This window comes from Clostridium sp. Marseille-P2415 (genome assembly GCF_900155545.1).
GTDB lineage: Bacteria > Bacillota > Clostridia > Lachnospirales > Lachnospiraceae > Lacrimispora.
This window is the reverse complement of record NZ_LT732526.1, coordinates 1,423,194-1,480,864: the sequence shown is the minus strand read 5'-3', so window position 1 is coordinate 1,480,864 and position 57,671 is coordinate 1,423,194. Positions and strand designations below refer to the sequence as shown.

At 45.4% G+C, this 57,671-nt stretch carries 55 protein-coding genes, 1 other RNA gene and 1 pseudogene (2 of these 57 cut by a window edge); 50 read left to right on the top strand and 7 right to left on the bottom strand.

The features are described from left to right. From BQ9856_RS11740 to BQ9856_RS11655, 19 genes and pseudogenes are all read left to right on the top strand, one after another. Positions 1-159, top strand: the 3' end of a protein-coding gene (locus BQ9856_RS11740) for a dihydroorotate dehydrogenase electron transfer subunit (protein WP_077611201.1). 618 nt of this gene lie to the left of the window's left edge; the window shows 159 of its 777 coding nt (coding positions 619-777); its start codon lies beyond the left edge, outside the window; its stop codon occupies positions 157-159. Next, positions 160-1,062 carry a dihydroorotate dehydrogenase gene (locus tag BQ9856_RS11735; RefSeq protein ID WP_077611200.1) on the top strand — a complete coding sequence of 301 codons (903 nt, stop codon included), beginning with the start codon at positions 160-162 and terminating at the stop codon, positions 1,060-1,062. A 31-nt stretch (positions 1,063-1,093) separates the two neighbouring features. Beyond that, complete coding sequence (pyrE, locus tag BQ9856_RS11730; RefSeq protein ID WP_077611199.1) at positions 1,094-1,768, top strand: orotate phosphoribosyltransferase; 675 nt, start codon at positions 1,094-1,096, stop codon at positions 1,766-1,768. A 60-nt stretch (positions 1,769-1,828) separates the two neighbouring features. After that, positions 1,829-1,978, top strand: a complete 150-nt coding sequence (locus BQ9856_RS24855; protein WP_200801297.1) for a hypothetical protein — start codon at positions 1,829-1,831, stop codon at positions 1,976-1,978. Positions 1,979-2,061: 83 nt separating this feature from the next. Continuing rightward, a complete protein-coding gene (locus BQ9856_RS11725; RefSeq protein ID WP_077613349.1) occupies positions 2,062-2,553 on the top strand; it encodes a VanZ family protein in 492 nt (163 codons plus the stop codon). After that, positions 2,522-2,842, top strand: a complete 321-nt coding sequence (locus tag BQ9856_RS11720) for a DUF6142 family protein (protein ID WP_077611198.1) — start codon at positions 2,522-2,524, stop codon at positions 2,840-2,842. The genes BQ9856_RS11725 and BQ9856_RS11720 overlap by 32 nt, the downstream gene beginning before the upstream one ends. A gap of 5 nt (positions 2,843-2,847) precedes the next feature. Then, on the top strand, positions 2,848-4,923 hold the full coding sequence (locus BQ9856_RS11715; protein ID WP_200801296.1) for an aminopeptidase: 2,076 nt from the start codon (positions 2,848-2,850) through the stop codon (positions 4,921-4,923). Between the two features lie 141 nt (positions 4,924-5,064). After that, positions 5,065-6,912, top strand: a complete 1,848-nt coding sequence (locus tag BQ9856_RS11710; protein ID WP_077611197.1) for a methyl-accepting chemotaxis protein — start codon at positions 5,065-5,067, stop codon at positions 6,910-6,912. Positions 6,913-7,156: 244 nt separating this feature from the next. After that, positions 7,157-7,675, top strand: a complete 519-nt coding sequence (purE, locus tag BQ9856_RS11705) for a 5-(carboxyamino)imidazole ribonucleotide mutase (RefSeq protein ID WP_077611196.1) — start codon at positions 7,157-7,159, stop codon at positions 7,673-7,675. Between the two features lie 26 nt (positions 7,676-7,701). Beyond that, positions 7,702-8,727: a phosphoribosylformylglycinamidine cyclo-ligase gene (gene purM / locus BQ9856_RS11700; RefSeq protein ID WP_077611195.1), complete on the top strand. Its 1,026-nt coding sequence runs from the start codon at positions 7,702-7,704 to the stop codon at positions 8,725-8,727. Continuing rightward, on the top strand, positions 8,721-9,323 hold the full coding sequence (purN, locus tag BQ9856_RS11695; protein WP_077611194.1) for a phosphoribosylglycinamide formyltransferase: 603 nt from the start codon (positions 8,721-8,723) through the stop codon (positions 9,321-9,323). Before purM ends, purN begins: the two co-directional genes overlap by 7 nt. Next, complete coding sequence (gene purD / locus BQ9856_RS11690) at positions 9,320-10,594, top strand: phosphoribosylamine--glycine ligase (protein WP_077611193.1); 1,275 nt, start codon at positions 9,320-9,322, stop codon at positions 10,592-10,594. Before purN ends, purD begins: the two co-directional genes overlap by 4 nt. 319 nt (positions 10,595-10,913) lie before the next feature. Continuing rightward, positions 10,914-11,945 carry a LacI family DNA-binding transcriptional regulator gene (locus BQ9856_RS11685; RefSeq protein WP_077611192.1) on the top strand — a complete coding sequence of 344 codons (1,032 nt, stop codon included), beginning with the start codon at positions 10,914-10,916 and terminating at the stop codon, positions 11,943-11,945. Between the two features lie 87 nt (positions 11,946-12,032). Continuing rightward, positions 12,033-13,547 carry a sulfatase gene (locus tag BQ9856_RS11680; RefSeq protein ID WP_077611191.1) on the top strand — a complete coding sequence of 505 codons (1,515 nt, stop codon included), beginning with the start codon at positions 12,033-12,035 and terminating at the stop codon, positions 13,545-13,547. After that, entirely contained in the window at positions 13,544-15,031 is a 1,488-nt protein-coding gene (locus BQ9856_RS11675; RefSeq protein WP_077611190.1) for a sulfatase-like hydrolase/transferase, read from the top strand. Before BQ9856_RS11680 ends, BQ9856_RS11675 begins: the two co-directional genes overlap by 4 nt. Positions 15,032-15,075: 44 nt before the next feature. After that, the gene (locus BQ9856_RS11670; RefSeq protein ID WP_077611189.1) at positions 15,076-16,437 is read left to right on the top strand and encodes an MFS transporter; all 1,362 of its coding nucleotides are present in this window, start codon (positions 15,076-15,078) and stop codon (positions 16,435-16,437) included. Beyond that, positions 16,437-16,712 (top strand): annotated as a pseudogene (locus BQ9856_RS11665) (glycosyl hydrolase); the annotation flags it as partial. The gene BQ9856_RS11670 and the pseudogene BQ9856_RS11665, both read left to right, overlap by 1 nt. 198 nt (positions 16,713-16,910) lie before the next feature. Then, the gene (locus tag BQ9856_RS11660; protein WP_077611188.1) at positions 16,911-17,276 is read left to right on the top strand and encodes a DUF2294 domain-containing protein; all 366 of its coding nucleotides are present in this window, start codon (positions 16,911-16,913) and stop codon (positions 17,274-17,276) included. A 328-nt stretch (positions 17,277-17,604) separates the two neighbouring features. Beyond that, positions 17,605-19,482, top strand: a complete 1,878-nt coding sequence (locus BQ9856_RS11655) for a DUF4914 family protein (RefSeq protein WP_077611187.1) — start codon at positions 17,605-17,607, stop codon at positions 19,480-19,482. A gap of 65 nt (positions 19,483-19,547) precedes the next feature. Here BQ9856_RS11655 and BQ9856_RS24850 read toward each other — a convergent pair whose 3' ends face one another. Together BQ9856_RS24850 and BQ9856_RS11645 are read right to left on the bottom strand one after the other, a co-directional pair. Further along, positions 19,548-19,805 (bottom strand): oxidoreductase, encoded by a 258-nt coding sequence (locus BQ9856_RS24850; protein WP_268875615.1) that lies wholly within the window; start codon positions 19,803-19,805, stop codon positions 19,548-19,550. Positions 19,806-19,837: 32 nt separating this feature from the next. Beyond that, complete coding sequence (locus tag BQ9856_RS11645) at positions 19,838-20,785, bottom strand: LysR family transcriptional regulator (protein WP_077611185.1); 948 nt, start codon at positions 20,783-20,785, stop codon at positions 19,838-19,840. Positions 20,786-20,947: 162 nt separating this feature from the next. Here BQ9856_RS11645 and BQ9856_RS11640 point away from each other — a divergent pair, with 162 nt between their 5' ends. The 4 genes from BQ9856_RS11640 to BQ9856_RS11625 all read left to right on the top strand — a co-directional run bounded on the left by BQ9856_RS11640 (position 20,948) and on the right by BQ9856_RS11625 (position 24,036). Beyond that, positions 20,948-22,066 carry a 5-methyltetrahydropteroyltriglutamate--homocysteine S-methyltransferase gene (locus BQ9856_RS11640; RefSeq protein ID WP_077611184.1) on the top strand — a complete coding sequence of 373 codons (1,119 nt, stop codon included), beginning with the start codon at positions 20,948-20,950 and terminating at the stop codon, positions 22,064-22,066. A gap of 218 nt (positions 22,067-22,284) precedes the next feature. Continuing rightward, on the top strand, positions 22,285-23,283 hold the full coding sequence (locus BQ9856_RS11635; protein ID WP_077611183.1) for a hypothetical protein: 999 nt from the start codon (positions 22,285-22,287) through the stop codon (positions 23,281-23,283). After that, positions 23,280-23,621, top strand: a complete 342-nt coding sequence (locus BQ9856_RS11630; protein WP_077611182.1) for an arsenate reductase family protein — start codon at positions 23,280-23,282, stop codon at positions 23,619-23,621. The genes BQ9856_RS11635 and BQ9856_RS11630 overlap by 4 nt, the downstream gene beginning before the upstream one ends. 70 nt (positions 23,622-23,691) lie before the next feature. Beyond that, a complete protein-coding gene (locus BQ9856_RS11625) occupies positions 23,692-24,036 on the top strand; it encodes a cupin domain-containing protein (protein ID WP_077611181.1) in 345 nt (114 codons plus the stop codon). Between the two features lie 67 nt (positions 24,037-24,103). On the opposite strand, the gene BQ9856_RS11620 is transcribed toward BQ9856_RS11625, so the two are convergent. Beyond that, the gene (locus BQ9856_RS11620; protein WP_200801294.1) at positions 24,104-25,777 is read right to left on the bottom strand and encodes a S8 family peptidase; all 1,674 of its coding nucleotides are present in this window, start codon (positions 25,775-25,777) and stop codon (positions 24,104-24,106) included. A 205-nt stretch (positions 25,778-25,982) separates the two neighbouring features. Between BQ9856_RS11620 and rd the strand changes: the two genes are divergently transcribed. Further along, on the top strand, positions 25,983-26,141 hold the full coding sequence (rd, locus tag BQ9856_RS11615) for a rubredoxin (RefSeq protein ID WP_013272313.1): 159 nt from the start codon (positions 25,983-25,985) through the stop codon (positions 26,139-26,141). 90 nt (positions 26,142-26,231) lie between these two features. Here rd and BQ9856_RS11610 read toward each other — a convergent pair whose 3' ends face one another. Together BQ9856_RS11610 and BQ9856_RS11605 are read right to left on the bottom strand one after the other, a co-directional pair. Further along, positions 26,232-27,902 (bottom strand): S8 family peptidase, encoded by a 1,671-nt coding sequence (locus tag BQ9856_RS11610; RefSeq protein ID WP_200801293.1) that lies wholly within the window; start codon positions 27,900-27,902, stop codon positions 26,232-26,234. 101 nt (positions 27,903-28,003) lie between these two features. Further along, on the bottom strand, positions 28,004-28,879 hold the full coding sequence (locus BQ9856_RS11605; protein WP_077611179.1) for an N-acetylmuramoyl-L-alanine amidase family protein: 876 nt from the start codon (positions 28,877-28,879) through the stop codon (positions 28,004-28,006). A gap of 141 nt (positions 28,880-29,020) precedes the next feature. On the opposite strand from BQ9856_RS11605, the gene BQ9856_RS11600 reads away from it, so the two are divergent. The 10 genes from BQ9856_RS11600 (at position 29,021) to BQ9856_RS11550 (ending at position 42,340) form a co-directional block, all read left to right on the top strand. Further along, complete coding sequence (locus BQ9856_RS11600; protein WP_077611178.1) at positions 29,021-29,971, top strand: tRNA dihydrouridine synthase; 951 nt, start codon at positions 29,021-29,023, stop codon at positions 29,969-29,971. Between the two features lie 183 nt (positions 29,972-30,154). Further along, entirely contained in the window at positions 30,155-32,419 is a 2,265-nt protein-coding gene (locus BQ9856_RS11595) for a ribonucleoside-diphosphate reductase subunit alpha (protein ID WP_077611177.1), read from the top strand. Between the two features lie 55 nt (positions 32,420-32,474). Then, positions 32,475-33,518, top strand: a complete 1,044-nt coding sequence (locus BQ9856_RS11590) for a ribonucleotide-diphosphate reductase subunit beta (RefSeq protein WP_077613346.1) — start codon at positions 32,475-32,477, stop codon at positions 33,516-33,518. 75 nt (positions 33,519-33,593) lie between these two features. After that, positions 33,594-33,936, top strand: a transfer-messenger RNA (tmRNA) gene (gene ssrA, locus BQ9856_RS11585). Positions 33,937-35,442: 1,506 nt separating this feature from the next. Beyond that, positions 35,443-36,612, top strand: a complete 1,170-nt coding sequence (locus tag BQ9856_RS11575) for an S-layer homology domain-containing protein (protein ID WP_077611175.1) — start codon at positions 35,443-35,445, stop codon at positions 36,610-36,612. A gap of 17 nt (positions 36,613-36,629) precedes the next feature. Then, positions 36,630-38,273: an efflux RND transporter periplasmic adaptor subunit gene (locus BQ9856_RS11570; RefSeq protein ID WP_235839195.1), complete on the top strand. Its 1,644-nt coding sequence runs from the start codon at positions 36,630-36,632 to the stop codon at positions 38,271-38,273. Continuing rightward, on the top strand, positions 38,254-39,015 hold the full coding sequence (locus tag BQ9856_RS11565) for an ABC transporter ATP-binding protein (RefSeq protein WP_077611173.1): 762 nt from the start codon (positions 38,254-38,256) through the stop codon (positions 39,013-39,015). The genes BQ9856_RS11570 and BQ9856_RS11565 overlap by 20 nt, the downstream gene beginning before the upstream one ends. 31 nt (positions 39,016-39,046) lie before the next feature. Then, the gene (locus BQ9856_RS11560) at positions 39,047-40,177 is read left to right on the top strand and encodes an ABC transporter permease (RefSeq protein ID WP_442855526.1); all 1,131 of its coding nucleotides are present in this window, start codon (positions 39,047-39,049) and stop codon (positions 40,175-40,177) included. 188 nt (positions 40,178-40,365) lie between these two features. Next, positions 40,366-41,070 (top strand): response regulator transcription factor, encoded by a 705-nt coding sequence (locus BQ9856_RS11555; RefSeq protein ID WP_077611171.1) that lies wholly within the window; start codon positions 40,366-40,368, stop codon positions 41,068-41,070. Continuing rightward, positions 41,063-42,340, top strand: coding sequence for a sensor histidine kinase (locus BQ9856_RS11550; protein WP_139348682.1), 1,278 nt, complete (start codon positions 41,063-41,065; stop codon positions 42,338-42,340). The genes BQ9856_RS11555 and BQ9856_RS11550 overlap by 8 nt, the downstream gene beginning before the upstream one ends. A gap of 136 nt (positions 42,341-42,476) precedes the next feature. On the opposite strand, the gene BQ9856_RS11545 is transcribed toward BQ9856_RS11550, so the two are convergent. After that, a complete protein-coding gene (locus BQ9856_RS11545) occupies positions 42,477-42,758 on the bottom strand; it encodes a GNAT family N-acetyltransferase (RefSeq protein WP_077611169.1) in 282 nt (93 codons plus the stop codon). Positions 42,759-42,912: 154 nt separating this feature from the next. Here BQ9856_RS11545 and BQ9856_RS11540 point away from each other — a divergent pair, with 154 nt between their 5' ends. Further along, positions 42,913-43,485, top strand: coding sequence for a thymidine kinase (locus tag BQ9856_RS11540; RefSeq protein WP_077611168.1), 573 nt, complete (start codon positions 42,913-42,915; stop codon positions 43,483-43,485). Positions 43,486-43,915: 430 nt separating this feature from the next. After that, positions 43,916-44,119 carry a holin gene (locus tag BQ9856_RS11535; RefSeq protein WP_077611167.1) on the top strand — a complete coding sequence of 68 codons (204 nt, stop codon included), beginning with the start codon at positions 43,916-43,918 and terminating at the stop codon, positions 44,117-44,119. Positions 44,120-44,244: 125 nt separating this feature from the next. On the opposite strand, the gene BQ9856_RS11530 is transcribed toward BQ9856_RS11535, so the two are convergent. Beyond that, positions 44,245-44,601 carry a YmaF family protein gene (locus BQ9856_RS11530; protein WP_077611166.1) on the bottom strand — a complete coding sequence of 119 codons (357 nt, stop codon included), beginning with the start codon at positions 44,599-44,601 and terminating at the stop codon, positions 44,245-44,247. A 158-nt stretch (positions 44,602-44,759) separates the two neighbouring features. Here BQ9856_RS11530 and BQ9856_RS24845 point away from each other — a divergent pair, with 158 nt between their 5' ends. The 14 genes from BQ9856_RS24845 to BQ9856_RS11465 all read left to right on the top strand — a co-directional run. Next, positions 44,760-44,900: a hypothetical protein gene (locus tag BQ9856_RS24845; protein WP_200801292.1), complete on the top strand. Its 141-nt coding sequence runs from the start codon at positions 44,760-44,762 to the stop codon at positions 44,898-44,900. A 143-nt stretch (positions 44,901-45,043) separates the two neighbouring features. After that, positions 45,044-46,324, top strand: a complete 1,281-nt coding sequence (locus BQ9856_RS11525; RefSeq protein ID WP_077611165.1) for a DNA polymerase Y family protein — start codon at positions 45,044-45,046, stop codon at positions 46,322-46,324. A 19-nt stretch (positions 46,325-46,343) separates the two neighbouring features. Further along, complete coding sequence (locus BQ9856_RS11520; protein WP_077611164.1) at positions 46,344-46,661, top strand: hypothetical protein; 318 nt, start codon at positions 46,344-46,346, stop codon at positions 46,659-46,661. After that, on the top strand, positions 46,637-47,281 hold the full coding sequence (locus tag BQ9856_RS11515) for an SOS response-associated peptidase (RefSeq protein WP_328587248.1): 645 nt from the start codon (positions 46,637-46,639) through the stop codon (positions 47,279-47,281). Before BQ9856_RS11520 ends, BQ9856_RS11515 begins: the two co-directional genes overlap by 25 nt. A gap of 139 nt (positions 47,282-47,420) precedes the next feature. Then, the gene (locus tag BQ9856_RS11510) at positions 47,421-47,924 is read left to right on the top strand and encodes a MarR family winged helix-turn-helix transcriptional regulator (protein WP_077611163.1); all 504 of its coding nucleotides are present in this window, start codon (positions 47,421-47,423) and stop codon (positions 47,922-47,924) included. Between the two features lie 4 nt (positions 47,925-47,928). Next, positions 47,929-49,668, top strand: coding sequence for an ABC transporter ATP-binding protein (locus BQ9856_RS11505; RefSeq protein WP_077611162.1), 1,740 nt, complete (start codon positions 47,929-47,931; stop codon positions 49,666-49,668). Between the two features lie 77 nt (positions 49,669-49,745). Then, a complete protein-coding gene (locus BQ9856_RS11500) occupies positions 49,746-51,539 on the top strand; it encodes an ABC transporter ATP-binding protein (RefSeq protein ID WP_442855586.1) in 1,794 nt (597 codons plus the stop codon). A gap of 521 nt (positions 51,540-52,060) precedes the next feature. After that, a complete protein-coding gene (gene rsxC, locus BQ9856_RS11495) occupies positions 52,061-53,383 on the top strand; it encodes an electron transport complex subunit RsxC (RefSeq protein ID WP_077611160.1) in 1,323 nt (440 codons plus the stop codon). Positions 53,384-53,394: 11 nt separating this feature from the next. Beyond that, positions 53,395-54,318, top strand: coding sequence for an RnfABCDGE type electron transport complex subunit D (locus BQ9856_RS11490; RefSeq protein WP_077611159.1), 924 nt, complete (start codon positions 53,395-53,397; stop codon positions 54,316-54,318). 1 nt (position 54,319) lies between these two features. Next, on the top strand, positions 54,320-54,934 hold the full coding sequence (locus BQ9856_RS11485; protein ID WP_077611158.1) for an RnfABCDGE type electron transport complex subunit G: 615 nt from the start codon (positions 54,320-54,322) through the stop codon (positions 54,932-54,934). A gap of 11 nt (positions 54,935-54,945) precedes the next feature. Beyond that, positions 54,946-55,740 carry an electron transport complex subunit RsxE gene (gene rsxE, locus BQ9856_RS11480; protein ID WP_077611157.1) on the top strand — a complete coding sequence of 265 codons (795 nt, stop codon included), beginning with the start codon at positions 54,946-54,948 and terminating at the stop codon, positions 55,738-55,740. Between the two features lie 12 nt (positions 55,741-55,752). Further along, positions 55,753-56,328 (top strand): electron transport complex subunit RsxA, encoded by a 576-nt coding sequence (gene rsxA / locus BQ9856_RS11475; protein WP_077611156.1) that lies wholly within the window; start codon positions 55,753-55,755, stop codon positions 56,326-56,328. A 17-nt stretch (positions 56,329-56,345) separates the two neighbouring features. Next, positions 56,346-57,134 carry an RnfABCDGE type electron transport complex subunit B gene (locus BQ9856_RS11470; protein WP_077611155.1) on the top strand — a complete coding sequence of 263 codons (789 nt, stop codon included), beginning with the start codon at positions 56,346-56,348 and terminating at the stop codon, positions 57,132-57,134. A 149-nt stretch (positions 57,135-57,283) separates the two neighbouring features. Continuing rightward, positions 57,284-57,671, top strand: the 5' portion of a protein-coding gene (locus BQ9856_RS11465) for a MerR family transcriptional regulator (protein WP_077611154.1). It continues 338 nt past the right edge of the window; only the first 388 of its 726 coding nucleotides appear in the window; its start codon is at positions 57,284-57,286; its stop codon lies beyond the right edge, outside the window.

The window sequence follows — 57,671 nt, the reverse complement described above, 5'->3', positions numbered from 1 at the left end:
GAATGCTATCTTTCCTTAGAGGAAAAGATGGCATGCGGCATTGGGGCCTGTCTTGCCTGTGTATGCAAAAGCAGGTCACTGGATGAGCATTCCATGGTTCATAACAAGCGCATTTGCAAAGATGGACCGGTATTTAGGGCTGAGGAGGTGGACTTTTAGATGAATATGAAAGTAAATCTGGCCGGAGTCGAGCTTAAGAATCCGGTTATGACCGCTTCCGGCACCTTTGGTTCCGGGGAAGAATACAGCGAGATGGTTGATTTAAACCGTTTGGGCGCAGTGGTTACCAAAGGCGTGGCCAATGTGCCATGGCCCGGGAACCCTACTCCCAGGATCGCGGAAACCTATGGCGGCATGATCAATGCCATCGGCCTTCAGAATCCGGGGATGGAAGTTTTCATTAAGAGAGACATCCCGTTTTTAAAACAGTATGATACAAAGATCATTGTTAATGTCTGCGGAAAGACTGCGGAAGATTATGTAGAAGTTGTAGAGCGGCTGGCGGATGAGCCGGTAGACATGCTGGAGATCAATATTTCCTGCCCCAATGTAAAAGAGGGGGGGATCGCTTTCGGCCAGGACCCCAAAGCGGTTGAGGCCATAACGAGGGAAGTGAAAAGATATGCAAAGCAGCCGGTCATCATGAAGCTGAGTCCCAATGTGACGGATATTACGGTCATGGCAAAGGCAGCGGAAGCCGGGGGAGCGGATGTGCTGTCTCTTATTAACACGTTGACCGGTATGAAGATCGACATTAACCGCCGCACCTTTGCGGTTGCCAATAAAACGGGAGGATTATCCGGTCCTGCCATTAAGCCGGTTGCGGTCCGCATGGTATACCAGGCTGCCAATGCGGTGAAGATTCCCATTATCGGCATGGGCGGCATCATGAATGGATCAGATGCCATGGAATTCATTCTGGCGGGAGCTGCGGCTGTTTCCGTGGGAACAGCTAATTTCCGGAATCCCTATGCAACGGAAGAAGTGGTTCGCGGCATTGAGGATTATATGAAGAAATATAACGTTGAAGATATCCGGGAGCTGATCGGAGCTGTCCGTTAATGGAATTATTTTGAATAGAGAGGACGAAAAAATGGAACAGTATAAGCAGGAATTTATTGAATTTATGGTGGACAGCGATGTCCTTAAATTTGGAGACTTCACTCTGAAAAGCGGAAGAAAATCTCCGTTTTTTATGAATGCAGGTTCCTATGTGACAGGAGCGCAGCTTAAGAAGCTGGGAGAATATTATGCGAAGGCGATCCACGATAACTTCGGCGATGATTTTGATGTGCTGTTCGGGCCGGCTTATAAAGGAATTCCCATAAGCGTTGCTGCGGCCATCGCCTTTCATGAACTGTACGGAAAGGAAATCAGATATTGTTCTAACAGAAAAGAGGAGAAGGATCACGGTGATGCCGGGATCCTCCTGGGAAGTCCCCTAAAGGATGGCGACCGGGTAGTGATCATTGAGGATGTGACAACCTCCGGCAAATCAATTGAAGAGACATTCCCCATCCTGAAGGCTCAGGGAAATGTGGAGATTTTAGGGCTCATGGTTTCCTTAAACCGCATGGAGAAGGGCAAGGGCGACAAGGGAGCTCTGGACGAGATCCGGGAAAAATATGGGTTTCAGGCATCTGCCATTGTGACCATGGCAGAAGTGACCGAACATTTATATAACAGGAAATATGCCGGAAAAGTGATCATTGATGATACGTTAAAAGCAGCCATTGATGCTTACTATGGGATCTATGGCGTGAAATAAGCCCTATGGCACATTGGTGCCCTAAAGAGCGGGCGGTGCAGAAGGAAAGGAGAGCTTGATATGGAAAGAGTCTACAAGACTATGAGAAATGCAGGTGCATTAAACATTACTGTTGGAATTATTGTGACCGTTATCGGACTTGCTGCCGGAATCATGTCGATCGTAAATGGGGCAGTACTGCTGAAGAGGAAATCTGAGATTACATTTTAACCGTCATCAAAGGAGAGGATGCTGTTAGGAAGGAATTGCTTTCGGGCAGCCTCTCTCTTTTTCAGTATATAGATGGAGCTGTTATGATTAAAAATACGACTAAACGACAGAAAATGGGTTGGGTAATTTTTGTATTTTACCTGATCCTTTTAGCGTACTTTCTGTTTTTCTCCGACTATTTCGGCAGAGGAAACCATATTCAGGAGGAATATGCTTATAACCTGGTTCCGTTTAAGGAAATAAGACGTTTCATTGTTTACCGCCGTGTGGTTGGAACCCAGTCCTTTTTTCTCAATATCGTGGGTAATATTATGGGGTTTATGCCCTGTGGTTTCTTTCTTCCGGTCATCAGCCGCAGGAGCCGCCGCTGGTTCAATACGGTGCTTTTAAGCTTCCTGTTTAGTTTAAGCATTGAAACCGTGCAGTTGGTTTTCAAGGTGGGGAGCTTTGATGTGGATGACATGATATTGAATACACTGGGAGGGATACTGGGATATATCCTGTATAAAATAGTACAGCACATAAGGATAAGGAGGAAAAGGCGTGCGAAAGCAGAAAAAAGTGTCCTACATTAGAAAGCCCTTTGCAAAGAGAAGTTTTCTGTCCCTGGGACTTGCAATTGGAGCTCTGGTTCTGGGAATCATTGGAATTGCCAGCTCTGTCATGACTGCAGGACAGGCACAGCTTAATGTGGCTGCTGTCTGTTTCTGCAGCCTGGTTATTTCAGTTTTTTCCCTGGTTTATGGTACCCGTTCTTTTTTTGAAAAGGAGAAAAAGTACATACTGTCCAAAATTGGGATGGGGATCAGCGGGATTTTGGTCATCCTTTGGATCGTTCTTATTATAATCGGAATAAGGGGGTAAGCATTATGGATTATCGAATTATATTTCAGAAGGAAAACGAGAGCATCATGGAGCGCTTCCGGCTCTCCATGGAACGGATCGGCCGGATAACATCAGAACATACTGTGTCTGAGCCGTACCGGGATTATTTTACCAGGACGGCATCCTTTATCGGTATGATCGGAGAATATCTTCGGTTTATTGAGGCCGGATATCAGAAGACGGCGCCTGCCGGGGTTTTAAAAGAATGGAACCAGAAGCTTTATCAGGATATTTTACCCGGCCGTTATGAAGAGAGCTATGCGAACCCGGCATATGCAGTATCAAGGCTGGGTGAGGGGTACGGCCAGCTTCTTTCGTATTTGTATAAGGAGATACGGGGAGATATTATTTTTATCCATGAGTGGAGGCTTACGGATATTACCATTTTAAATGAAACATTCATTGAAATTTACAACATGTTTGAGGAGAATGTTCCGGAAGCTTCCGCCGTAAAAGAAGTGATCTACTGGTTTGTCAGCGATTATACGGATCATACGGTCACCTACCGCATCCGGGAAGGGCTTGACCCGTCTCTTTCCTTTGCTGCGGATATCATACGCGGCAATGATTTAAATGATCTTCGTTATCTGTATTATTTTGGTGAGTATATTTCCGAATCAGATCTTAAGGTTGCGGAATTTTTAAATTCCCTGCCTGAGGAAAAGGTGCGCCTCATGGCGGACACTTATACGGAAGGCTACCGCAAAGGCTTTGAGGTAATGGGACGGGACTTAAAGAAAAAGAGAGCCGTGCAGATCCGCTATGAACTGGGGTTTGAACGCATGGTGAAGTATGCCATGGAGAATTTTGAAAAACTTGGCCTTAAGGTCATTCTCTGCCGTGCAGCCGTGTGGACGGTGAACACCAATGCCGGCCGTAAGGCAGGTTACCATGGAACATCCCCCAACAGGCAGTATGATTATGACCACCGCTATGATGATGCCATTTATTTAAACAAGGCGTTTAAGGACCGGAAAGCAGCTGTTTTGAAGGTTGCTTATGAAACTTATAAAGAACAGGCAGCCGCTTTTGCAGGGCCTGCGGTTATCGAAACCTTTGGAAAAGAAGGCTTTAAACCGGTGAATAAGCCGGAAGCAAACAGTCTGGATTCCAGACAGGAGAAGCTTGCCGCGGAGATGTCCAATGAAACCTCCAGGATACTGAATCAGTATGTACCGGGAGATGAGACCAGCTTTACTATCATCGCCTTTCCGGTTCCGGAGATCGGGGAGGATTTTGAGCAGATTTTTGAAGAGACCATTGCCATTAACACGCTGGATTATGAAAAATATAAGGGACTCCAGCAGACCATAATCGATACTCTGGATGAGGCGGAGTATGTGGAGGTCACGGGAAAAGGCAGCAACAGGACCCGGCTTAAAGTATCGCTCCATCCGTTGGCGGACCGGAATAAGGAAACAAAATTTGAAAATTGTGTAGCTGATGTAAATATTCCTTTGGGGGAGGTATTCACTTCTCCGAAGCTTTCGGGTACGGAAGGAATTCTGGCAGTCAGTACGGTTTATATTGCGGAATTCCAGATTAAGGACCTTGTGATCACCTTTGAAAATGGCATGATCAAGGACTATACCTGCGGCAATTTTGAAGATCCGGAAGAGGGGAAAGCTCTGGTAAAACAGATGATTTTAAAGAATCACGATACCCTTCCCATGGGAGAGTTTGCCATAGGAACCAATACCACGGCTTACGCAATGGCCCGGAAATACGGTATCCTTGACAGGCTGCCGATTCTGATTGTGGAGAAAATGGGGCCCCACTTTGCTGTTGGCGATACCTGTTACAGCTGGGCAGAGGAAAGCTCTGTTTATAACCCCAACGGCAAAGAAGTCATTGCCAGGGACAATGAGGTTTCCATTCTCAGAAAAGAGGATCTGTCTAAGGCTTATTTCAGCTGTCATACGGATATTACCATCCCCTATGCGGAGCTGGATAAAATTGAAGCGGTAACGGCTGAAGGGAAACGGGTTCTCATTATTGAGGATGGCAGATTTGTATTAAAGGGAACGGAAGAATTAAATGTTCCTTTATTAGGAATATAATCGGTTAAAAGGTTGTAAAAAAGAAAAATTGTGAAAATGTTTGATGAATTGCATCAAAATACTTATAAAATGAGCAAAATGCCGATAAGCCAATTATGGGGGCTAATAGTACAAATGAATTAGGGGAATGGAGGAGCTAAGGTGAAAAATTTAAAGATCGGTAAAAGAATCGCACTTGCTTTTGGGGTTATCCTTGTGTTATTTTTGATCGTTTCCAGTATTTCCATGGTAAGCTTAAGACAGAATAACGGTAAGTTTGTTAATTTTTTTAATAACGGGCATCAGGTCACGATACATGCACTTGACATGAGACGTGACATTCAGTCAGCGGCTAAAAATGTGGGATATGCCACCATGAGCCTGGATTTAAAGACCACCGGAAGTTATATTGATGCTGCGGAAGCAGATTTGGAAAACTTCCAGACCGGAATTCAGTTTTTGAGAGACAACTACCAGGGGGACCAGTCTGTGGTAGACAGCATCGAGAATACCTTAAAGGAGGCAGAGCCTTATAAGGACCAGGTGTTCGGTCTGGCACGGGAAAATAAGACCAGGCAGGCAGCCGACCTTTTCTTTGAGTCATTGGACCCTTATTTTACCAAGGTTCAGGAGGACTTAGTAAAAATCAGTGATTCGGCGAATGAAAGCGCCAATGCCGATTATAAGAACGCCCAGCAGATGGTGGGCATTACCCAGACGGTTGTGGCTGCCATGCAGGTTCTTGCCGTATTGGCAACATTGGGGCTGTCATATTTCATGACGAAGAGCATTGTGGTTCCGGTAAAAGAGATCGAAAAAGCAGCCGGGGAGATGTCAAAGGGAAGCCTTCATGTGTCACTGAATTATCAGTCAAAGGATGAGCTCGGCGGTCTGGCTGACAGCATGCGGACTACGATTTTCAATATTGGGACCATCATCGACGATATCAACAGTCTGTTGGGAGCGCTGGCATCCGGGGATTTCCAGGTGGGTTCCGGGAATCGGGAACAGTATGTTCTTGATTATGAGCCGATTCTGGAGGCTATGCGTAATATCAGAAACAATTTAAGCGATGCTCTTTTCCGCATTAACCAGTCTGCGGACTTAGTAGCCAACGGTTCGGAACAGGTATCTTCCGGCGCCCAGGCGCTGTCGCAGGGAGCTACGGAGCAGGCTTCCTCCATTCAGGAGCTTGCGGCTACCATAAGCGATATATCAGATCAGATCAACAGCAATGCCCGGAGCGCCAAAGAGGCACGGCTCAATTCGGAAGAGGCTGCGAAGAATGTAGCGAAAAGCAATGAAAAGATGGCTGAAATGAACCAGGCCATGATGGAGATCAGTGATAAGTCCAATGAAATCGGAAAGATCATAAGGACCATTGAAGACATTGCATTCCAGACCAACATTCTGGCATTAAATGCTGCGGTAGAGGCAGCCCGTGCAGGCGAAGCCGGAAAAGGCTTTGCGGTCGTGGCGGATGAGGTCCGCAGCCTTGCCAGCAAATCCGGGGAAGCGGCTAAGAATACCACAATGCTGATTGAGGAAAGCATGCAGGCCGTGGAAAACGGAACCAGAATTACGGCGGAGACGGCTAAGGCCATGCAGGATGTAGTCGAAGGCAGCCTGCGTATAAAAATGATTGTTGAAGAGATTGCGTCGGCTTCCGATAAGCAGGCAATAGCGGTTAACCAGGTGACCCAGGGAATTGACCAGATTTCCAGCGTGGTCCAGACCAATTCCGCAACAGCAGAGCAGAGCGCAGCGGCAAGCGAGGAATTATCGGGCCAGGCTCAGATTATGAAGGGGCTTGTACAGCGCTTTAAGCTTTATAACGGTGAAGAGGAGAAGAAAGCTTCAAAAGAGCCGCCGAAGCAGAGGATTCAATCAAAGCCAAAGGCTGTCCGGCCGGAACGGTCCGCTTATGTGGAAGAACCGGAGGTCCCGGCTCTGAATATGGATGCGGTATATTTTGATGAACCCACCTCATTTGGAGGAGGGAAGTATTAATCTGCATCATCAGGCATGAGAGCAGGAAAGAAGGTAAAATTTCTTTCCGGTCCTCATGCTTTTTTTAAGGAACAGGTTATACTTAAATTTGTGAAGAAAACCATTGACGCAGTATAAAAAAGCTAGTATTATAATTAATAAGTATAAATTGATTAATATGCATTAATTATTAATTGTGCTTATTAAAAGTATTACCGCTAATAATGAATTACCATATCATACAAAATGAAAAGGAGAATTTACTATGGCAAAAGTGTCAATTGTTATGGGAAGTGATTCGGATATGCCTGTTATGGCTCAGGCTGCAGATGTATTGGAGAAACTTGGGGTAGCGTTTGAGATTACAGTGATCTCTGCCCACAGGGAGCCGGACATATTTTTCGAATATGCCAAAACAGCGGAGGCGAGAGGCATAAAGGTTATCATCGCAGGTGCGGGCAAAGCAGCTCACCTTCCCGGAATGTGCGCAGCTTTATTCCCAATGCCGGTCATCGGGATCCCCATGAAGACTTCGGACCTTGGCGGAGTGGATTCTCTTTATTCCATTGTACAGATGCCTTCCGGTATTCCGGTAGCCACGGTTGCCATTAATGGGGGAACCAATGCAGGAATCCTGGCCGCTAAGATTTTGGCAGCCAGTGACGCAGAGCTTTTAGAAAAACTGAAGGAATATTCCGAAAATTTAAAAAATGATGTTGTGAAAAAAGCGGAGAAGCTGGATCAGATTGGTTATGAGGAATATTTATCCCAGATGAAAAAGTAGGGAAAGCAGGAGCGGAGGAGAAAGAAATGGATTATAAGAATGCCGGAGTGGACATTGAAGCCGGTTACAGATCGGTTGAATTAATGAAAAAGCATGTTAAGGAAACCATGAGACCGGAGGTTCTTGGCGGAATAGGAGGATTCTCAGGTGCATTTTCCATGTCTGCCTTTAAAGAAATGGAGAAGCCGACCCTGGTATCCGGAACCGACGGGGTAGGTACAAAGCTGAAGCTTGCATTTCTGCTGGACAAGCATGATACTGTTGGGATCGACTGCGTGGCCATGTGTGTCAATGATATTGCCTGTGCAGGCGGTGAGCCTTTATTTTTCCTGGATTATATCGCCTGCGGCAAGAATTTCCCGGAAAAGATCGCAGAGATCGTAAGCGGCGTTGCAGAAGGCTGCAAGCAGGCCGGAGCAGCTTTGATCGGCGGCGAGACAGCGGAAATGCCGGGCTTTTATCCGGAAGATGAATACGATTTAGCCGGCTTTGCGGTTGGCGTGGTAGATGAGAAGAATCTCATTACAGGAGCCGGCTTAAAGGCTGGAGACGTACTGATCGGAATGGCTTCTTCCGGTGTTCACAGCAATGGCTTCTCCCTGGTCCGCAAGGTGTTTGATATGACAGAAGAAGGCCTTAATACCTATTATGATGAATTGGGAAAAACCCTTGGCGAGGCACTTATCGTTCCTACGAAGATTTACGTAAAGGCGTTGAAAAGTGTAAAGGAGAGCGGTGTGGTGATCAAAGCCTGCAGCCATATTACAGGCGGTGGCTTTTATGAAAACATTCCCCGCATGCTGGCCGATGGAATTCAGGCTGTTATTGAGAAGAACAGCTATGAGATGCCTGCCATTTTTAAGCTGCTGGCTGAAAAAGGTGATATTGAAGAAGAGATGATGTATAACACCTATAATATGGGAATTGGAATGGTGCTGGCAGTTGCCCCGGCAGATGTGGACAAGGCTATGGAGGCGGTCCGCAAGGTTGGAGAGACTCCATATGTGATCGGATGCACCAGATCAGGTGAGAAGGGTGTGACCTTATGCTGAGGGTCGGCGTATTGGTTTCCGGAGGGGGAACCAACCTTCAGTCGATTTTAGATGCCATAGACAGCGGAACGGTCACGGGTGCTGAGATAGACGTGGTCATCAGCAATAATAGGAATGCTTATGCCCTGGAGAGGGCCAGAAATCATGGGATTGACGCATTCTGCATTTCTCCCGGGGATTTTGATGGGAGAGAGCAGTTTTATGAAGCGCTTCTTGAAAAAATAGACGAGTATCAGCTGGATCTGATTGTTCTTGCCGGATTCCTGGTTACGATTCCGGCAGCCATGATACAGAAGTACCGGAACCGGATTATTAATGTTCATCCATCCCTGATCCCTTCTTTTTGCGGAGCCGGGTATTATGGGCTGAAGGTCCATGAGGCCGCTTTGGCCCGTGGAGTGAAAATTACGGGAGCTACCGTCCACTATGTGGATGAGGGGACGGATACAGGTCCCATTATTTTACAGAAGGCAGTTGATGTCCATGAGGGGGATACGCCCCAGAAGCTGCAGCAGCGTGTCATGGAAGAGGCGGAGTGGCTGATCCTTCCCCAGGCCATTCAGATGATCGCAAACGGACAGGAGGAATCGGAATGAAGGTTTTAATCATAGGCGGCGGTGGGCGTGAACATGCAATTGCATGGAAGGCGGCCCAGAGCCCTAAGGTCGGCAAATTGTACTGTGCCCCCGGAAACGCGGGAATTGCGGAGATTGCAGAATGCGTGGACATCGGCGTTATGGACTTTGACAAACAGGTGGCTTTTGCCAGAGAAAAGGAAATTGATCTGACCATTGTGGGGCCGGATGATCCCCTGGTCGCGGGGGCTGTGGATGCGTTTGAGGCAGCAGGACTTAAGGTATTCGGTCCCAATAAGAATGCTGCTTTACTGGAAGGCTCCAAATCATTTTCCAAGGATTTGATGAAGAAGTATGGAATTCCTACGGCTGCATACGAAACCTTTGATTCCCCGGAGGCGGCTTTAAACTACCTGGAAACAGCAGAAATGCCCATTGTTTTAAAGGCTGACGGTCTGGCTCTGGGAAAAGGGGTGCTGATCTGCAGCACGCGGGAAGAAGCCATAGAAGGGGTAAAAACCCTCATGTTAGACAGGCAGTTTGGCTCTGCCGGAGACCGGATCGTTATAGAAGAGTTTATGACCGGCCGTGAAGTATCGGTTCTTTCTTTTGTGGATGGAACAACCATCAAGATCATGACTTCCGCCCAGGATCATAAGCGGGCTAAGGATGGGGATCAGGGGTTGAATACAGGCGGTATGGGAACCTTTTCTCCGAGCCCCTTCTATACAGAAGAAGTGGATGAATTCTGCAGGAATTATATTTATCAGGCGACTGTGGATGCCATGAAGGCAGAGGGACGGGAATTTAAGGGAATTATTTTCTTCGGTCTGATGCTGACGGAAAAAGGGCCGAGAGTGCTGGAGTATAACGCCAGATTTGGAGATCCGGAGACCCAGGTGGTACTTCCCCGTATGAAGAATGACATTGTAGAGGTTTTTTTAGCCTGCATCGACGGTACCCTGGATCAGATAGACCTGCAGTTTGATGATAATGCGGCAGTTTGTGTGGTTCTGGCTTCTGATGGGTATCCGGAGCATTATGAAAAGGGCTATCCGATTACCGGGCTTGAGGCTTTTGAGGATAATGATGGATATTTCGTATTCCATGCGGGGAGTAAACTCGATAGTGATGGAAATATCGTGACGAATGGCGGAAGGGTGCTGGGTGTAACCGCAACCGGAAGTGATTTAAAGGAGGCAAGGGCGAATGCTTATCAAGCGGCAGAATGGGTTTCTTTTGAGAATAAATATATGAGACATGATATTGGCAAAGCAATTGATGAGGTCTAAGCAGTGATTGGCAGGGGATGGAAGCATAGCAGTTGGCGGTGTGAAAACAAAAGACAGGCAATCAGAGTAAAGCTGATTGCCTGTCTTTTGCATTTTGAGGTGGCAGTGAGAAACCATGATATGGAACGAAATAGTATGATAGATAAAGCGGTATACTCAAGGTGCCGTGTTTCGGCAGAATCACTTTTGGAGCATTTTTAAATATTTGTGAAAAATGACGAATTGTGCTCTTGGTTTTTGTAAAAATAAGATATTGTGAATGAAAAAAGCTTCTGTTATCATAAAATAAAGTTGAAAACGCTTTCAAGAAAGGAGAGACATGACAGTATCCATTTACGATGTGGCCAAAAGGGCAGGGGTTTCCATCTCCACCGTGTCAAGGATTCTGAATCAAAGTGCCAATGTAAGTGAGAAGAAGATTCAGGCCGTAAAGGAAGCAATGGAATTCTATCAATATGAACCGAATCAGTTCGGAAGGGGCCTGGTAAAGCAGCGGTCCAATATTATAGGCGTTTATTTTCCATATTATTCCGGGTCGGTTTTTGAATCCTCGTACAATCTGGAATTGCTGAAAGGAATTGAGAAAATCCTCACAAGACAGAACTACAGTATGGTATTGATCAGCGAATCGGAGGAGTATTTAAACAGGGTGAAAGGTATGCCGCGTTTCCTTGAATACATCCGGCAGAGGAGGATCGACGGTTTGCTTCTCAGCGGACTGACCGGCAAGTCCATAGAGGAAGAGGCTTTCAGGCAGATACTGGATGAAGAATATCCGGTTGTATATATAGGCAAACGGTTTCATAAAAACGGAATCAATGTTTATGCACAATATGAAAGCTATATGTATCAGATGCTTGAAATACTGTATCAGAACGGGCATCGGAAAATACTTCTGTATTTGTACTATTCCCATCAGAATTATTTAAATCCCATTGTGAAACGGGCTGAGGAGAAGATGCCGGATATGGATTTGGTGGCTGCAATCCTTCCCGATATGACGGAAATCAGACAGATACTTACCGTTGATATCAGGAAATATGTCTTAGGAGCAGGATACACGGCGGTATGTTCGCCCGGCACCGAGACGACCCGGGTGCTGTTAAGCGTATGCGGGGAGCTCAGAGTATCCGTGCCGGAGACGGTATCCATCCTGTCGGCAGAACACAAGAACGGCGATGGACGGCAGTTGTTTCCGCAGATATCGGCATTTTACGTGCCTGCAAAGGATATGGGAAGCGGGGCGGCACAGCTTTTGCTGGATGCGATTGAGAACCGGTCTTCCGGTGAAATATCCAGAGAGTATGAGACTAAGTATATAAACAGAGAATCAATAAGGCGGCTGTTGTAGCAACCTTTTGATTTCTCTTTTTTGAAAACGTTTTCTGAAAGCGTTTTCAAAAAAGAGAAGATATAGAAAAAAGGCAGGAGGAATATCATGAAAGCAATTATGGTAATGTATGATTCGTTAAGGCGGGATATGCTGGAATCATACGGCTGTGACTGGACGGTGACGCCGAATTTCAAGAGATTGGCAGAAGCCAGTGTGCAGTTTGAAAATTGTTATGTGGGAAGTATGCCCTGTATGCCGGCGCGGAGAGAGCTGCACACGGGAAGGATCAATCTTTTCCACAGGAGCTGGGGACCGATGGAACCGTTTGACGACTCAATGCCGGAAATCCTGAAAAAAGAAGGCATCTACACACATTTGGTCAGCGACCATCAGCATTATTGGGAAGACGGGGGGTGTACCTATCATAACCGCTACTCATCCTGGGAGATTTCCAGGGGCCAGGAGGGGGATTTATGGAAAGCGGATTTGTCTTATGAATACGATAAACAAACCGTTTTTAAAAATAAAGAGGTGATGCTCGCTTATGCGCCGTACAGAAGGATGATGGCTCATGATGGCATGAACCGCAGATATATGGATAAAGAGGAGAAAACATCACAGGCGGTTACGTTCCGGCATGGTCTGGAGTTCATTGAAAAGAACCATGGAGAGGATAACTGGTTTCTTCAGATTGAGACCTTTGACCCGCATGAACCATTTTATTCGATGAAAGAGGATAAGGCATTGTATCCTCATACTTTTCTCGGCGATGCGGCTGCAGAAGCGGATTGGCCTCCGTATGCTCCGGTGGCAGAAGATGAAAATACCGTCTGGCATGTAAGGTATGAATATGCTGCGCTGCTTTCAAAATGCGACCGGTATCTGGGAAAGGTCCTGGACCTGATGGACCGGTTTCATTTGTGGGAGGATACGATGCTGATTGTCAACACGGATCACGGCTTTTTATTGGGGGAGCACGGTTGGTGGGGGAAAACCAGCATGCCGGTTTATGAAGAAATCGCTCATACACCTTTGTATATTTATGATCCGAGGAGAAAAGAGTGTGCCGGAATCAAGAGAAATGCTATCGTACAGACCATTGACCTGGCACCGACACTTTTAGAGTACTTCGGAGTGGATATACCAAAGGATATGGAGGGGAAACCGCTGGACAGTGTGATGGATTCCGATGAACCAATCCGAAAGTATGCGGTATTTGGTTATCATGGAAGCCAGGTGAATGTCACTGATGGAAGGTATGTGTATATGCACGCAGCAGAAAATCCCGATCTGCCTGTTTACGAATATACCCTGATGCCTACTCATATGAGAAATATGTTTCGGCCGGCTGAATTTGAGGGGATGGAACTGGCAGGACCGTTTTCATTTACCAAAGGCTGCAGGGTGATGAAAATTCAGGGAAAAGAAAGGATGGGTGACACAACTTCATTTGGCTCCCTGCTGTTTGACTTAAAAGAAGATCCGGCTGAGACCCATTCCATTCAGGATGAATCCGTGCGCAGCAGGATGAAGGGCTATATCCGGGAGTATATGGAAAAGAACGATGCTCCGCCGGAACTTTATTTGAGATTGGGTTTGCAGGAAGAGAGGTGTAAATGAAAAAACGTCCTAACATTGTAATTATCAATCCGGATCAAATGCGGGCAGACGCTATGTTCCATCTTGGTAATCCGGCGGCGGTCACGCCCAATCTGGATGAGCTTGCAAAGGAAGGGGTGTCCTTTGCACATGCATTCTGTCAGAATCCGGTGTGTACGCCGTCGCGGTGCAGCTTTATGAGCGGCTGGTATCCCCATGTTGCCGGCCACCGCACCATGAATCACATGATGCATGGGCATGAACCGGTCTTGCTGAAAAGGTTGAAGGACCATAATTATCACGTGTGGATGAATCAGAGAAATGATTTGCTTCCGGCACAGGAACCGGAGTATTACAAATCCTACTGCGATACTTATTTTACACTGAATGATGACAGACAGCCGGATGTGCTTCCACGGGAAGAATGGAGGGGAGAACCGGGAGAGAAAAACTTTTATTCCTTTTACCGCGGAAAACTGCCGGAGCATAAAGACATAGACCAGATCTGGACAGATGGCGCAGCGGAGTTTATCCGGAGCTATGAGGAGGAAAGGCCGTTTTGCATATTCCTTCCCCTAATGTTACCCCACCCGGCCTATCAGGTCAGCGAGCCATATTTCAGCAGAATCGACCGGAAAAAGCTGAAAAAACGGATCTTGCCGCCGGATGGATTCAAAGGGAAATCCCGGATGCAGAAAGAACTGTCCAGGCTGCAGAATTTGAAAGACTGGAATGAGGCGGAGTATGATGAATTGCGCGCGGTTTATCTGGGCATGTGCAGCAAGGTGGACGATCTCACAGGCCAGATTGTCCGGGCACTGAAGGAAAAGGGGATTTATGACGACACGGCTGTTTTCTTTTTCAGTGACCATGGGGATTATACAGGGGATTACAACCTGGTGGAAAAGGTACAGAATTGCTTTGAGGACTGTCTGACTAATGTTCCGTTTATTGTAAAACTGCCAAAGGAACTGCAGAGACGCCATGGAGTCAGTAAAGAGCTGACAGAGTTGATTGATTTCTACGCAACGGCAGAGGAGCTGGCAGGGCTTCCTGCGGAACACACCCACTTTGGGAAATCTCTGGCTGCCTATATGGGGCAGAAGCAGGAGACACTGCGGCAGAACGTATTCTGTGAGGGCGGCTTCCGCAAGGGAGAGGATCACTGCAAGGAGACGGGAGGCCAGACGGTGCCTGACCCCAATGGGTTGTATTATCCGAGGCAGTCCCTGCAGGCATCGGATGAGATGTACAATGGAAAAGCCGTCATGTGCCGGACAAAGGATTATAAATACATCAGAAGGCTCTATGAGGGGGACGAATTCTATGATTTGAGGAAGGACCCGGAGGAAGTCCGGAATCAGATCGGCTGCGAAGAATACCAGGGCGCGGTTGCAGAGATGAAGGAGAAACTGCTGGAATTCTATCAGGATACCTGTGATGTTGTCCCATTTAAAAAGGATGCCCGGATGGACCGGGATTTCACGAAAAAATTTATGCATTAAACAGTTTGGGGGTTTACTGCACCTTGTAAAGGAGAAGGAATCGTATGGAGACTAAATATGCAAGAGCAAAATTTCTAGATGTTTTTAAATATTCATTTGGGGGCCTGGGTTCAAATTTGGCATTTTTTCTGGTGATGTCTTATCTGACATTTTTTTATACGGATATTTTTGGTATAGACACAATGGTAGTTTCCGGTCTGATGCTGATCTCAAGATTTATCGATGCATTTACAGATCCGATCATGGGAATGATGGGCGACCATACCCGTTCAAAGATGGGAAAATACAGGCCTTGGATTATAGGCGGGGCACCAATCCTTGGATTCCTTATCTTTATGCTGTTTACGGCACCGGAGCTGTCGCCAAATATGAAGATTGTATATGTGTATGTTGTATATATTACATATTCATTGGCATCTACGGTAGTCAATATTCCTTACCATTCCCTGACTCCGGTAATGTCTCAGGATCCATATCAGCGGACGGTAATCGTATCATGGAAACAGGGGATGGGGACGGTAGCTCAGTTCATCATTACCATTATGGCGCTGCCTTTCGTTGAGGCATTTGGAGGCGGTAAACAGGGCTGGGCGATTTATGGAGCATTCATTGGCATCATGACGACCTTTGCATTCTGGATTTGTGCATGGGGCGGAAAAAAATATGACGTTTGCGATATGCAAAAGGAAAAAGTCCGGATGAATATGGCAAAGGATTTAAAGCTTTTGATCAGGAATAAACCGATGCTGATGCTTATGATTGCTTTTGGTACGGACGTACTGGCGAATGCGACTTACAGTGCAGTCAATATGTATTATTTTAAATATGTGCTGAACCGTGTGGATTTGGTACCCAAAGTCGCTTCTGCGATTTTGTTTGCGGGGATTATCCTTCTTCCTGTGCTGCCGGCAATTTCTAAAATAGTAGGAAAAAAGCGTCTATACTGGCTGGGAAGCCTGTTTTCCATTTTCCCTCTGGTTGTTATGTGGCTACGGCCTACGGCATCGGTTACGATACTCATGAGCATGATGGCAGTTTTTGGATTCCTTTCCCGTATCCCCAGCAACCTGGGCTGGGCGATGCTTCCGGAATGTTCTGATTTCGGTGAGTGGAAATTTGGGCAGCGTTCGGATGGCCTGATGTCTTCATCCTTAACATTTATCAATAAATTCGGTATGGCGATCGGCGGGTTTATTGCCAGCTTTTTCCTTGGATTAGTGGGTTTTGTGGCGAACCAGGAGCAGACTCCGCAGGTTCTGGACATGATTGTTTTTTTAAGATTCGGAATGCCGGTAATCGGTTATATGGCTTCTTTGATTTCCATGGCATTTTATGAGATTACCAATGAAAAGTATGCACAGATCCGATCGGAATTAGATGCAGGCAGCAAGAAGGAGAGCGTATGATGATAGAAAAAGTAAAAAATATAATTTCACAAATGACTCTGGAAGAAAAAGCATCATTATGCTCAGGAAAGAATTTCTGGCAGTTAAAGGGAGTTGAACGCTTAGGGATTCCATCCATTATGGTGACCGACGGTCCTCATGGACTACGTAAGCAGGCAGGTGATGCGGATCACCTGGGATTGAACCAGAGTGTGAAGGCAACGTGTTTTCCGCCGGCCGTGACATCGGCCAGCAGCTGGGATAGCGCTGCATTATATGAGATGGGTAAGGCTATGGCCATGCTTCAGGATATGCCCCTTCGGAGCCTGGCGATGTTTGGGACTCTGAGTTTGGAAATTGTTGAACGGATAGTCCATGAATCAGGCCGGTCATAAAGACAGATTATCAGCTGGTTTATGAAAAAGGTTTATGAAAAAGTCGTTGACATGATTTGATTTTCATGATATTGTATCTCTACGACAGGTGGTGCAAATATGACAAAGGGTCAGTTAGAAGCCAAGATCAGTGAAATAATCAGCAAATTCGAAGTTGAATACATGGGGAGGGGTCCCAAGACAATCCGTACTTATATTTTAAATGACATGATTGTTGTCAGATTATTAGGATTCTTAAGCCCTTCCGAGAAAAAATTAACGGAGAATGTACAGGGTATCGAATTATTAAAGAAAGTCAGAACTTCCCTGTTTGAAGGCGGAAGAGGCTATCTGGAGAAGCTGTTAACGAATATCCTGGATGCAGACATTGTCAGTACCCACTCTGATATCAGTACCAAGACAGGCGAAAAGGTCATTATCATAACTGTCGATAAAAATTTAGAAGAGCTTTATACAGTTAAATAGTGCCGGAAGACATTGCAAAATAGAATTGATTCTAAGTTGTAAGTAAGCCGATATCCATTTTATGGATATCGGCTTTTAAAATATATTACATGGAGGAGGCTGATCAATGAATAAAAAACCGCAGTAACCTGACAAGTGCAATAGAAGGTATGGTTCGTCCGATTATGAAACGGTTTCTGTTTGGAATATTATAATAAAAACTATGTAATACTTAATAAAATTGGGAATCAGTAAGTCGAGGAAAACTTGGACTTACAAGGTTTGCACCGGCATTTTTTCGGTGCAGACGAAAGATGTGCATCGGGTATGCACAGGAACGGAGGAAAATATGCTGGAATGTTTACACAATATGAGTTTACCGGAGTATGTACAGGAAATATTAGTTCAATCAAAGGGTGTTGTCATACCTAAGACAAGAGAAGATCTGCTGGCGCTTGCAATGGGGAATTCGGAGAACCCTGTGTTTGATATTGAATATGATGTTGAGGGCAAAGGTACGATATTAGAAGCAACCGCTACGAAATGTAAAAACGGAGTCGTTGTTAATTATACGGATGACTATATGAGAAGGCGAGATCCTGACTGCCTGTTAATTGCGGACCGGAAACCAACGGATAAGCCCAGATACGAGGAGGTTTATCAAGCTGATTTTGAAACTTTGAGAATGGGAACCTTTGATTGGCTGAAGAAACAGGAGCTTATTTTTTTCCCATTTAAATCAGGCGGGCTTGAGTATGGATATGATTCCGTCCTGATCGCTCCGTCAAATGCAGGATTTTTCGCAGCGGGCCTTGCAGATTTACAGGGATTTTTAAATATCGATGAGATTTCTTCCGATTTTAAGCCAAGAGCTATTGTTTTTCTGGCCCCCCCATTCCGTCATACCCATTTTAATGGGAAACAGATCGTTGTTCATAACCGCCTCGATGATATTCACGAGGTTTATTCCTATAATTTATATCCAGGCCCAAGTGCAAAAAAGGGCATTTATGGAGTTCTACTCAATATAGGAGAAGAGGAAGGCTGGGTAACCGCACACGCATCAACAGTAAAAGTGATCACTCCTTATGATAATGAGATCGTCATCATGCACGAAGGCGCTTCCGGAGGCGGAAAAAGTGAGATGATCGAAGACATTCATAAGGAAATGGATGGCAGAGCCATATTGGGCAAAAATACAGTTACAGGTGAAAAAAATTATCTGGTATTAAACGAAACCTGCGATCTGATTCCGGTGACGGATGATATGGCATTATGCCATCCGAACATGCAAAATGACAGCAAAAAGCTGGTTGTTAAGGATGCGGAATCCGCATGGTTTTTGCGGTTGGATAATATTAAGTGCTATGGTTCCTCTCCTCAATATGAGAAAATATTGATCCAGCCGGAAGAACCCCTTATTTTCTTAAATATGCAGGCAGTTCCGGGGGCGACCTGTCTGGTTTGGGAACACACATTGGATCAGAATGGGAAACCCTGCCCCAATCCACGTGTAATTTTGCCAAGAAGGCTGGTTCCCAAGGCCATTGATACCCCGGTGGAAGTGGATGTGAGGAGCTTTGGCGTGCGGACCCCGGCATGTACGAAGGAAAACCCGTCATACGGAATTCTGGGCATTCTCCACATTCTGCCTCCGGCGCTGGCATGGCTGTGGCGTCTGGTGGCTCCAAGAGGATTCAACAATCCAAGTATTATTGATTCTCTGGAAATGACCAGCGAAGGAGTTGGTTCTTACTGGCCGTTCGCAACCGGAAAAATGGTAACTCAGGCCAATCTGCTGCTTGACCAGATTGTAAAATCGACCAATACCCGGTATGTTTTGATACCCAATCAGCACATTGGTGCCTATGAAGTAAGCTTTATGCCGCAGTGGGTTGCCAGAGAGTACATTGCGCGCCGCGGCAGTGCCAAGTTTAAACCGGAGCATCTGGTGGAAGCACGCTGCCCGCTTTTGGGATTTGGCCTTGATTCATTGAAAATTGACGGCCAGTATATAAGAAGAGCCTTTTTAAGACCGGAGACCCAGCAGGAGGTAGGGCTGGAAGGATATGATGCCGGAGCTAAGATACTAACAGACTTTTTCAGACAGGAGCTCATCAAGTATAACACGGAAGATTTGAATCCGTTAGGAAGACAGATCATTCAAATGTTCCTTGAAGGTGCGACGGTTAAGGAATATTTAGACATTATACCAATGAGATATTAATATTGGTTCTATATCAAAGAGGACCCGCTCACAGGATGCTGTGCGCGGATCCTCTTTGAATATTCTTACTGTTCCTTTCTGGCGTTTCGTTTGCTTCTGCCCGGACATTTCCCGGGGTCCACTCGCCACATGCAGGTTTTGCAATGAAAGCAGGTTCCTACGTCTTTCCCGGCTTTTGCATCATTGGCCCAATTGGGATTTACCAGCGTACCACGGCCAATATCAACCATATCTGCTCCGGTTTTCTGCAATATCTCCCCGGCCATATTAACAGTCGTGATTCCTCCGACAGCATAGACCGGAACGGAAACCCGCTTCTTTATCTCCCCGGCTGCGTAAATGCGGTCACTGAAAATTAAACATCGGTGGAAGACGGTTCCACAGGATATACAGCTAAGCCATCCTTCTGGATCAGATTTTTTAATTCTTCCAGGTAATTTTCCGCAAATATGCTTAAATGGACTTTCGGATTGGCAATCCAGCCGATCTTCATATGTTCCGAGGTGCGAAGCGGAACAGCAATGATATTATCGCCGTTTAAGTTGCTGTTTAAAATGCCGCTGCAGATGGTATAACCGTTTAAACCGATCAGCAGATTGAAAAGAGTGGCCCGGTCGCTGACATAGATGATTTTCTTTCTGGGCACAGTGCTTAATATTTCTTCAGAATAATAAAAGGAGTTCTTCTCTCCCTGCTCAAAGGCCAGGAAGGGAAACGGTTGAAGATCGTCAAGGGTAACGGAATCCTGGCGCGATAACGGATGGGCAGAGCTTATGAACACATGGGGAGAGGCTTCAAACAGCGGATGAAAGATGAGGCCGCTCTCCTTAAAAAGCTTTTCCAGTACCTTCCGGTTGAAATCGTTCAAGTAGAGAATACCAAGCTCGCTTCGGAAATTCTTCACATCCTCGATGATCTCATGGGTCCTGGTCTCCCGGAGCGTAAATTCGTATTCCTCATTTTCCTGCCTGGACACCAGATTGACAAAGGCATTGACAGCAAAGGCATAGTGCTGGGTGGATATGGAGCAGATTCTTTTGAGGGGCTTTTTGTTTAGATAATGCTGCTCCATCAGGTCCGTTTGTTCCAGCACCTGTCTGGCATAAGAGAGGAATTCCGTTCCGTCCAGAGAAAGAGAGATGCCTTTGGGGGTTCTGTTAAAAATGGAAATTCCATATTCATGTTCCAGCTCTTTGACTGCATTGGACAGACTGGGCTGGGTGATATAAAGCTGTTTTGCTGCCTCTGATATGGAACCGCAGTTGACGATGGTAATGATATAGCGAAGCTGCTGCAGGGTCATTGTGTTCTCCTTCCGTATCTATCACCTTTTTTGGTATTTTAACATAGATTGATATAGTTTCAAACTATATTGTGCCATAAATTTATAGAATTTTACATTTTGTTTTTATTCCGCTAGAATTTAAGAGAATAAACAAATGTAGAATAAAAAGGAGATGGATCTATGAGCCAGACAAAAAAAAGAGCGCCGTTTAAATTTGATATAGTAGGAAGCTTCCTGCGTCCGGATTATTTGAAGAAAGCACGGGAAGGCTGGAAGAACGGCACTGTTACCGATGAAGAGCTGAGAAAGATTGAGGATCAGGCAATTACGGAGCTGATCGCAAAGCAAAAGGAGGCCGGCCTTCCTGTTATTACGGACGGTGAGTTCCGCAGAAGCTGGTGGCACCTGGATTTTATGTGGGGGCTTAAAGGGGTGGAAAAGCTGGAAGTTTCCCAGGGATATACGTTTCATGATGAGGTTACAAGGGGCGAATCAGCCGGATTATGCGGAAAAATTTCAGGAGAAAACCACCCTTTTATAGAGCATTTTAAATTTGTAAAGCTGTTTGAAGACGAAACGGTGACTGCAAGGCAGACCATACCGGCACCGGCCCAGCTTTTAGCAGAATTGGAGCGGGGGGATAACCTGGAACGGACGAGATCATATTATGAAGAGGAAGAAAGCCTGATCCAGGATATCGCGGCTGCTTACCGGACGGTCCTTGCGGATCTTTACGCGGCAGGCTGCAGGAACGTACAGTTTGATGACTGTACCTGGGGAATGTTCTGTGATACCAAATATTGGGAGGCCAGGCAAAAAGAGAAGAAATCCGCGGCAGAAGAAGCCCAAAAGTACGTAAGGGTTAATAATCTCGCCATGGAGGGACATCCGGAGGACTTAGTCATTAATACACATGTGTGCAGGGGGAATTATCATTCTACCTGGGCTTCTTCCGGCGGATATGCCCCCATAGCGCCTCATCTGTTTGGAGAGGAAAATGTATCGGCATATTATCTGGAATTTGATGATGAGCGTTCCGGAGATTTCGATCCGCTTCGGTTCGTAAATGGTGACAAACAGGTGGTGCTGGGGCTTGTGACCACGAAAACGCCAAAGCTGGAGGACAAGGAACGCATCATAACAAGAATCCGCAAGGCTTCCCGGTACATTCCCTTGGAACGCCTTTCCATCAGCCCTCAGTGCGGTTTTGCTTCTACCGAAGAAGGCAATATATTAACGGAAGAGGAGCAGTGGGCGAAGCTTAAGCTTGTGAAGGAGATTTCAGAAGAAGTCTGGTAACAACTGTATAGAAAAAAATATGCCGCGGAGAAAGTGGATTGTGTTGCATTTTTCTCCGCGGTATTTTAATATATAAGAGGTATGGAATATTTTGCCGTCCGGTTTTAAATTTAAGATTGTTTTCAGTTAGATATGTTAATACATAGATAGGAGGAAAACGGATTGCCGAAAGGCAGGATTGTTAAGCTTCATAGAAACGAAGACAGGAGGGATTGTATATGTTTAATTGCGGTAAAATCATTGCCATATTTGGCACAACAATTTTGGTTACAGCGCTTCCACTTACCTCGATGGCGGCGACAGAGACTAAAATCAGCAGTGTTTCCCTTAAGATAACATCTGAAATCGAGGCAGGAAGCAGCGATAGTGATGTATCGGTAACAACCAGTTCCAGTAAGTATCGGATAGAGGATGTAACAGTAACGAACACGCCAAGCGATGAGTGGGATGAAGAGGATAAACCAAAGCTAAAGGTTACCGTAGAAGCCGAAGACGATTATTATTTTGCCAGCGGCTTTGCCAAAAGCAGTGTGAGCATCAGCGGTTCGGATGGAACGGTTACCTCTGTAAGCCGCAGCAGCAGCTCGGAATTACTTGTTTCTATCACCCTGGATGCACTGGAAGATGAGGATGGTGATTATGAACTTGATGTGGATGGTCTGGAGTGGGATGAATCCAATGGCGAGGCCAGCTGGGATGATTGTGAGGATGCTAATAAATATGAGGTAAGGCTTTACCGCGGGGACAGTTCTGTAACCTCTGTACTCACAACCACAGACACCAGCTATAGTTTTGCCGGTTATATAACGCAAAGCGGTTATTATACATTCAAGGTTCGCGGCGTCTACAGTTCCTCAAACAAAGGCAGCTGGGAAGAGTCCGATTCCTGGTATGTAACTTCGTCCGAGGCGGAGGAGATCCGCTCCGGCAGCTCTTCAAGTTCCTCCGGTCCGGGAGCAGGCAGCAGCACCGGAGCGTGGTTACAGGATGACATTGGCTGGTGGTATTGCAATGCGGACAGAAGTTACACCGTAAACAACTGGCAGTATATCAATAGCAACTGGTATTATTTTAATGAGACGGGGTATATGGTGACCGGCTGGGTTAATTGGAATTCAAAGTGGTATTACTGCGGCGAAAGCGGCGCCATGTATGCCAATGCGACAACGCCGGACGGGTTTTATGTGGGAAATGACGGCGCATGGGGTGGTTCATGAATATACAGATTTTTGGGACCAGAAAATGTTTTGATACTAAAAAGGCAGAGCGCTATTTTAAAGAGCGCGGCGTAAAATATCAATTCATAGATATGAAAGAAAAGGGCATGAGCAAAGGCGAGTACAATGGGGTAAAGCAGGCAGTGGGCGGGCTTCATGCCATGCTGGATGAAAACTGCCGGGACCAGGACGCTTTGGCGCTTATCAGGTACATTGCAGACGAGGAGAAAGATGATAAGGTCCTGGAAAACCAGAAGGTATTAAAAACCCCTATTGTCAGAAACGGGAAACAGGCTACGGTGGGATTTCAGCCGGAGGTATGGAAAAGCTGGAATTAACCGGAGAATGACATTGACGAAAAAATTACTTAGAATTAAGTAAAAATCAACTAAACAAGGAGACGGAGAGATGAGAAAACCGGAAAAAGATCAGAAGTGGGTATTCAATAAGGATATTGAAGGAGAGCAGGCAGCAGAAGGCGTTGTCAGAAAGATCCTGGCATATTGCGATGGCATGATGTGCGTGGAAAACCGGTTTGAAAAGGGTGCCATTGGGAAACTGCATAACCACCCTCATACCCAGATCACTTATGTGGCAAGCGGAAAGTTTGAATTCACCATAGGAGATGAAAAGAAAGTTGTGGAAGCGGGGGATACTCTTTTAAAGCAGGATGGCATCATGCATGGCTGTGTCTGCCTTGAAAAAGGAATTCTGGTAGACATCTTTACACCGATGAGAGAAGACTTTTTATAAAACATAACCTTCAAGCTGTTGGTAAGTAAATTACCTGGCTTGAAGGTTTTTTAGTTACAGCGGGGAATCATTGGCTGGTAAAACGCTCAAACAGTCTGTTTACATCAACCTGACCGTATCCCCATATGTTATTCGGATATGTATCGGACGGGCTCCGGATTGCACCGCCGATCAGGAGGCGGTTGACATTATTTCCGGTTATTCTTGGATAATTTCCCCTGACAATTGCCCACTCAAAGACCATTGCAACAATACCGGCTGACTGAGCGGCTGCGGCCCCGGTACCGGTTGCGGTACCGTATTGGTTTCCGGGCACTGCACAGGGAATCTGATAACCTGGAGCAGCGATATCAGGTTTGATCTCGCCGATTCTTGTATAACCTCTGCTGGATTCCGTCAGGATGCTGTCATTCAGCTGGTTATAGGCGGTGACGGTCAGCGGATGCCTTGCATTTCCGGGAGAAGTTATGGTAGTATCCGGATTGGAATTCAGGAAAAATGTATCATTTGATATCAAATCTCCGGAAGGCAGCCAGGAATGAAATGAGAATGGTTCATTTTCAGGGTTTTGAACACGAAGATACCAGATTCCCGGGAGGAGATTTTGAAAGCGCAGCAGAATAAGCTGATCTCCGGATTCTTCCTCAAAAATGATGTTGTTAACGTAAATAATCGTCTGGGTAAATATAAAGCTGAACCTTCTGCATTGATTAAGGGAGGGAAAGACCGGCCGGGTGGATTCACGGTTCGGGGAAGAGACATCTATGGAAAGCCTTGCCGGAGTATAGGACCAGATTTCCATGGAAAACATAGTGTCATTATTCCCTACTCTTAATTCAACATCATGATAGTACGGGGCTGCGGTAGTAGCATTAAAATAGTGCCTTTGGTCATTCCCTTCATTTCCGGCAGAAACTGAAACCGCGTTTCCAGGCAGCAGGGAAAGGTGGTCTAAGTAGCCGCTGATTGCGTCTTTGCCGTCATGGCCTCCCTGACTGCTTCCCAGAGAGATGCATATGACAACAGGGCGGCTGAAGCGTTCTGCTGCCGTAACCGCATAGCGGACACCAAGTATGATGTCGGATTCCTGATAGCAGAGAGCATTTTCCGGAACAAAAAAAATGTTTTTTAAGTTCTGTTTTGCTTCTTTCAATTTTATGATCACCAGGTCGGCCTGAGGTACTACACCGCTGAACGATCCGTCTTCATTCGGAGTACCTGCCAATATGCTGGCCATAGCGGTTCCATGCCCATTTAAATCCGTCGTGGGAACAACGGACAAAGGGTCATCTGAGCTTAATGCGGTATTGATTTGTTCTCTGCTGTATTCTGAGCCATAGGTGAAGGCTTCGGGAATGGTACCGCTTTGCTCGGTTTGATCCCACATGGTAAGGATACGGGAGGTTCCGTCATTAAATAGGAATGCCGGATGCCGGTAATCAATACCGGTATCAATGACAGCGACCAGAACTCCAAGCCCGAACAAAGCTAAAGCCGGATTTCGCTGGACCGTTGCAACACCGGATTTTTCGAGGGCAATGGTAGAAGTAAGGGTATAAAGTGTTGGAAAGCTGCTATAGGAATGCCGGCCCAAGTCGCAGGGATTTGCATTTCCGACAGGAATATGAAGCAAAGAATGCACTCTGTTCATATAAGTTATATTATCACCAGTATCATAGGTCGGAGCTAAGGTGTTGTTGATAATCAGATCATAATAATTATTATCCAGTATTTTTTGCAAAATCAACTCCCCCTGTTTATTTAAACAAAACATATAATATAGTTTATGCTTCCGGGTTCCTAATATGAGTTTTAACTGGCGAAGCTCCGGCTGCCGGCAGTTCTTCCCGGGCATGTTTTATAAATCTATGTTTCATAAATCTATTGATAAAAATGGTATAATATGCTATAAATGAAACACAGTGAAATTAAAGGAGGTGATTGGGATGGGAAAGTATGTTTGTGAGCCATGCGGATATGTGTACGATCCTGAAATCGGTGATCCGGATTCTGGTATTGAGCCAGGTACTGCATTTGAAGATTTGCCTGAGGATTGGGTATGTCCGGTTTGCGGAGTTGGTAAGGACATGTTCGTAGAAGAGTAAAACTGCAGCCATTTCACTGGTAAGCAGGTAAAACCTTCAAGCTGTTGGGAAGTAAATTACCCGGCTTGAAGGTTTTTTTTCAGCGGGGGATCATTGGCTGGTAAAACGCTCAAACATTCTGTTTACATCAATCTGACCGTATCCCCATATGTTATTCGGATACGTATTGGACGGGCTCCGGATTGCGCCGCTGATCAGGAGGCGGTTGACATTATTTCCGGTAATTCTTGGATAATTCCCCCTGACAATCGCCCATTCAAAAGCCATGGCAATAATGCCGGCTGCCTGTGCGGCGGCAGCCCCGGTACCGGTTGCCGTTCCGTATTGGTTTCCTGGAACTGCGCAGGGAATCTGATAGCCTGGAGCCGCGATATCAGGTTTGATCTCGCCGGACCTTGTATAGCCCCTGCCGGATTCCGTCAGGATGCTGTCATTTAACTGATTGTAGGCCGTGACGGTCAGCTGGTGCCTTGCATTTCCGGGGGAAGTTATAGTAGTGTCCGGGTTGGGATTCAGGAAGAATGTATCGTTTGATATCAAATCTCCGGAAGGCAGCCAGGAATGAAATGAGAATGGTTCATTTTCAGGGTTTTGAACACGGAGATACCAGACTCCCGGAAGGAGATTTTGAAAGCGCAGCAGGATAAGCTGATCCCCGGTTTCTTCCTCAAAAATAATGTTGTTGACGTAGATGATCGTCTGGGTAAAGATAAAGCCGAATCTCCTGCATTGATTAAGGGAAGGAAAAACAGGCTGAGTGGATTCCCGGTTTGGAGAAGAGACATCTATGGAAAGCCTTGCGGGAGAATAGGACCAGATTTCCATAGAAAGCATAGTATCATTATTCCCTACCCTTAATTCGATATCATGATAGTACGGAGCTGCTGCAGTAGCATTAAAATAGTGCCTTTGGGCATTCCCTTCATTCCCGGCAGAAACGGAAACCCCGTACCCGGGCAATAAGGAAAGAGTATCTATGTAGCTGCTTGTAGCCCCTTTTCCGTCATGGCCTCCCTGGCTGGTTCCAAGGGCAAGGCATATGACAATGGGACGGTTTAGCTGTCCCGAAACCGTAACAGCATAGCGAATACCAAGTATCACATCAGATTCCTGATAGCAGAGTGCACTTTCCGGCACAAAAAAGATTCTTTTTAAATTTTCTTTTGCCTCTTTCAGCTTTATGATTACCAGATCAGCCTGGGGCACGACACCGCTGAACGATCCGTCTTCATTTGGCGTACCTGCCAGTATGCTGGCTATGGCGGTTCCATGACCATTGGTATCCGTTTCCGGGACAACGGACATTGGGTTTTCTGAGCTCAGTGCAGTATTGATCTGCTCTCTGCTGTATTCTGAGCCAAAGGTGAAGGTATCGGGGATCGTACCGCTTTGATCGGTCTGGTCCCACATGGTAAGGATGCGGGAGGTCCCGTCATTATTTCGGAATGCCGGATGCTGATAATCGATGCCGGTATCAATGACAGCGACTAAGACCCCGAGGCCGAACAGGGCTAAAGAAGGATTCCGCTGGATCGTTGCAACTCCTGATTTTTCAAGGCTTACGGTAGAAGTAAGGGTAAACAGTGAGGGAAAACTGTGATAAGGATGCCGTCCTATGTCGCAGGGATTTACGTTACCGGCAGGAAGGTGAAGCATGGAATGCCTTTCGTTTAAATAAGTAATACTATCGGTAGCATAGGTCGAAGCCAAAACGTTGTTAATGATCAAATCATAATAATTATTATCCAGTGCTTTAACCAAAATCATTCCTCCCTGTCGCATTCGAACAAAACATATAATATATTTTATGCGGCAGGGTTCCCGTTATGAGTTTTGCGGGTAAAGTGCCGGCTGCCATATGTTTAGCCGGCGTTTGTTTCGCTGTTCTGGGGCGTTTGAGGCTGAGGGGCTTTTCCCGCTTTTTTTAAATATTCCATAATCCCTTTGGCGTCGGCTTCTCCCAGGGCCTTATATTGCTCTTCTGTGGACAGAAATAAAGTCAGATCGCTGGGATGATTTAAAAAGCCGTGCTCAATAATGAAACCGCGGATGCCGTACATCTGGGAATAACGGGGAATTGCATAATAATCGGCCTGGCTTCCGTCCGGATATAAGGTTCCATTCTGTGAATCCCGCAGGAGCAGTCCGCGGTTATGAAGGCCCAGCGCGTTTAACTGATTTAAAATGGTATTGGCCGCCTCCTGGGACTGAACGGCAAGATCGCTGTTATAGCGGCCGGTCCTGGGAGCCATGGAGCTTACTCCATAGGCATTTTTAACCGTTCCGTTACCCAATGCCGAATCCACATGCTGGCTTACGAATAAGTCTGCATGAACAGAAGCGGCAAAGGCGGCACGCTGTTCCAGGGCAACGGTTGTTTCCGCACTGTCTTTTGTTAAATAAACCGTATAGTTGGAATTTTGTTCCAGATACTGCTTTGTGTAGTTGGCAATTTTCATGGTTATTTCGTCTTCATAATAAGTGACTCCATTGTATTCGAAGCTGCAGCCGGAATAATGGCCGTCTGTTTTGCCGTGGCCGGGGTCAAGAACTACGATGAAGTTGTTGTTACGTATGCCCGGTCCGATTTCAGGAGTCACGGTTTTGGTTACCGGAGGCGCAAAGGCAGGCCCGGATTCTTCTTCTGCCTGTGCGGCAAAAACGGAAGCGGTGGAAATAAGGGCGGCAAGCAACAGGGCTTTTTTAGCGGCCGGTAAAAAATTCTTAATCTGTATCATGATAGTTCCTCCCGAATATTGGCATTTTTCCCAATATTATAGCACTCTTTGGCAGTTCCTGTAAATGGTCTTCTTTGAATTTATTTCTTAATGTGATAAAATGAATCGAAAAAGAAAAAGCAGAAAAAGGAGGCCGCATTTATGAAGTACTATTTCGCTCCCATGGAAGGAATTACCGGTTATGTTTACCGGAACGCACACCGCAGGTTTTTTGACCAGCTGGACGTGTATTTTACTCCTTTTATCGTTCCGGCCCGGAACCGGAAGTTTTCGTCCAGAGAAAAAAACGACTTTTTGCCGGAACATAATGAGGGGATCCGCGTAATTCCTCAGATTCTCACCAATAAGGGAGAAGATTTTATATGGGCGGCAGAGGAGCTTAAGAAATACGGGTATGATGAAGTAAATTTAAATCTGGGCTGCCCCTCCGCTACGGTGGTTTCCAAGCACAGAGGCTCCGGTTTTCTTGGGGAACCGGACATGCTGGAGCGTTTTTTTGACCAGGTTTTTTCGGCACTTGATATGAAAGTTTCCGTGAAGACCAGGATCGGAAAGGACAGCCCGGAGGAATTTTATCGGCTCATGGAAATTTATAATGAGTATCCGCTGGAGGAACTCATCATCCACCCGCGGATCCAGAAGGATTTTTACCGGAATGAACCGAATTGGGAAATTTTTAAAGAAGCAGTTTCCTTGAGCAGAAATCCCTTGTGCTACAACGGAAATCTGTTTACAGCAGAGGATAACGGGAAATTTACGGATTCCTTCCCGTCTGTGGACCGGGTGATGCTTGGAAGAGGCCTGGTGGCCAATCCGGGTCTGGCAGGAGAGATAAAAAATGGGGAAAAAATGGAAAAATCACGGCTTAGGGCGTTTCATGACGAGGTATTAACGGGATATGAGCAGACCATACCGGGCGAACGTAATGTTCTGTTTAAGATGAAAGAATTGTGGGCTTATATGATCCAGATGTTTGATGGCAGCGAAAAGCAAGCAAAAAAGATCCGTAAGTCCCAGCACCTTTCGGATTACAGAATGGCTGTGGACAGCCTGTTTCGGGATTTTGATTTACGGTATTCAAAGATATTCTGATTGAGGGGACAGAGGGAAGCCTTTGTCTCTTTCTTTTTTTACCGGAAGATGGATAGACATGAAAAAAAGAGAACATTTTGTGATTGCATGGTTGAAATAAACCATATATTGTGGTATATTTTTACAAGCGGTATTCGATAACAGTTATTGATATTAATATATAAATGAGAGAATGGTGGAAAAATGGATATCAGTGAGAAAAGAGGACTTCAGGAAATTTTAGAATATTTTAAAGAAGTACCGGAACTGGAAGATGTTTTAAAAGGCATTCAGAGGCAGTGGGATTCTGTGCCCTACTGTCTGGACCAGCTCTTTTTAAAATTCACGGCGTTCTGCAAGCAGGAGATGGATCTTTCCGAACGGTTCGATGCTCTGATACGGGCTGCTGTGGAACTGACCACCCAGGAAGCGCCGGATTGGGAGTATATAGGGGCAAGACTTCTGATGCTTCGGTTTGAGACAGGATTAAAGGCTGAATCGGAACGGCACCGGATAGGAAGCTTTTATGAAAAAATATGCTTTCTGACAGAGGAACAGCTCTATGGAACGTATATTCTGGAGAATTATTCCAAAGAAGAAGTTGACCGGTATGAAGGGTATATAGACCGGTCGAGAAATCATCTCTTTAACTATTCAGGGCTGGAGCTGCTTCTCAGCCGGTATGTGATCCGCAGCCGCCGGAATGTGCCTCTGGAAACGCCCCAGGAGATGTATCTGGGAATCGCCATGCACCTTGCCATGCTGGAAAAGAAGGACCGGGATGGCTGGGTGAAACGGTTTTACGATATGCTCAGTACCTTAAAGGTGACCATGGCTACCCCAACTCTTTCAAACGCCAGAAAGCCGTATCATCAGCTTTCATCCTGTTTCATAGATACAGTACCGGACAGCCTGGATGGAATTTACCGGAGCATTGACAGCTTTGCCAAGGTCAGCAAGTTCGGAGGCGGCATGGGGCTTTACTTTGGGAAGGTACGGGCGGCAGGAAGTTCGATCCGCGGCTTTAAGGGAGCTGCGGGAGGCGTCATACGCTGGATCAAGCTGGCTAACGATACCGCTGTGGCTGTGGACCAGCTGGGGGTGCGCCAGGGTGCTGTTGCGGTGTATCTGGACGCATGGCATAAGGATCTGCCGGAATTTCTGGCCCTTAAGACCAATAACGGCGATGACCGCATGAAGGCTCATGATGTTTTTCCTGCGGTTTGTTATCCCGATCTGTTCTGGAAGCAGGCAAAGGAGAATCTAGAGGGAGACTGGTATCTCATGTGCCCTCATGAGATTCTGACGGTAAAGGGCTGGGCGCTGGAAGACTCTTATGGGACCCAGTGGGAAGAGCGCTACTTAGACTGTGTGAATGACAGCCGGATTCAAAAACGTATCATTCCGATCAGGGATATCATCCGCCTGATCTTAAAGAGCGCCGTGGAGACGGGAACTCCATTTGCCTTTAACCGGGATCTTGTGAATGAAGCCAATCCCAACAATCACAGTGGCATCATTTACTGCAGCAACCTCTGTACGGAAATTGCCCAGAACATGAGCGCTGTCGGCCAGATAGAGCAGCGGATCGAGACCGTGGATGGGGAAACGGTGGTGGTTACTGTCACAAAACCCGGTGATTTTGTGGTCTGCAACCTGGCCAGCCTTTCCCTGGGGAAAATTGATTTCAATGACAAACATGAATTGACGGAGCTGACCCGAAGCGCAGTCAGGGCTTTGGACAATGTGATCGATTTGAATTTCTTCCCTGTGCCTTATGCGAAGATCAGTAATTTACGCTACCGCCCGGTGGGACTGGGGGTGAGCGGGTATCATCACATGCTGGCGAAAAACGGAATCATCTGGGAGTCGGCCGGGCATCTGGAATTTGCAGACCGCATATTTGAGGCGATCAATTATGCGGCCATTGAAGCAAGCTGTGATATTGCCGGGGAAAAAGGCAGCTATGAGCTGTATGAGGGCAGTGACTGGCAGACCGGAGCGTATTTTGAAAAGAGGGGATATGTTTCACAGGAATGGAACCGTCTCCGTGAAAAAGTGGAATCCTGCGGTATGAGAAACGGCTGGCTCATGGCCATTGCCCCGACCAGCAGCACCAGCATGATCGCCGGCACAACGGCCGGGCTGGACCCGATCATGAGCCGGTATTACTTAGAGGAGAAAAAGAATGGCCTGGTTCCGCGGGTGGCGCCGGACCTGTCTTCGGAAACGTTCTGGAATTATAAAAATGCCCATTATATCGATCAGAGATGGTCCGTGCGTGCGGCGGGAATCCGGCAGCGGCACGTGGACCAGGCCCAGAGCATGAACCTTTATATAACCAATGATTATACCCTGCGCCAGGTGCTGGGACTCTATATCCTGGCCTGGGAATGCGGCGTAAAAACCATTTATTATATCCGTTCCAAGAGCCTGGAAGTGGATGAGTGCGAGGCGTGCTCCAGCTAGAGAAGCCGGTCTGCCGGTGGGAAAGAATAAAACAGGAAAGTGTGGGATGACAGGTATGGAACAATTGAAAAAGAGGCCCCTCTTTAATCCGGATGGAGAAATTGAGGTAAGAGAGAGGCGCATGATCAACGGAAACACGACCAACCTCAATGATTTTAATAATATGAAATACGCATGGGTCAGCGGCTGGTACCGCCAGGCCATGAACAACTTCTGGATTCCGGAGGAAATCAATCTTGGCAGAGACAGAAAGGACTATCCTCTGTTAAGTGTCCCCGAGCGGAGGGCTTATGATAAGATCCTGTCCTTTCTGGTGTTTTTGGACAGCATCCAGACGGCCAATCTGCCTGCCATCGGAGAATATGTGACAGCCAATGAAATTAACCTTTGTCTTTCCATCCAGACATTTCAGGAGGCTGTTCACAGCCAGAGCTACAGTTATATGTTAGATACCATCTGTGAGCCCCAGACCCGGAACGATGTGCTGTACCAGTGGAAGAGTGACCCCCGCCTTCTGGCCCGCAATACCTTTATCGGAAATCTGTATAATGAATTTCAGAAGGATAAGAGTGCATTCGCATTCATGAAAGCGGTGGTGGCTAATTTCATCCTGGAAGGAATATATTTTTACAGCGGATTTATGTTCTTCTATAATCTGGGCCGAAATCACAAAATGACAGGTTCATCCCAGGAGATCCGCTACATTAACCGGGATGAGAACACCCATTTATGGCTGTTTTGCAATATCATTCTGGAACTGGAGAAGGAAGAGCCGGAGCTGTTTACCAGGGAACGTGTGGATATTTACCGGGGTATGGTGAAGGAAGGGTGCGAACAGGAAATCGCCTGGGGCTGCTATGCCGTCGGTGATGAGGTGCCGGGGCTTACAAAGGAAATGATTGCAGATTATATTAAATATCTGGGAAATTTGCGGTGTGCAAGTCTTGGCTGGGAGCGGATCTACGAAGGCCATGACAAGGAACCGGAAAGCATGGCCTGGGTCAGCCAGTACAGCAATGCAAATTTAATTAAAACTGATTTTTTTGAAGCGCGAAGTACCGCTTATGCGAAAAGCAGCGCTCTGGTAGATGATTTATAACAGGTGAAGCGGAAGTCTTGACAATTGGTTTCATTCATGTTAGTATAGGAATGCTCTGTAGAAGAGTACCAGTCAGGGGCAGTACTGGTTTCGACAGGGGCTATGCAGCTGGTGAAGCTATCCGCATGCGATGCGTTAAATGGCAAACCTAAATATAAACGCTAACAATAACGAATTAGCATTAGCTGCTTAATGCAGCTTGTCGGCCTTAGGGCACTCACACCTTAAGATCCCGGCATCGACTATGTGAGAAACGACGTATGCAAAGCTTTGAGCATGCGGACGTAATATGAAGCTACTGAAGCTGTCAGGGTGTTAGTTCCCGGGCGGTGGAGGGAATGTTAAAAAACTAACTATGATAGTAGAAGAACAGGGAATTGGTTTTTGGACACGGGTTCAACTCCCGTCTGCTCCACTCTTAATTAATGGCGGAAACCCAGGTTTTATCAGGGTTTCCGCTGTTTTTCTATGTCTTATTGCTTGTATACAGTTGTAGACATTAATATTTTAGCGCAATTCTTCTGAGGTCAGATAATTCTTTATCTGTGTGACTAGGTAAGGAATGCCTATAATCTAAGCAACAAAAGTCATAAACCATCAGAACAGGACAAGGAAAATAAAAAAATGGGGTTTCCCAAGGGATTTTAAAAATTTGATAATTCTAGTCGAAAACAGTAGCAACCGGAAAAAAGAAAAGACTTTTAATAGGAGAGAGTAGTATAAGAATTGCAGGAAAAGTAGATACCAAAAAAAGAGCCGTGACGGGGAAATAAGTCACTGACTCTAATGAAGAAAAAGGGATTGTCTATTGAAATGACATATGATATGATTGCAGGCAGGAAACAACTGTGTCACTGCAAGGTGTTGGCCTTCCATTATTACATAGATGGGAGGTGGTGTCAGATGAAGTACGATTTCAAAGACCTTATGGCTTTCGGTACATTCATTCTAGCATTACTTACCTTTATTTTTATTAATTGTAAGTAGCGTTTTTCTATAAAGTCCCAGAAATGGGCAAAGAAAAACCACCCTTGTAAACTTGGCCGTTGATAGGGTGGAATTTCTGCTTAATATTAACTTGGTCAGCCCCTTGTAGAGGGGCGGTTGTTTCTTTGTAGTTATAATATAACACAATGAGGCAAAGAATGCAAGATTCTAAATACAAATGATTAGCGAATGAACCAAAATCGGATTCTAATAGTGGATTGGGGTTCCGGCTCGCTTAAACTGAATGCAATGTCATGGAACAGGGGCACGTTTCAGAAAACGGCTGTACATATCATTCTCTTTTTCTTTATATCCGTAAAGAACCACTTTTGCAGGGGAGTCTTGTCTGCTTAAAAGCTGTAGCATACTGCGGTGTTGGCGGTCAGTAAATTCTGGGGTCACATTTAACCGTGCTTGAAATTGCTGAAAATATGCTTCCGATTTCATGACACAGTGAAAGTTATAAATCGAGGCAGAGCCCTCGTTTAAGGATATCTTTTCAAATAGATTGAGACTGAGGGCAAACGCAGTTCAAATGGGGATATCTTGTTTTCAGGCTTGTCAAAGGTACTGATAAATTGTGAGACCAGTTCTTGACGTAAGACTTAGCGGTAAATTAGCTTCTAAGGGCGACTTATACAACTTTGATGAACTCACCGCTAACGACAAAGTAAGAAGTACAATGTTTGTAACAGCTAAAATCAGTGATACAGTTCTTCCAGGGGTGAAAAATGGAGCCTATGTAGTACCACAAGACCCGGACGGCATTCCGAACGCTACTGTGAGTGACCTTGATGGTTAACAGAATCCAGGGGTTAGAAGAAGTCAGACTAGCAGTATCGGTCTGGCTTTTTAGAATTGTTTAGAAGCGATTCAGAAACTGTTAAGATTTACTGTTGATAATAGATCCATTATAAAGCAAAGGAGAAATTACTTCATGAATAAAAAATTTCAATCACACCGTTATGCGGCAGGCTTTTTGGCGGTAACCACTGTGATTTCGCAGCTAAATCCGATCATTGCTTATGCAAATATAAGCGCCTCTGATTTTAATATGCGTAATAATGTTGTTAATCTTACAGGAATTATGGAAGTTTCAAATAATATGGGGCAGGTGACGAGAGGCGATTTTGCAAGAATGCTGGTGAATGCTTCCAGTTTCCGGGAAAACCTTCCTCTCTCTAATTCCTCAGTTTTTGCTGATGTACCGGCAGGCAGCCCCAATGCCGTCTATATTAAGATTGCTGCTTCCCAGGGCTGGATGACCGGTTTTCTTGGCGGTTTGTTTAAACCGGAGGAGAAAGTTACTTACAAAGATGGCGTAAAAGCTGTTCTTACCCTTCTTGAATATGGGGATGGAGATTTTACTGGAGATGTGTCGTCTTCCCGAATCTCAAAATTTCAATTTCTGGAACTGAATGAAAACTTAAACCGCGAGGCGGATGAAGTGCTGAACCAGACCGACTGCGTGAATCTTTTTTATAATCTCTTGAAGACAAAAAAGAAAGACACTGCTGATATTTATGGAAAACTGTTAAATTGTGAACTGAATTCTGATGGTGAAATCAACCCGATCTCTATTTTGAAAGATGAAAGAAAGGGGCCGATTCTGGTTCGAAAAGGGTTTAGTGTTATTCAATCAGTGCCTTTCAGCTCAGAGAAAGCAAATGTCTTTTTAAATGGAACCGCAAGTACTCTGGCTGCGGTAAAGGCGTCTCAAAAGGCAACAGGATTTGTTGTTCTTTATTATAATGTCAAATCAAAGACCATTTGGGCTTATACCACAGATGGTTGGGATAAGGAAACTCTGACAGGCGAAAATGCATATGTCCTGCTTATGGGTGAAGTGAAGAATATCTATTATAGATCAACCGATGTCATAACCCCCACCTCCATAAGACTGGAAGTTGACACCAGCAATTCTGACAGCGATATCAGCGACAGCGAAGCAATGGATGGCAACGGATATCTGTCCATCAACCTGGACTCCTCCAAACTCCAGTATTTATTTTCCATATATGGAAAGGTAACGGTTGGAGACAAGGTTGTAATCGTATGCAGTAAAAACGGGACGGCATATACGGCAGTGGATGCCATTGATTATTAAGGATGAGGCATGGACAGATGATTAAGAAAAAGCGGAAAGTTATAGTAATAGTTTCGGTTGTTGTAGTTGCTGTAGTTGCATTGGGCGGTTTTTCGGCCTGGAGTCAGATGAGGAAACAGGCAATGGCTATGAGCCAGAACTTTATAAATACAGCTATCGTTACAAGAGGAAATATTACTTCTGAATTAAAAGCTTCTGGTACTTTGGCGGCCAAGAATACCTATAAGATTACATCTATGGTGGAAGGAGAGATTCTGTCCGCTGATTTTTCAGAAGGAGATCAGGTGAAGAAAGGGCAGATCCTCTATGAAATTGATAAGTCAGGCATGGATTCAGAACTGTCAGGAGCAGAAAATTCGTTAAACCGGAATACCAGCTCTCTTGAGCAGGCAAAAAAACTATTCGAGGATTCCAGCCAGAAGTACAGCGGCAATACTTATAAGGCACAAAGTACGGGCTATATTAAGGAGCTGTATATCAAAACAGGTTCTAAAGTGGATTCAGGTACAAAAATTGCGGACCTATATAGTGACCGGGTCATGAAACTGAAAGTTCCATTTTTGTCAGGAGATGCCGGTACTTTTGGAAAAGGAATGACAGCTGTGATCACTCTTGCAGATACGGGAGAACAGATACAGGGAACAGTGGATTTGGTCTCTAATCAGGAAGTGGCACTTACAGGAGGACGGCTGGTTCGCAATGTAACCATATCGGTACAGAATCCTGGAGGTTTAACTGCGGATACAAAGGCTTCTGCTGCAATTGGAAATGTACCGGGAGTTGAAGACGGAACTTTTCAGCCAGATGTCAATAATGCCATGGAAGCTGATCTGCCTGTTTCTGTTGAAGTAGAGACCGTGCTTGTAAATGAAGGGGATTATGTACAAAAAGGCACCCCCCTGTTTCGCATGACAGAAAAAAGTGCGGATGACTTGAAAAAGAATTATACAGATTCCATGAATCTGGCAGAAGAAAATGCAGAGTCAGCAAAAAATAAATTAGATACAACCAGAAAGAATTATGAGAACTATACCATAAAAGCTCCCATATCCGGAACTGTAGTTTCAAAAAAATATAAAGCAGGGGATACCATCAGTAAAAATACAAGCACAGATTCAGATCTGGCTGTCATCTATGACCTTTCAGAACTGACCTTTAAGCTGCCGGTGGATGAGCTTGATATCCATAAGGTTAAGACAGGACAGGAGGTGACCGTGTCTGCAGAAGCATTTCCAGGGAAGGCATATAAGGGAGCTGTTACCAATGTAAGTTTGGAAAGCACGGCCGCCAATGGAGTCAGTACATATCCCGTTATTATTACTCTGGATAATAAGGAAAATCTTATTCCCGGAATGAATGTCGAAGGAATCATAACCTTAGCAAAGTCAGAAAATGTGCTGGTAATTCCTGCGGGGGCACTGATCCGGGGCGATCAGGTTTATGTAAAAGATAATAAGGTGAAAGTGGGTCAGGGAGATGTGCCGGCTGGATTTCGTCCGGTAAAGGTGGAAACAGGTCTGATAAGTGCAAAAGATGTGGAAATTAAAAGCGGTTTATCAGAGGGGGATGAAGTTTATGTAGCGCAGCTAGATGCAGACTCTTCTATGGACAGTTCTATGGATGACATGGGAGGTGACCCGGATGCTGAAAATATGGAATAGGAACAAGGCTTGTCAGACCCAAAGCAGGGAATCTGCAAGCGAAAATTTAATCGAGCTGGAGCATATTTTTAAGATCTATAATCTGGGGGGAGAAGAGGTTTATGCCAGCAATGATGTGAGTCTTTGCATCAGAAAAGGTGAATTTGTTGCGATCGTAGGAAAATCAGGAAGCGGGAAGTCCACACTCATGAATATCATAGGAGCTTTGGATGTTCCCTCCAAAGGCGAATATTATCTAGGCGGAGAGTCTGTACGTGAAATGAATGACACACAGCTCGCGCGTATTCGGAATGAGATGATTGGATTTATTTTTCAGCAGTATAATTTACTCCCTAAACTGAATCTTGCTGAAAATGTAGAACTTCCGCTGCTTTATGCAGGAATGGAGGCGGGCGAAAGACGGGAGCGTACCTTTGATGCACTGAAAAAAGTAGGCTTGGCAGAGAAATGGAGAAATCTGCCGGGACAGCTTTCTGGCGGTCAGCAGCAACGGGTATCCATTGCCCGTGCTCTGTCAGGAGATCCGTCTTTGATATTGGCGGATGAACCTACCGGCGCTCTTGACTCGAAAACCAGCAGGGAAGTGCTGGATTTTCTAAAGCAGATCAACGAAGAAGGGAATACCATTGTTATGATTACTCATGATAATTCAATTGCCTTAGAAGCAAAACGTGTGGTCCGTGTTGCAGATGGAAAAATAAATTTTGACGGAGAGGCAAACGATTATGCTGCAATCCTTTAAACTTGCAATTAAAAGTATATGGGGTAACAAAATGCGTTCTTTTCTAACGATGCTTGGTATCATTATTGGGGTTGCAGCTGTTATAATACTGGTAAGTCTGGTAAATGGGTATATGGCAGGTGTAATGAAAAGTTACTCTGATATGGGAGCAAACCAGATCCAGGTAAACGTTACGAATTTAACGACTCGAGCGGTTAGCAGTGCAGATGTTTACCAATTTTACGAAGAAAATTCGGAACTATTTGAAAACGTAAGTCCTAGTGTGACAATATCCGGAAAAGTAAGAAACGGTACCACATCTCTAAAATATACTACGGTTCAGGGGTGCAGTGAACAGTATATGGCGATCAAAGGCTTTAAGCTGCAAAAGGGCCGCTCCATCATGTATTCTGACGTTATATCAAGGCAAAATATCTGTGTGATCGGGGCTTATGTTGCCAAGAAGCTATATGGAAGTGCGGAAAATGCGGTAGGCCAGAAGATAAAAATAGGAGAAAATACCTATGATATTGTGGGAGCATTTGAAGCCAGGAATAAAGATTATATGTATAGCGGTGGAGAAGATGATTTTGTATGGATGCCTTATACGGTTGCAGTAAAAGTTGCAAAAAATGCAAATATAGGAGATTATATCTTTACGGTAAAGGAAATTTCAAAAGCCGATGAAGGCGTTACAACCATCGGAAATTTTTTGCAGGAAGCTATTAAGGATAAAGAATTATACCGTGTAACGACGATGAGTGCAATGCTTGATTCCATGAAAAAGCAGATGGCTACAATAAGCAATATGCTGGGAGGAATCGCAGGAATATCCCTTTTGGTGGCTGGTGTGGGTGTCATGAATATTATGCTGGTTTCAGTAACGGAACGTACCAGAGAGATTGGAATCCGAAAATCTCTGGGAGCCAATAGGGGGGCAATCATGCAGCAGTTTATCATTGAGGCGGCTGTTACCAGTTCACTTGGCGGGATCATCGGGATATTATTAGGCTGCAGTGCTACAGCGTTTGTAGGAAAAGCGGTGGGCATAAGCGCGACCCCTGCATTAAGTGCTGTTTTGGTATCTTTTGGAGTATCCGTTGGAATTGGTTTGTTTTTTGGATTCATGCCTGCCAGCAGAGCGGCTGGTTTGAACCCGATTGATGCTTTAAGAAGTGATTAACGTGAATGGTTATAGTTTGCTATAGTATATATTTTTTGTACTGCAAAGAAAATTAATAAAATTTTAGAAATAAAGCAATGGTATTTTAATTTATATGATGTAAATTAAAGATCAATGCTTACAAATACGTTCAAAAATTCATAGCTGGCAACAATTATGTTGAAGATTTAGAGCAAGGAAGGAACAAAATGGAGCAATTAAAAATCTTAATTATTGAAGATGATGCAGATATTCGGGAAGGTGTCAGGATATTGCTGGAGAGCCAGAATTATCTGGTAGAAGAAGCGAAAGACGGAAAAGAAGGGCTGGAGCTTTTGACCGAGGATACGGACATGGTTATTTTAGATGTCATGATGCCCGGCATGAACGGATTAAAAACATGCAAGGAGATCCGTAAACGCTCCTTTGTTCCGGTTTTGTTCCTCACTGCCAAGACACAGGAGTCTGATAAACTGATCGGACTAATGGCAGGTGGTGATGACTACCTTTCAAAACCATTTTCCTATTCTGAACTGCTGGCAAGGGTGCAGGCACTTTTAAGAAGATATCGTATTTACAGGGGAAAAGAATTTATAGAAAATTCTCAAAGGGAAAAATGGCTGGAGCAGTATGACATTCGCATCAATGAAGAATTTAATGAAGTGTGGGTGAAAGATCAGGAAAAGGAATTATCCGATATAGAATATAAAATGCTGCTATTAATGATGAAGCATCCCAAACGTATTTTTTCAGCGCAAAATTTATACGAAAGCATATGGGAAGAGCCTTATTTTTATACTTCCAACAGTACGGTAATGGTTCATATTCGTAAGCTAAGAGTAAAAGTAGAAGAAAACCCGCAGGAACCGGTACATATAAAAACGGTCTGGGGCAAGGGGTACCGTTTTGAATAATCGACTGCGCAGCATGAAGCTGCAGTTCGCTATGATTGTTTTGATTGCAGGAATAATGGCATTTTTTGCATACCAAGGCGTGTGTACGGTATTACTTGATTCCCTGGATACTTATTTTATGGGAAAAGATTATGTCACAAAAGTGGCACGCAGCAATATAGGAAGCCTGCAGGAATTTGTCCGCAAAAACCATTTACAGTCATATGATAAAGCTTCACTGGATGAATGGTCAAAGAATCATAAAGATGTGTGCATTACCGTGTTCAAAGATAATACAATTCTTTATGATACAATCATGGTCTATGAAGGATTCTACGAGGATCAACCTTATTATAATGTTGAATTTCAAGATGGATCAGCTAAAGTATATTTATTTGGATACTACGGATACAAATACTATAATACGGCCATATTGGTGTCAATGATCCTTGCATCAGTATTATTTTTAGCCGTCTGCATTGGCTATATGGAACGAAAAATTTCATATATTATGCTGTTGGAGCGTGAAGTTAAGGTATTGAAACGAGGTTCTTTGGAAACGGTGATTTCCATTAAAGGATCTGATGAATTGGCGACCCTGGCAGAAGGCTTAAATGAGATGAGACTTTCCTTAAAAGAAAATATGGAAATGAAGGAGAAGCTCCGCTCTGCAAATAAAAGCCTGGTAACAAGTTTGTCTCACGATTTAAGAACCCCGCTTACCACCCTTATGATTTATCTTGAGCTATTGGAAAATGGTAAGGCCACTGATCCTGTTAAAGAAAAGCAGTATTTAAAAAAATGCTCGGAAAAAGCAGTACAGATTAAGACCTTATCAGATCAGCTTTTTGAAAGTGTATTAGTCAGTGAGAAAAAAGAGATAGATTTGGAAGAACCCCAGATGGTGCAGTATGTGTTAGAGGATGTCATATCTGATATGATTATGTTTCTTGAAAGCCAGGGGTTTCATACGCAGTCCCAAATTGAATGGAGACCTGTGAAAGTAGCAGTTTCCATAGATTATATGATACGGATTGTCAATAATGTAAGCTCTAACCTCCTGAAATATGCAGATTCCCAAATACCGGTTGAAATCGGAATTCAGTATTCAAAAAATTCCGTAGAAGTGTGGTTTATCAATGGCATTTCTCCATATAAAGATAAGGTTGAAAGTACCAAAATGGGAGTGAACAATATTCGGTCCATGATGGAGAAAATGAATGGAGTCTGTGAGGTAGAGGAATGTAATGGTTACTATAAGATAAAAATAATATTTCCGATATGCCCATAAGGGGGAGAAGCCGGTAAGATGAGAAATCCTGCCGGCTGAAGTATGATATACCTTTTAAAAGAATATACCTTTTTCCGGTTATTAGTATACGAAAGAAACCTGAAAAAAACCTGAAAAAGGTTTTATTTAAAAAATTTTACAGGTGCTGCTTCACCAAATCATTATATTCCGGGTGCTTTTCAAACCAATTTATGGCATAGGAGCATGTCAGGATGGCCTTTTTCCCTTGAGAACGCAGCTGCTCTGCAGCAGCCTCCATAAGCTGCCCCGCCACTCCCTGGCCTCTAAGAGAATCATCTACAAAGGTATGATTGATATTTACGGTATTTTGGTCAACGTCTGGAAAAGTGACCTCGGCGAGCAGGTTATTATCTGAATGAAAGAGCGCGATCTGGTTTGGATTGCAGGTGAATTTCATAAGTGTTACCTCCTGTTTTCATAATAAAGGAATTATATCACTTACTATATGTGGTATCAAGGGATATACTCTCCCTGTTTTTCAGGAATATTTTATATCAGTCATTTATTAAGAAGCGGAGAAATACATTCTTATCAATATAAAGGAGGAAGTAATGGCTAAATTATATTTTAAGTACGGCGCAATGGGAAGTTCTAAGACAGCCAATGCGCTCATGACCAGGTACAATTTCATGGAAAAAGAAAAAAGCGTCCTGCTTGTGAAACCTGATATTGAAACCCGGGATGAAAAAAAGAAGATCAGATCGAGAATCGGGTTAGAAGCGGAGTGTATTTTGTGGTCTGAATTCCAAGGTTATGATCATAAATCAATCCAAGAATTCGATGTGATAATCGTAGATGAAGTACAATTCCTTTCAGAAACAGATATTGACCGGCTTGCCGATATTGTTGATCAATACCGGATTCCGGTCCTCTGCTATGGTCTCAGGACGGATTTTACTTCTCATCTTTTTCCGGGATCAAAACGTCTGTTGGAACTGGCTGACGAGATCGAGGAGCTGAAGACGGTCTGTTGGTGCGGAAATAACGCGGGTATGAATGCAAGGATTGATAAAAACGGAAACGTGCTCAGGGACGGAGAACAGATATTAATGGGTGCAAATGATAAATATGTTTCATTGTGCCGTAAACATTATAAAGAAGGAAAGATCAAGCCAGATGCCTGATAAAAATCTTATTAAGATCAGTTTTGTTAAAAAAACACGCTTAAACCAGCCCGGTTGGTTTAAGCGTGTTTTAGTAAGAAATCATTTAATTCATTTGCTTCCAGTATTTTGAAAGAAGTGCGTAAGTAATTATAGGATTCAGCAAACCGGATAATGATGCGTAAAGACTTATTTTGTATTCTATAATATTTAATACCAAGATAAGTATGATTAAGGTTAAAATTAAATAATATTGTTTTTATCACAGTGCATTAGAATAACTGAAAAAGCGGAGCCTTGCGAACTGCAGATGGACCCTTGCTCCGGCAGGACAAGGCCCTTTTTTGCATAACGGGTTCATGCAGTTATGGGAGAATGGATTATAAAAGGACAAAAATAGAAAGTTCTGGCATATATATAGTATAAAGCAGATTGCTAGGAGGATAAATAAATGAACAAGGAGAAGTTTTTAAAATGGGCGAGAGCCGCAGGCGTAAGAGCCGTTAAAACAGTTGCGCAGACAGCGGTCGCAACCATAGGAACATCTGCGGCTGTGTCGGAGGTTAACTGGGTTATGGTAATCTCTACGTCAGTTCTGGCAGGAATTTTATCTCTGCTTACATCTGTTGCGGGGCTGCCAGAGTTAAACGAATAATGGATCGGCTGTCCGGGACAGGTATTGCATCAGCCACCCCAGGCGGCAGATATTAGCTGTTTGCCTGGGGCGTGTCCGGAATTAATTGCCAAATTTCAATTTTAACGGCTGATCGGGTTAGGTTTTTAGCATTCTTCACCAATTGGATCTTCAATCAAAGTGGCAACTCTAAATTTATGAAAGTGACCATCGTTCTCTGTTGTTACAGATTCCAGAAAATGAACGTGTCTGTCTCCAACAGGAATGGCCCCTGATGTTTTGCCGCAAAATCTATGAAAATGATCTTCATAAAAATCTGTTTTAAACTTTACTTCATGATAGTGGTCCGCACCGACCGGGATCGCTTCACCGGAAACAGTGGCAAAGCGATGGTTATGGGGTTCTTCTTCAGGTTCTGCTATTTGAACGCTGCCTTGTACTTCATGAACGTGTGACTGTTCTTTATAACCATGATTGCATTGCCTTCGATTATAATTGTTCATATATATCACTCCTATGTTGCAATATTAGGAAAATATTAATTTCCATGATCATTATATGAAAATAATTTAATAATGTGTTTTGTATTGGCTTACTGATCTCCGTTTTCTTTCACATAATTTGAATCCCGGCCGGTCATACTATCAAAGAGGTGACAAGCATGGAGAAAAAGCAAAAGGGAACCAGACATAAAGAGAATCAGTACAAAGGGCCGGAAACGTTTCACAACCATTGGGGAACCGGTAAATTCCTGGGTCCCAATACTCTGAGATATGAAAAAAACAAAAGGGTATATGAATAGGAGGAGTGAGAGACCGCTTCTCTTTTTAGCCGGTAAAATTATTAAATCAGGAATGGCGTTCAAAGGGAAGCTTAAGATGCTTCCTTTAATTTCCACTATGAATCGAACATACATTCGGTTATCATGGAGTCAGAGGTGAATGTATGAATCGAGTGGTATTTCATATTGACGTAAATTCTGCTTTTTTAAGCTGGGAAGCAGTCTACCGGTTAAAGCATCTTGGGGGAAGCTTAGACCTGCGTCTGGTTCCATCGGCAGTGGGAGGCGATGTTACCATGCGTCATGGCATTATTCTGGCAAAAAGCATTCCTGCAAAAAAATATGGGATCCATACAGGCCAGTCTGTTGTGGAAGCGCTGCAGAAGTGCCCGGACCTGCTTCTGGTTCCGCCGAACTACAATCTTTACCAGAAGTCATCAGCGGCATTTATCCATATTCTGAAGCAATATTCTCCTGTGGTAGAGCAGTATTCCATTGATGAGGCGTATATGGATATGACCGGTATGGAAGGGCTTTTCGGAAGGCCGGAGGATGCGGCCCGGGAAATCGGCGGGAGGATTAAGCGGGAATTGGGATTTACGGTCAATATCGGTGTGGCAGATAATAAGGTCCTGGCTAAGATGGCATCGGATTTCAAAAAACCGGACCGGGTCCATACGCTGTGGACCGGGGAGATCGAGCAGAAGCTGTGGCCTCTGCCTGTGAGCGAGCTGTTTTTTGTGGGGCGGGCCACTTTCCGGAAGCTGCGGAGCTTAGGGATCAAAACCATTGGGGAGCTGGCCGGGTCCGATCCCGGTATGATAAAAAGCCATCTGGGAAAAATGGGAGAGGTCATTTATGCCTTTTCCCGGGGGGTTGACTGCTCTGCGGTAGAGCCGGTCCCGCCGCCAAACAAAGGGTATGGCAACAGCACCACCATAGCCTTTGATGTCATAGACCGGGAGACGGTTCATCTGGTGCTGTTGTCCCTTGCGGAAACAGTGAGCGCCAGGCTGAGGGAGGACCAGGTCAGGGCAGGCGTTCTGGCGGTGGGAATCAAGGATTGTGATTTCCGGTATTACAGCCATCAGATACCGCTCAATTCTCCCACCAATATTACGTCGGAAATTTTTGAAACTGCCTGCCGGGCCTTTGACCAGGCATGGGATGGGATCCCTGTCCGTCACCTTGGCATCCACATGAGTCATGTGACGGGTGCAGGCTCCAGGCAGTTCAGCCTGTTTGACCGGAAGGATTACGAAAAGCTGGAACGGCTGGACAAAGCGGTGGATGAGATCCGGAGCCGTTTCGGCAATGATGCCATACGAAGGGCCTCTTTTCTGGAATCCCCGGGCAATTTGAAGGTCCGGTATCTGGATCATATGGGCGGCGGAATCAGCAGGGAAAAGAGAACCGTGGATTACAGGAACCAGAATATTCTATAAAAAACAGGAAGTGAAGTGTATGTCTTCGTTTGGAATCGGAGTCAACGTAAGGGAGATTGACAGCGGGGAATTAAAAGGTAAAATGTATCATATAGCCTGCAAGGTCTGGTTTACGGCCAGCTGCAGCCCTCAGCCTTTGAGCTTTAAGTTTGAAGGCGATGACGGGATCATTCAGACGGTGAAAAATATTACGGTAAGGTATGCCGAAGATAAAAATTATTCCGGCATCCCATCAAAGGAATATGACTGCGAGGCCGTGATCGGCGGCATACTCCATGAATTTAAGCTGGTTTTTTACATGGAAGCCTGCAAATGGGTTATGATACTACCAAAATAAGAAGAAATGGAAAGGCTGGCGGGGACACGATGTGCGGAAGATATTATGTTGATGATGAAACTGCAAGGGAAATTGAAAAGCTGGTAAAGGAAATCGATGACAGGGCCAGGTGGAGCCGGCTTGCCGGAGATGTTCATCCCACAGAAGAGGCTCCGGTGCTCATCGGGAAGAATGACCAGGTGAAGCTGGCCTGGCAGCGCTGGGGCTTTTCCGGCTTTCAGGGCAATGGCGTGATTTTTAACTCCAGGTCTGAGACAGCGCTTCACAAGAGCATGTTCCGGGAAAGCATTCTGCACCGGCGGGCAGTGATTCCCTGTACCTGGTTTTATGAATGGAGCAAGGCAAAAGAAAAGGCGGCTTTTTTCCGGGAGGACTCCCCGGTACTGTTTTTAGCAGGATTTTTTAATACCTTTGGTACAGAGGAGCGTTTTGTGATCCTCACTACAGAGGCCAATCGTTCCGTGGCGCCTGTCCATGACCGTATGCCCCTGGTTCTGGAACGGGATGAGATCAGGGACTGGATATTAAATGATGAAACATTCCGGTCAATGATCCGCCAAAGGCCGGTTGTCTTGAAAAAACGTCAGGAGTACGAACAGCAGGAATTAAAGCTTTTTTAAAAAATTCACAAAAATTTCTTCGATTATTTTGTCGATTTCCATAATTTGTCCGATTGCAAACAGGAACAGAAGATGGTATACTTTCATATAGTTAATTAGCTAATTATTAGCAGGCTAACAGAGGGGAGGATATTTATAAATGAAACCAATGTGCCGATGCCAGGATGAAAGATTGAAAAGGAATATTTCACCGATGCACAGTGTGATGGTACGGTATATGAGGATCATGAAGCTGTACCGCTATATTCTTGATGAGCGCTTAAAGCAGACGGGGGTATACCGCAGCCAGCATCAGATCCTCATGATGCTTTTCGATCACTCCAATGTATCCCAGAAGGAGATTGCACAACGCCTTTATGTCTCCACGGCTACCATAGCAGTATCGGTAAAGAAGCTGGAAAAAGGGGGTTACATCACCCGGATCGTCGATCAGGAGGACAATCGGATGAATAAGCTTTGCCTGACAGAAAAAGGAAAGTATATGGTAGGGCACAGCCGGGAATTTTTTCATAATGTGGAGACACAGATGTTTCATGATTTTTCAAAAGAAGAGCTGGCTGTCATGGAACAGTATTTGGACCGTATTTATGACAATTTATCTCAAATTCCTATGGAAAAGGACATGACAGAAAGAGAGGACTGATAACTTGAAACGATATTGGAAATATATAAGGCCGTATCTCGGGGCATTTATACTGGCGCCGCTCCTGATGCTGACAGAAGTGTTCGGCGAAATCATGCTGCCCAAGCTGACCTCCATGATCATCAATAACGGAGTGGCGGAAAGGGATGTGGGCTATATTTTTAGGATTGGCGGAGTCATGATCGTTATCGCTGTTATCATGGCAGTGGGAGGGATCGGAGGTTCTTATTTTTCTTCCAAGGCCTCCATCTGCTTTAGTACGGATTTAAGAAAGGATGTATTTCACAAAGTCCAGCAGTTTTCGTTTAGAAACATTGATGATTTCAGTACGGGATCACTGGTTACCAGGCTGACCAATGATATCCAGCAGATCCAGAACGTGGTCATGATGAGCCTGCGGATGATGTTCCGGGCCCCGGGCATGCTGATCGGAGGCCTGATCATGGCATATCTCATGAACCGGCAGCTGGTGATGATACTGCTGGTCGTGATTCCGCTGCTGATTTTGATCATTTTGATTATTTTGAAGGTAGCTTTTCCGCGTTTTGAAGCCATGCAGAAGAAAATCGACCGCTTGAATTCCGGCGTTCAGGAGGCTTTGACCAATGTACGCGTGATCAAGTCTTTTGTCAGAGAGGACTACGAGGAGGAAAAGTTTCAGGCCACAAACCGGGATTTGAAGGAAGGCAGCCTTGACGCCATGAAGATCGTGATTGCCAGCATGCCTGTGATGATGCTGATGATGAATATCACGACCCTGGCCGTGGTCTGGTATGGGGGAAATTTGATTATCGGCGGAAAGATGCCTGTCGGTGATCTGACTGCATTTACCACCTATATTGTCCAGATTCTCATGTCCTTAATGATGTTATCCATGGTATTTTTGCAGGCTTCCCGTGCATTAGCTTCTTTAAAGCGTGTAAAGGAAGTGCTGGATAGGCCCATCGACTTAACGGATGAGCATGCAGCGGAAAAGTCTGCACGGGTAACAAGGGGAAAAGTAGAATTTCGGGATGTCTGCTTCCAGTATGCGAAGGGCACGGATGAAATGGTTTTAAGCCATATAAATTTCACGGCAGAGCCTGGAGAGACCATTGGCATCATCGGTTCCACGGGAAGCGGAAAAACCTCACTTGTGCAGATGATACCCCGCCTTTACGATGCGGATGAGGGTCAGGTTCTGGTGGATGATATTGACGTAAGGGATTATTCCCTTAGGAACCTGCGGGAAGGCGTTGGAATGGTTCTCCAGAAAAACGTGCTTTTTTCCGGAACCATTGAAGAAAACCTCCGCTGGGGAGATGAGAATGCCGCCATGGAAGAGGTGGTCCTCATGGCAGAAAGCGCCCAGGCCGACGGGTTTGTTTCTAATTTTAAAGATGGATATGATACGGATTTAGGCCAGGGCGGTTCCAATGTATCCGGCGGCCAGAAGCAGAGGCTCTGTATCGCAAGAGCGCTTTTAAAAAAGCCGAAAATACTGATTCTGGATGACAGTACTTCTGCTGTGGATACGGCAACCGAAGCCCGGATCCGCCAGTGCTTCCAGACTACGTTAAAAGACACGACCAAGCTTATCATCGCCCAGAGAATCGGGTCTGTGGAAAATGCGGATAAGATCCTGGTGCTTGATGACGGGCGGATCGTAGGCATGGGAACCCATGAGGAACTGATGGAATCCTGTGAAGCTTACCAGGAAATTTATTACTCACAAAGAGAACGGGAAAAGGAGGCAGGTGCCTGATGGATAACCAGATGAAAATAGAAAGCTTGAAAAGGCGTTATGGCCGGTCAGCGGCACCTGCGAAGAATCGGGGCCCAATGGGCAGGCCGGGAGCCGGCAGACAGGCAAAGGGCGGCGTACCAAAGAACACTAAAGTGACGATCCTCCGCCTGATGTCCTATTTAAATGAATATAAGCTGTTTATGGGAACCGCTTTATTCTGCGTCATCGTCAGTACGCTGGCAACATTGGCCGGCTCCTATATGCTGCGGCCTATCATCAATCAATATATTGCACCTCTTGACGGAGGGCGCGGCAGTGTGTCCGGTCTTGCAAGAGGACTTCTGGTGATGGCAGCGGTGTATCTTGTAGGGGTAATAGCCAACTACGCTCAATCCAGGATCATGCTGACGGTTGCGCAGAATGCTCTGCAGAGGATACGTGATGACCTGTTTGGTAAAATGCAGAAGCTGCCGGTCCGGTTTTATGATACCAACAACAACGGTGATTTGATGAGCCGTTTCAGTAATGACGTGGATACCATCGGCCAGATGTTAAGCAGTACCCTGGTTCAGCTCTTTACCGGAGCTTTAAGCATCGTGGGGACTCTGGCGCTCATGATATATACGAATATCTGGCTGACCCTGGTGACCATAGTCATGATTCCGGTCATGATGAAGGCCGGCGGCTTTGTTGCATCAAGAAGCCAGAAGTTCTTCTCCGCCCAGCAGAGCTCTTTGGGCGCGGTCAATGGGTATATAGAAGAAATCATCAGCGGCCAGAAGGTTGTAAAGGTATTCTGTCATGAAGATGTGGCGGAAGAAGAGTTTGAGATACTCAATGAAGATTTGAGGAACAACATGATCCATGCCCAGTTTTTCGGAGGGGTCATGATGCCGGTTATGGGAAATTTAAGTCAGTTGAATTACACCCTGACCGCATGCATTGGAGGAATTCTTTGTGTCCTCAGAGGGTTTGACGTAGGCGGCTTAACTGTATTTTTAACTTTTTCCCGCCAGTTCAGCCGTCCGATCAATGAGATATCCATGCAGGTGAGCAATGTTTTCTCAGCTCTTGCGGGAGCAGAGCGGGTATTTGCCATCATGGATGAGGAGCCGGAGCCGGTGGATGAAAAGGATGCGGCGGAACTGGTTCCCATGAACGGGTTTGTAGAGCTCAGCCATGTGACCTTTGGATATGATCCCGATAAGGTGATTCTAAAGGACATCAGCCTTTATGCCAAGCCCGGGCAGAAAATTGCTTTTGTGGGTTCTACCGGAGCAGGAAAGACTACCATTACAAATCTTCTGAACCGTTTTTATGATATTCAGGGCGGTGAGATCACCATTGACGGTGAGAATATCCGCCATATCAAAAGGGAAAACCTCCGCAGTAACATTGCGATGGTCCTTCAGGATACTCATTTATTTACAGGAACTGTCATGGAGAATATCCGCTACGGAAGGCTTGATGCAACCGATGAAGAGGTGATTCAGGCTGCAAAGACAGCGTCAGCCTACTCCTTTATCATGAGGCTTCCCGAAGGATTTGATACTGTGCTGGAAGGTGACGGAGCCAACTTAAGCCAGGGGCAGAGACAGCTTTTAAACATTGCCAGGGCAGCTATTTCAAAAGCGCCTATCCTGATTCTGGACGAAGCCACCAGCTCCGTCGATACCAGAACAGAAAAGCATATCGAACGCGGCATGGACCGCCTGATGGCCAGCCGTACCACCTTTGTTATTGCACACAGGCTGTCCACGGTGCGCAATGCCAACGCCATTATGGTTTTAGAAAATGGGGAAATCATTGAACGAGGGGATCATGATGACCTGTTGAAACAAAAAGGAAGATATTATCAGCTTTATACCGGGGCAGCGGAGCTGGATTAAACCGGGCCTCATTCCTTTCCTCCATACAGGGAGCATGGATAAAAACGATCATCCTGCAGTTTTGAATGATTTTGTTTTTGAAATGCTCCCTTTTGTTTATTAAAAATTTTAATAAATAAAGGGCGTAAATGATAAAAAATATTGCGTAAATATAAAAAAAACTTTTATAAGTTGCATGAAATAAATAAAAATTTCACAAAGTGGTATGTACAAAATTAAAAACACTGTCAAAAAAGGGCAGCTTATAGGGAAAAAGGAAAAAGATGATTGAAGTAATTGTTTTTTTCTAAAAACATAGCATAACCTGTGTTAATAAGCATTGTTACGTATTTAACAGGAAAAAGGCCGGTATATCAGGACAATTCTTGTGATAAATGGATGTAATTACATTAAAAACACAGTATACAATATTTAATTTTGCATTGTTTCAAGTTACAAATTATGATATACTGTTCTAGGTGGCAGAATACTGAAATTTTGCCGGGAGAGACAAAGAATTGTAGAGAAAGAGGGTTAGTTAAATGGGTTTGGCTACATTTAAAGGCGGCGTTCACCCTTACGAGGGAAAAGAACTGTCGGAAAGTAAACCTGTACAAGTGCTGCAGCCAAAAGGCGAGATGGTGTTCCCGCTGTCCCAGCATATCGGCGCACCAGCAAAGCCTTTGGTGGCAGCGGGTGACCAGGTGCTGGTTGGTCAGAAGATCGGGGAGCCGGGCGGCTTTATTTCTGCTTGCGTGATCAGCTCCGTTTCAGGAACGGTAAAGACCATTGAACCAAGAATGGTTGCAAACGGTTCTATGGTACCGTCTGTCATCATTGAGAACGATGGGCAGTATCAGGCGGTGGAGGGATTTGGAGCCGAGCGTGATCCAAAGACCTTATCAAAAGAAGAGATCCGCAACATTGTGAAAGAGGCCGGTATTGTAGGGCTGGGAGGCGCGGGTTTTCCGACACACGTAAAACTCACGCCAAAGGATGAATCAAAGATCGATACGGTCATCGTCAACGGAGCGGAGTGTGAGCCGTACTTAACTTCCGATTACCGCATGATGCTGGAAGAGCCTGAGAGCATTATCAGGGGATTGAATATAATCCTTCAGCTTTTTGATAATGCAAAGGGAGTGATCGGCATTGAAAATAACAAACCGGAAGCGATCAGGTTAATGACGGAGCTTGTGAAAGATGAACCGAGAATCACCGTTTGTCCGTTAAAGACAAAATACCCACAGGGCGGTGAACGTACCCTGATCTATGCGGTGACAGGAAGAAAGATCAATTCTTCCATGCTTCCGGCAGACGCAGGCTGCATCGTGGATAACGTGGATACGGTTATCTCCATTTACAATGCTGTTGCTAAGAGCACTCCGCTTATCCGCCGTATTGTTACGGTGACAGGAGATGCCGTAGCAAATCCCCAGAACTACAGCGTGAGGACCGGAACCAGCTATACCGAGCTTTTGGAGGCTTCCGGCGGATTTAAGACAGAGCCGGAAAAGGTGATTTCCGGAGGCCCTATGATGGGCCAGGCATTATTTAACTTAAATATTCCGGTTACAAAAACTTCTTCTGCGCTTACATGCCTGACAAAGGATGAGGTTGCAGAGAACGCGCCGACCGCATGCATCCGCTGCGGAAGATGCGTAAATGTATGCCCGAGCCATGTCATCCCGCAGATGATGATGGATGCGGCGGAAAGATCTGACATGGAAAGATTTGTAAAATTAGATGGTATGGAATGCTGTGAATGCGGCTGCTGTACGTATGTTTGCCCGGCCAGGAGACCTCTTACCCAGGCATTTAAAGAGATGCGTAAAGAAGTTGCAGCAAGCAGGAAGAAAGCGTAGGAGGGTGAAGTATGAGTAAATTATTGAACGTATCATCATCACCTCATGTCAGGGATCAGGTAACAACACAGAATATCATGCTGGATGTTGCCATTGCCATGATCCCGGCTGCTGCGTATGGTGTATACCAGTTTGGAATAAAAGCGGCACTGGTTTTACTGATCAGTGTATTATCCTGTGTTCTCAGTGAATATGTATTCGAGACCCTGATGGGAAAACCTGTCACGGTAAGTGACGGAAGTGCTCTGGTAACCGGAATGATCCTGGGCCTTAATATGCCTCCGGCCATTCCGTTATGGATCCCATTCCTGGGCGGCGTTTTCGCTGTCATCGTTGTAAAACAGTTATATGGCGGTCTGGGCCAGAATTTCATGAACCCGGCTTTGGCGGCAAGGTGCTTCCTGCTCATTTCCTTTGCAGGAAAGATGACCACGTTTACATATAACGATGCGGTTGTAAGCCCTACGCCGCTTGCTGCGTTAAAGGCCGGTCAGGCAGTTGACGTAACAGCCATGTTCATCGGAAAGATTCCCGGAACCATTGGCGAGGTATCTGTTATCGCCCTGCTCATAGGCGCAGCTTATCTCATAATCAGAAAGGTGATTTCCATCCGGATCCCGGCTGCCTATCTGATTACTTTTTCTGTTTTTGTATTTATTTTCGGTCAGCATGACCTGATGTATGTACTGGCTCATTTATGCGGCGGCGGCATCATCTTCGGAGCGTTCTTTATGGCTACCGATTATGTGACCAGCCCGATCACTCCAAAAGGACAGATCCTTTTCGGGATCCTTTTAGGTGTACTGACCGGATTGTTCCGTCTTTTCGGCGGTTCTGCGGAGGGAGTTTCCTATGCTATCATCATCAGCAATATTCTGGTGCCTCTGATTGAGAAGATTTCCCTTCCGAAAGCATTTGGAAAGGAGGGCAGGTAAGATGAAGAGCGGCGGATTTATGAAAGACGCAGTGATTTTATTTGTTATTACCCTGATTTCCGGTTTTTTGCTGGGCGGTGCTTATCAGATCACAAAGGCGCCCATTGAGAAGGCGACCCTGGCGGCAAATTTAGAAGCTTATAAGGCGGTATTCCCGGAAGCAACGGATTTCAAGTCTGATGACAAGATGAAGGATGCCATGGAAGCCTGTAATACAGAGCTGCTTACCCAGAGCTTTGGGAATGTAGGCGTGGATAATGCACTTCAGGCAGTGGATGCAAGCGGAGCCGTTCTCGGTTATGTTATTACTTCCTATTCCGATGACAGCTACGGCGGAACCGTAAAGCTATCCGTAGGTATCAAGGAAGACGGTACCATAAACGGCATTGAGTTTCTTGAAATCAGCGATACACCGGGGCTGGGCTTAAAGGCAGAAGAACCTGCGTTCAAAGACCAGTATGCGGGAAAGAATGCCGATTCCCTTACGGTCACCAAATCCGGCAATGCCGGGGAGGCTGAAATCAATGCCATCAGCGGTGCTACCATTACATCCAGTGCAACAACCAATGCAGTCAATGCAGCATTATATTATGTGCATAACTGCATCAATAAATAGGAGGTGGGAAGATGAACAACAAATGTACAGAACGTTTATATAACGGTATCGTAAAAGAAAACCCTACCTTCGTCCTGATGCTTGGTATGTGCCCGACTCTGGCTGTTACCACATCAGCTGTTAACGGTTTAGGCATGGGGCTTTCCACTACTGTGGTACTGTTATTTTCCAATATGATTATTTCGGCGCTTCGAAAGATTATTCCGGACCGTGTCAGAATTCCGGCTTATATCGTTATCGTTGCGACTCTGGTTACCATTGTGCAGCTTCTTTTGCAGGCATATGTTCCAAGCCTGTATTCCGCACTTGGTATCTATATTCCACTTATCGTGGTAAACTGTATTATTTTAGGCCGTGCGGAATCTTATGCGTCCAGGAACGGTGTGGTGGCATCTACCTTTGACGGAATCGGTATGGGACTTGGCTTTTCCATGGCTCTTACCTGTATCGGTCTTGTCCGTGAGATTTTAGGTGCAGGTGCGATATTCGGCCACACCGTCATTCCGGAGGATTACCACATTGCTATTTTCGTTCTTGCTCCGGGAGCATTCTTCGTACTGTCCATTTTAACAGCGCTTCAGAATAAGTTTAAAGCTCCATCCGCAAGCAACGGCTCTGTTCCTCAGTCAAAACTGGCATGCGGCGGCAACTGTGCTTCCTGTACCGGTTCCTCCTGTATGTCCAATCATGAGGTCCTTCAGACCAGGAAGACGCAGGCAGAGGAGGAAGCCCTGGCAGCAAAGAAGGCAGAAGCAGCAAAGAAAGCAGCAGAATCAAATGCTGCGAATTCCAAGAAAGACGAATAGGAGGATGGATTGATGAAAGAATTGTTATTAATTGCCATTGGCTCCGCATTGGTTAACAACGTAGTGCTCAGCCAGTTCCTTGGCCTTTGTCCGTTCCTTGGAGTTTCCAAAAATGTGAAGACTTCTGCCGGTATGGGCGCAGCCGTTATCTTCGTAATCACCATTGCGGCTTTTGTTACCAGCGTGATTTACAAGGGAATCTTAGTGGGACTCAATCTGGAATTTTTACAGACCATTGTGTTCATTCTGGTCATTGCAGCCCTGGTACAGTTTGTAGAAATGTTTTTAAAGAAATCCATGCCGGCCCTTTATGAAGCACTGGGCGTGTATCTTCCTTTGATCACAACCAACTGCGCGGTTCTGGGCGTGGCGCTGACCAACGTGCAGAAGGCTTATAACGTCCTGGAAAGCGTTGTAAACGGCATCGGCATATCCGTAGGTTTCACCATTGCCATCATAATGCTGGCAGGTGTCCGTGAGAGAATCGAAAATAATGACATTCCGTATTCCTTTAAGGGGTCACCGATTGTCCTGATTACCGCCGGCCTGATGGCAATCGCATTTTTCGGATTTTCCGGATTAATATAAAAGGAGGAGACGAAACAATGGTAACAGGTATCATTTATGCGGCAGCCGTTGTAGGCATCATCGGTATTCTGATCGGTGTGTTCCTGGGGATTGCCAGTGAAAAGTTTAAAGTAGAAGTAGATGAAAGAGAGATTTTTGTCCGCAATGAGCTTCCCGGCAACAATTGCGGCGGCTGCGGCTACGCAGGGTGTGATGCCCTTGCAAAGGCCATTGCGGCAGGCCAGGCAGACGTCGGGGCCTGTCCGGTAGGCGGTGCGGCAGTAGCAGAAAAGATCGGTGCGATCATGGGCGTTTCGGCCGGTTCTTCTGATAAGAAGGTTGCATTTGTAAAATGCAAGGGAACCTGCGATAAGACAAAGGTCCAGTATAATTATTACGGAATTGATGACTGCCGGAAGGTTTCCGTTGTTCCCGGGTCCGGCGAAAAGGCCTGTGTCTATGGCTGCATGGGCTACGGCTCCTGTGTAAAGGCGTGTGAATTTGATGCGATCCACGTGGTCGACGGTGTGGCAGTCGTGGATAAGGAGAAATGTGTTGCCTGCGGCAAATGCGTTGCCTCCTGCCCGAACAATCTGATTGATCTGGTTCCTTATAAGTCAGAGCATCTGGTTCAGTGTAATTCCCATGATAAGGGCAAAGACGTGAAAGCCAAATGCGATGCGGGCTGTATCGCCTGTACGCTTTGTACAAAGCAGTGTGAATTTGATGCAATTCATATGGATAACAATGTTGCGGTCATTGACTACGAGAAGTGTACGAACTGTGGGAAATGCGCGGCTAAATGTCCGGTGAAGGTAATCGTGTAATAGAAAAAAGGGTTCGCTCTATATTATGGGCGGACCCTTTTTGGAAGGAAACTGCATGGACTTTCTGAACTTTTAAAAAATCCTCTTACGTTACCCCTTGCTAGTGACGTTACGTCATGTGATAGTATAAGTACAAGGAGGTGAGTTTTATGCCGCAATACACAACCGGAGAAATAGCTAAATTGTGTGGTGTCTCTGTCCGGACCGTGCAGTTCTATGATACGAAAGAACTGCTGAAACCTTCCGGGCTTACGGAGGGTGGCAGGCGTCTGTATTCCGATGATGATTTAAATCAATTGCACCTGATCTGTTTGTTAAAAGCTTTAGGACTGACGCTTGGCTCGATTAAGGGCATATTAGATAACGACAGTCCCGGTAAAGTGCTGTTGTTATTGCTTGATGAGCAGACAAAACAAATCGGCCATGAAATCAAAGACAGGCAAAAGCAGTTGGATCTGATTCAGGCTGTCAGGGAGAGCATCCGTGATACCGGCAGGATTCCGGTTCATTCCATAAGCGACATAAAGAACATGATGA

Excerpts from the sequence above, each read along its gene's own strand:
- BQ9856_RS11515 (WP_328587248.1), top strand. The coding sequence starts at position 46,637 with ATGGGTTATGATACTACCAAAATAAGAAGAAATGGAAAGGCTGGCGGG.
- BQ9856_RS24855 (WP_200801297.1), top strand. The coding sequence starts at position 1,829 with ATGGAAAGAGTCTACAAGACTATGAGAAATGCAGGTGCATTAAACATT.
- BQ9856_RS11565 (WP_077611173.1), top strand. The coding sequence starts at position 38,254 with ATGCTGAAAATATGGAATAGGAACAAGGCTTGTCAGACCCAAAGCAGG.
- BQ9856_RS11520 (WP_077611164.1), top strand. The coding sequence starts at position 46,344 with ATGTCTTCGTTTGGAATCGGAGTCAACGTAAGGGAGATTGACAGCGGG.
- BQ9856_RS11590 (WP_077613346.1), top strand. The coding sequence starts at position 32,475 with ATGGAACAATTGAAAAAGAGGCCCCTCTTTAATCCGGATGGAGAAATT.
- BQ9856_RS11605 (WP_077611179.1), bottom strand. The coding sequence starts at position 28,879 with ATGATACAGATTAAGAATTTTTTACCGGCCGCTAAAAAAGCCCTGTTG.
- BQ9856_RS11530 (WP_077611166.1), bottom strand. The coding sequence starts at position 44,601 with ATGAACAATTATAATCGAAGGCAATGCAATCATGGTTATAAAGAACAG.
- rsxC (WP_077611160.1), top strand. The coding sequence starts at position 52,061 with ATGGGTTTGGCTACATTTAAAGGCGGCGTTCACCCTTACGAGGGAAAA.
- BQ9856_RS11570 (WP_235839195.1), top strand. The coding sequence starts at position 36,630 with ATGATTAAGAAAAAGCGGAAAGTTATAGTAATAGTTTCGGTTGTTGTA.
- BQ9856_RS11625 (WP_077611181.1), top strand. The coding sequence starts at position 23,692 with ATGAGAAAACCGGAAAAAGATCAGAAGTGGGTATTCAATAAGGATATT.
- BQ9856_RS11670 (WP_077611189.1), top strand. The coding sequence starts at position 15,076 with ATGGAGACTAAATATGCAAGAGCAAAATTTCTAGATGTTTTTAAATAT.
- rd (WP_013272313.1), top strand. The coding sequence starts at position 25,983 with ATGGGAAAGTATGTTTGTGAGCCATGCGGATATGTGTACGATCCTGAA.
- BQ9856_RS11600 (WP_077611178.1), top strand. The coding sequence starts at position 29,021 with ATGAAGTACTATTTCGCTCCCATGGAAGGAATTACCGGTTATGTTTAC.
- BQ9856_RS11680 (WP_077611191.1), top strand. The coding sequence starts at position 12,033 with ATGAAAGCAATTATGGTAATGTATGATTCGTTAAGGCGGGATATGCTG.
- BQ9856_RS11535 (WP_077611167.1), top strand. The coding sequence starts at position 43,916 with ATGAACAAGGAGAAGTTTTTAAAATGGGCGAGAGCCGCAGGCGTAAGA.
- BQ9856_RS11560 (WP_442855526.1), top strand. The coding sequence starts at position 39,047 with ATGCGTTCTTTTCTAACGATGCTTGGTATCATTATTGGGGTTGCAGCT.
- BQ9856_RS11470 (WP_077611155.1), top strand. The coding sequence starts at position 56,346 with ATGGTAACAGGTATCATTTATGCGGCAGCCGTTGTAGGCATCATCGGT.
- BQ9856_RS11715 (WP_200801296.1), top strand. The coding sequence starts at position 2,848 with ATGGATTATCGAATTATATTTCAGAAGGAAAACGAGAGCATCATGGAG.
- BQ9856_RS11635 (WP_077611183.1), top strand. The coding sequence starts at position 22,285 with ATGTTTAATTGCGGTAAAATCATTGCCATATTTGGCACAACAATTTTG.
- BQ9856_RS11630 (WP_077611182.1), top strand. The coding sequence starts at position 23,280 with ATGAATATACAGATTTTTGGGACCAGAAAATGTTTTGATACTAAAAAG.
- purN (WP_077611194.1), top strand. The coding sequence starts at position 8,721 with ATGCTGAGGGTCGGCGTATTGGTTTCCGGAGGGGGAACCAACCTTCAG.
- BQ9856_RS11540 (WP_077611168.1), top strand. The coding sequence starts at position 42,913 with ATGGCTAAATTATATTTTAAGTACGGCGCAATGGGAAGTTCTAAGACA.
- BQ9856_RS11735 (WP_077611200.1), top strand. The coding sequence starts at position 160 with ATGAATATGAAAGTAAATCTGGCCGGAGTCGAGCTTAAGAATCCGGTT.
- BQ9856_RS11500 (WP_442855586.1), top strand. The coding sequence starts at position 49,746 with ATGGGCAGGCCGGGAGCCGGCAGACAGGCAAAGGGCGGCGTACCAAAG.
- pyrE (WP_077611199.1), top strand. The coding sequence starts at position 1,094 with ATGGAACAGTATAAGCAGGAATTTATTGAATTTATGGTGGACAGCGAT.
- purM (WP_077611195.1), top strand. The coding sequence starts at position 7,702 with ATGGATTATAAGAATGCCGGAGTGGACATTGAAGCCGGTTACAGATCG.
- BQ9856_RS11685 (WP_077611192.1), top strand. The coding sequence starts at position 10,914 with ATGACAGTATCCATTTACGATGTGGCCAAAAGGGCAGGGGTTTCCATC.
- BQ9856_RS11490 (WP_077611159.1), top strand. The coding sequence starts at position 53,395 with ATGAGTAAATTATTGAACGTATCATCATCACCTCATGTCAGGGATCAG.
- BQ9856_RS11645 (WP_077611185.1), bottom strand. The coding sequence starts at position 20,785 with ATGACCCTGCAGCAGCTTCGCTATATCATTACCATCGTCAACTGCGGT.
- purD (WP_077611193.1), top strand. The coding sequence starts at position 9,320 with ATGAAGGTTTTAATCATAGGCGGCGGTGGGCGTGAACATGCAATTGCA.
- BQ9856_RS11675 (WP_077611190.1), top strand. The coding sequence starts at position 13,544 with ATGAAAAAACGTCCTAACATTGTAATTATCAATCCGGATCAAATGCGG.
- BQ9856_RS24845 (WP_200801292.1), top strand. The coding sequence starts at position 44,760 with ATGGAGAAAAAGCAAAAGGGAACCAGACATAAAGAGAATCAGTACAAA.
- BQ9856_RS11555 (WP_077611171.1), top strand. The coding sequence starts at position 40,366 with ATGGAGCAATTAAAAATCTTAATTATTGAAGATGATGCAGATATTCGG.
- BQ9856_RS11525 (WP_077611165.1), top strand. The coding sequence starts at position 45,044 with ATGAATCGAGTGGTATTTCATATTGACGTAAATTCTGCTTTTTTAAGC.
- purE (WP_077611196.1), top strand. The coding sequence starts at position 7,157 with ATGGCAAAAGTGTCAATTGTTATGGGAAGTGATTCGGATATGCCTGTT.
- rsxA (WP_077611156.1), top strand. The coding sequence starts at position 55,753 with ATGAAAGAATTGTTATTAATTGCCATTGGCTCCGCATTGGTTAACAAC.
- rsxE (WP_077611157.1), top strand. The coding sequence starts at position 54,946 with ATGAACAACAAATGTACAGAACGTTTATATAACGGTATCGTAAAAGAA.
- BQ9856_RS11575 (WP_077611175.1), top strand. The coding sequence starts at position 35,443 with ATGAATAAAAAATTTCAATCACACCGTTATGCGGCAGGCTTTTTGGCG.
- BQ9856_RS11655 (WP_077611187.1), top strand. The coding sequence starts at position 17,605 with ATGCTGGAATGTTTACACAATATGAGTTTACCGGAGTATGTACAGGAA.
- BQ9856_RS11595 (WP_077611177.1), top strand. The coding sequence starts at position 30,155 with ATGGATATCAGTGAGAAAAGAGGACTTCAGGAAATTTTAGAATATTTT.
- BQ9856_RS11510 (WP_077611163.1), top strand. The coding sequence starts at position 47,421 with ATGAAACCAATGTGCCGATGCCAGGATGAAAGATTGAAAAGGAATATT.
- BQ9856_RS11485 (WP_077611158.1), top strand. The coding sequence starts at position 54,320 with ATGAAGAGCGGCGGATTTATGAAAGACGCAGTGATTTTATTTGTTATT.
- BQ9856_RS11545 (WP_077611169.1), bottom strand. The coding sequence starts at position 42,758 with ATGAAATTCACCTGCAATCCAAACCAGATCGCGCTCTTTCATTCAGAT.
- BQ9856_RS11660 (WP_077611188.1), top strand. The coding sequence starts at position 16,911 with ATGACAAAGGGTCAGTTAGAAGCCAAGATCAGTGAAATAATCAGCAAA.
- BQ9856_RS11725 (WP_077613349.1), top strand. The coding sequence starts at position 2,062 with ATGATTAAAAATACGACTAAACGACAGAAAATGGGTTGGGTAATTTTT.
- BQ9856_RS11640 (WP_077611184.1), top strand. The coding sequence starts at position 20,948 with ATGAGCCAGACAAAAAAAAGAGCGCCGTTTAAATTTGATATAGTAGGA.